The 57671-nt window shown below is 44.8% G+C and carries 52 protein-coding genes and 1 riboswitch (1 of these 53 running past the window's edge); of the genes, 18 read left to right on the forward strand and 34 right to left on the reverse strand.

The annotated features are described in order from the left end of the window. Positions 1–210: transposase (locus tag L5L94_RS10450; RefSeq protein ID WP_263163063.1), on the forward strand; the 210-nt coding region annotated here is incomplete at its 5' end. Positions 211–621: 411 nt separating this feature from the next. Here L5L94_RS10450 and L5L94_RS10455 read toward each other — a convergent pair. From L5L94_RS10455 to L5L94_RS10480, 6 genes are all read right to left on the reverse strand, one after another. After that, positions 622–903, reverse strand: a complete 282-nt coding sequence (locus tag L5L94_RS10455; RefSeq protein WP_263163065.1) for an SH3 domain-containing protein — start codon at positions 901–903, stop codon at positions 622–624. Positions 904–1237: 334 nt separating this feature from the next. After that, a complete protein-coding gene (locus L5L94_RS10460) occupies positions 1238–3226 on the reverse strand; it encodes a GMC family oxidoreductase (RefSeq protein WP_263163067.1) in 1989 nt (662 codons plus the stop codon). Next, on the reverse strand, positions 3223–3753 hold the full coding sequence (locus L5L94_RS10465; protein WP_263163068.1) for a hypothetical protein: 531 nt from the start codon (positions 3751–3753) through the stop codon (positions 3223–3225). Before L5L94_RS10465 ends, L5L94_RS10460 begins: the two co-directional genes overlap by 4 nt. 19 nt (positions 3754–3772) lie before the next feature. Next, positions 3773–5089, reverse strand: a complete 1317-nt coding sequence (locus L5L94_RS10470) for a hypothetical protein (RefSeq protein WP_263163070.1) — start codon at positions 5087–5089, stop codon at positions 3773–3775. 983 nt (positions 5090–6072) lie between these two features. After that, positions 6073–6540, reverse strand: a complete 468-nt coding sequence (locus L5L94_RS10475) for a GNAT family N-acetyltransferase (RefSeq protein ID WP_028760209.1) — start codon at positions 6538–6540, stop codon at positions 6073–6075. Positions 6541–7056: 516 nt separating this feature from the next. Next, positions 7057–7986: a DNA ligase gene (locus L5L94_RS10480; RefSeq protein ID WP_263163072.1), complete on the reverse strand. Its 930-nt coding sequence runs from the start codon at positions 7984–7986 to the stop codon at positions 7057–7059. A 280-nt stretch (positions 7987–8266) separates the two neighbouring features. Here L5L94_RS10480 and L5L94_RS10485 point away from each other — a divergent pair, with 280 nt between their 5' ends. Then, complete coding sequence (locus L5L94_RS10485) at positions 8267–8638, forward strand: diacylglycerol kinase (protein WP_028760259.1); 372 nt, start codon at positions 8267–8269, stop codon at positions 8636–8638. Between the two features lie 10 nt (positions 8639–8648). On the opposite strand, the gene hdfR is transcribed toward L5L94_RS10485, so the two are convergent. After that, positions 8649–9518: an HTH-type transcriptional regulator HdfR gene (hdfR, locus tag L5L94_RS10490; RefSeq protein ID WP_212599819.1), complete on the reverse strand. Its 870-nt coding sequence runs from the start codon at positions 9516–9518 to the stop codon at positions 8649–8651. A gap of 108 nt (positions 9519–9626) precedes the next feature. Between hdfR and L5L94_RS10495 the strand changes: the two genes are divergently transcribed. The 3 genes from L5L94_RS10495 (at position 9627) to L5L94_RS10505 (ending at position 12335) form a co-directional block, all read left to right on the forward strand. Beyond that, the gene (locus L5L94_RS10495; RefSeq protein WP_028760261.1) at positions 9627–10076 is read left to right on the forward strand and encodes a DUF413 domain-containing protein; all 450 of its coding nucleotides are present in this window, start codon (positions 9627–9629) and stop codon (positions 10074–10076) included. A 20-nt stretch (positions 10077–10096) separates the two neighbouring features. Continuing rightward, on the forward strand, positions 10097–11098 hold the full coding sequence (locus L5L94_RS10500) for a RimK family alpha-L-glutamate ligase (RefSeq protein ID WP_113941500.1): 1002 nt from the start codon (positions 10097–10099) through the stop codon (positions 11096–11098). A 373-nt stretch (positions 11099–11471) separates the two neighbouring features. Further along, complete coding sequence (locus L5L94_RS10505) at positions 11472–12335, forward strand: hypothetical protein (protein WP_028760263.1); 864 nt, start codon at positions 11472–11474, stop codon at positions 12333–12335. A 139-nt stretch (positions 12336–12474) separates the two neighbouring features. On the opposite strand, the gene L5L94_RS10510 is transcribed toward L5L94_RS10505, so the two are convergent. Further along, entirely contained in the window at positions 12475–14097 is a 1623-nt protein-coding gene (locus L5L94_RS10510; protein ID WP_263163074.1) for a M28 family metallopeptidase, read from the reverse strand. Between the two features lie 210 nt (positions 14098–14307). On the opposite strand from L5L94_RS10510, the gene L5L94_RS10515 reads away from it, so the two are divergent. Then, a complete protein-coding gene (locus tag L5L94_RS10515) occupies positions 14308–15333 on the forward strand; it encodes a GGDEF domain-containing protein (RefSeq protein WP_028760265.1) in 1026 nt (341 codons plus the stop codon). 105 nt (positions 15334–15438) lie between these two features. On the opposite strand, the gene L5L94_RS10520 is transcribed toward L5L94_RS10515, so the two are convergent. From L5L94_RS10520 to pdsO, 3 genes are all read right to left on the reverse strand, one after another. Next, positions 15439–16146 (reverse strand): class GN sortase, encoded by a 708-nt coding sequence (locus L5L94_RS10520; protein ID WP_263163076.1) that lies wholly within the window; start codon positions 16144–16146, stop codon positions 15439–15441. 10 nt (positions 16147–16156) lie between these two features. Then, positions 16157–18475, reverse strand: coding sequence for a marine proteobacterial sortase target protein (locus L5L94_RS10525; protein WP_263163078.1), 2319 nt, complete (start codon positions 18473–18475; stop codon positions 16157–16159). 87 nt (positions 18476–18562) lie between these two features. Then, positions 18563–19393, reverse strand: coding sequence for a sortase-associated OmpA-like protein PdsO (pdsO, locus tag L5L94_RS10530; RefSeq protein WP_263163079.1), 831 nt, complete (start codon positions 19391–19393; stop codon positions 18563–18565). A gap of 258 nt (positions 19394–19651) precedes the next feature. On the opposite strand from pdsO, the gene pdsR reads away from it, so the two are divergent. From pdsR to L5L94_RS10545, 3 genes are all read left to right on the forward strand, one after another. Then, complete coding sequence (gene pdsR, locus L5L94_RS10535) at positions 19652–20344, forward strand: proteobacterial dedicated sortase system response regulator (protein WP_006081337.1); 693 nt, start codon at positions 19652–19654, stop codon at positions 20342–20344. 93 nt (positions 20345–20437) lie between these two features. Beyond that, a complete protein-coding gene (gene pdsS, locus L5L94_RS10540) occupies positions 20438–22597 on the forward strand; it encodes a proteobacterial dedicated sortase system histidine kinase (RefSeq protein WP_028760269.1) in 2160 nt (719 codons plus the stop codon). Positions 22598–22826: 229 nt separating this feature from the next. Further along, entirely contained in the window at positions 22827–24026 is a 1200-nt protein-coding gene (locus L5L94_RS10545) for a cystathionine beta-lyase (protein ID WP_263163080.1), read from the forward strand. A 190-nt stretch (positions 24027–24216) separates the two neighbouring features. Here the strand turns inward: L5L94_RS10545 and L5L94_RS10550 are convergent, their stop codons facing one another. Together L5L94_RS10550 and yegD are read right to left on the reverse strand one after the other, a co-directional pair. Then, complete coding sequence (locus L5L94_RS10550; protein ID WP_131525552.1) at positions 24217–24705, reverse strand: CreA family protein; 489 nt, start codon at positions 24703–24705, stop codon at positions 24217–24219. Between the two features lie 45 nt (positions 24706–24750). Continuing rightward, positions 24751–26217, reverse strand: coding sequence for a molecular chaperone (gene yegD, locus L5L94_RS10555; RefSeq protein ID WP_263163082.1), 1467 nt, complete (start codon positions 26215–26217; stop codon positions 24751–24753). Between the two features lie 376 nt (positions 26218–26593). Here yegD and ppk1 point away from each other — a divergent pair, with 376 nt between their 5' ends. The 6 genes from ppk1 (at position 26594) to atcC (ending at position 33245) form a co-directional block, all read left to right on the forward strand. Next, the gene (gene ppk1 / locus L5L94_RS10560) at positions 26594–28765 is read left to right on the forward strand and encodes a polyphosphate kinase 1 (RefSeq protein ID WP_028760273.1); all 2172 of its coding nucleotides are present in this window, start codon (positions 26594–26596) and stop codon (positions 28763–28765) included. 42 nt (positions 28766–28807) lie between these two features. After that, entirely contained in the window at positions 28808–30352 is a 1545-nt protein-coding gene (gene ppx / locus L5L94_RS10565) for an exopolyphosphatase (RefSeq protein ID WP_263163084.1), read from the forward strand. A gap of 392 nt (positions 30353–30744) precedes the next feature. Then, on the forward strand, positions 30745–31029 hold the full coding sequence (locus L5L94_RS10570; RefSeq protein ID WP_006081330.1) for a J domain-containing protein: 285 nt from the start codon (positions 30745–30747) through the stop codon (positions 31027–31029). Between the two features lie 22 nt (positions 31030–31051). Continuing rightward, complete coding sequence (atcA, locus tag L5L94_RS10575) at positions 31052–31579, forward strand: cold adaptation protein AtcA (protein ID WP_115015148.1); 528 nt, start codon at positions 31052–31054, stop codon at positions 31577–31579. After that, on the forward strand, positions 31579–32337 hold the full coding sequence (gene atcB, locus L5L94_RS10580; protein ID WP_006086363.1) for a cold adaptation protein AtcB: 759 nt from the start codon (positions 31579–31581) through the stop codon (positions 32335–32337). Before atcA ends, atcB begins: the two co-directional genes overlap by 1 nt. Before the next feature lie 11 nt (positions 32338–32348). Next, positions 32349–33245 carry a cold adaptation protein AtcC gene (gene atcC, locus L5L94_RS10585; protein WP_263163086.1) on the forward strand — a complete coding sequence of 299 codons (897 nt, stop codon included), beginning with the start codon at positions 32349–32351 and terminating at the stop codon, positions 33243–33245. A gap of 197 nt (positions 33246–33442) precedes the next feature. Here the strand turns inward: atcC and L5L94_RS10590 are convergent, their stop codons facing one another. Together L5L94_RS10590 and L5L94_RS10595 are read right to left on the reverse strand one after the other, a co-directional pair. Continuing rightward, positions 33443–33835 (reverse strand): DUF6678 family protein, encoded by a 393-nt coding sequence (locus tag L5L94_RS10590; protein WP_263163088.1) that lies wholly within the window; start codon positions 33833–33835, stop codon positions 33443–33445. Between the two features lie 689 nt (positions 33836–34524). After that, positions 34525–35841, reverse strand: a complete 1317-nt coding sequence (locus tag L5L94_RS10595) for a hemolysin family protein (RefSeq protein ID WP_263163089.1) — start codon at positions 35839–35841, stop codon at positions 34525–34527. A gap of 743 nt (positions 35842–36584) precedes the next feature. On the opposite strand from L5L94_RS10595, the gene L5L94_RS10600 reads away from it, so the two are divergent. Beyond that, positions 36585–36827, forward strand: a complete 243-nt coding sequence (locus L5L94_RS10600; RefSeq protein WP_028760280.1) for a thioredoxin family protein — start codon at positions 36585–36587, stop codon at positions 36825–36827. A 722-nt stretch (positions 36828–37549) separates the two neighbouring features. Here the strand turns inward: L5L94_RS10600 and L5L94_RS10605 are convergent. The 4 genes from L5L94_RS10605 to L5L94_RS10620 all read right to left on the reverse strand — a co-directional run bounded on the left by L5L94_RS10605 (position 37550) and on the right by L5L94_RS10620 (position 43442). After that, on the reverse strand, positions 37550–40384 hold the full coding sequence (locus L5L94_RS10605; RefSeq protein ID WP_263163091.1) for an ExeM/NucH family extracellular endonuclease: 2835 nt from the start codon (positions 40382–40384) through the stop codon (positions 37550–37552). Positions 40385–40667: 283 nt separating this feature from the next. Continuing rightward, positions 40668–41183, reverse strand: a complete 516-nt coding sequence (locus tag L5L94_RS10610) for a GDYXXLXY domain-containing protein (protein WP_173496570.1) — start codon at positions 41181–41183, stop codon at positions 40668–40670. 11 nt (positions 41184–41194) lie between these two features. After that, on the reverse strand, positions 41195–42358 hold the full coding sequence (locus L5L94_RS10615; protein WP_263163093.1) for a DUF4401 domain-containing protein: 1164 nt from the start codon (positions 42356–42358) through the stop codon (positions 41195–41197). Beyond that, the gene (locus L5L94_RS10620; RefSeq protein ID WP_263163094.1) at positions 42345–43442 is read right to left on the reverse strand and encodes a DUF2157 domain-containing protein; all 1098 of its coding nucleotides are present in this window, start codon (positions 43440–43442) and stop codon (positions 42345–42347) included. The genes L5L94_RS10615 and L5L94_RS10620 overlap by 14 nt, the downstream gene beginning before the upstream one ends. A 137-nt stretch (positions 43443–43579) precedes the next feature. Between L5L94_RS10620 and L5L94_RS10625 the strand changes: the two genes are divergently transcribed. Beyond that, positions 43580–44395, forward strand: a complete 816-nt coding sequence (locus L5L94_RS10625) for a substrate-binding periplasmic protein (protein WP_263163096.1) — start codon at positions 43580–43582, stop codon at positions 44393–44395. Positions 44396–44462: 67 nt separating this feature from the next. Here the strand turns inward: L5L94_RS10625 and L5L94_RS10630 are convergent, their stop codons facing one another. From L5L94_RS10630 to L5L94_RS10690, 13 genes are all read right to left on the reverse strand, one after another. Then, a complete protein-coding gene (locus L5L94_RS10630) occupies positions 44463–44858 on the reverse strand; it encodes a hypothetical protein (RefSeq protein WP_105252761.1) in 396 nt (131 codons plus the stop codon). Positions 44859–45186: 328 nt separating this feature from the next. Next, positions 45187–45591, reverse strand: coding sequence for a hypothetical protein (locus L5L94_RS10635; RefSeq protein ID WP_105252762.1), 405 nt, complete (start codon positions 45589–45591; stop codon positions 45187–45189). 32 nt (positions 45592–45623) lie between these two features. Next, positions 45624–46088, reverse strand: coding sequence for a GNAT family N-acetyltransferase (locus L5L94_RS10640; RefSeq protein ID WP_173245345.1), 465 nt, complete (start codon positions 46086–46088; stop codon positions 45624–45626). A gap of 19 nt (positions 46089–46107) precedes the next feature. Then, on the reverse strand, positions 46108–46713 hold the full coding sequence (locus L5L94_RS10645; RefSeq protein WP_173245348.1) for a GNAT family N-acetyltransferase: 606 nt from the start codon (positions 46711–46713) through the stop codon (positions 46108–46110). Positions 46714–47102: 389 nt separating this feature from the next. After that, complete coding sequence (locus L5L94_RS10650; RefSeq protein ID WP_028760290.1) at positions 47103–47726, reverse strand: 2OG-Fe(II) oxygenase; 624 nt, start codon at positions 47724–47726, stop codon at positions 47103–47105. Positions 47727–47919: 193 nt separating this feature from the next. Further along, positions 47920–48417, reverse strand: a complete 498-nt coding sequence (locus L5L94_RS10655; RefSeq protein ID WP_131525839.1) for a GNAT family N-acetyltransferase — start codon at positions 48415–48417, stop codon at positions 47920–47922. 30 nt (positions 48418–48447) lie between these two features. Continuing rightward, entirely contained in the window at positions 48448–48996 is a 549-nt protein-coding gene (locus tag L5L94_RS10660; protein WP_263163099.1) for an NAD(P)H nitroreductase, read from the reverse strand. Positions 48997–49182: 186 nt separating this feature from the next. Continuing rightward, positions 49183–49776, reverse strand: a complete 594-nt coding sequence (locus L5L94_RS10665; RefSeq protein ID WP_263163101.1) for a DoxX family protein — start codon at positions 49774–49776, stop codon at positions 49183–49185. 81 nt (positions 49777–49857) lie between these two features. Next, positions 49858–50715 (reverse strand): DUF6279 family lipoprotein, encoded by an 858-nt coding sequence (locus L5L94_RS10670; RefSeq protein ID WP_263163103.1) that lies wholly within the window; start codon positions 50713–50715, stop codon positions 49858–49860. 193 nt (positions 50716–50908) lie between these two features. Continuing rightward, positions 50909–52021 (reverse strand): phosphotransferase, encoded by a 1113-nt coding sequence (locus tag L5L94_RS10675; protein ID WP_219252748.1) that lies wholly within the window; start codon positions 52019–52021, stop codon positions 50909–50911. Beyond that, positions 52021–52674: a nicotinamide riboside transporter PnuC gene (gene pnuC, locus L5L94_RS10680; RefSeq protein WP_028760296.1), complete on the reverse strand. Its 654-nt coding sequence runs from the start codon at positions 52672–52674 to the stop codon at positions 52021–52023. The genes L5L94_RS10675 and pnuC overlap by 1 nt, the downstream gene beginning before the upstream one ends. Before the next feature lie 46 nt (positions 52675–52720). After that, on the reverse strand, positions 52721–52981 hold the full coding sequence (locus tag L5L94_RS10685; protein WP_028760297.1) for a hypothetical protein: 261 nt from the start codon (positions 52979–52981) through the stop codon (positions 52721–52723). A 97-nt stretch (positions 52982–53078) separates the two neighbouring features. After that, positions 53079–55298: a TonB-dependent receptor gene (locus L5L94_RS10690; RefSeq protein WP_263163106.1), complete on the reverse strand. Its 2220-nt coding sequence runs from the start codon at positions 55296–55298 to the stop codon at positions 53079–53081. 54 nt (positions 55299–55352) lie between these two features. After that, positions 55353–55491: riboswitch (TPP riboswitch) on the reverse strand. A 197-nt stretch (positions 55492–55688) separates the two neighbouring features. On the opposite strand from L5L94_RS10690, the gene L5L94_RS10695 reads away from it, so the two are divergent. Then, the gene (locus tag L5L94_RS10695) at positions 55689–56369 is read left to right on the forward strand and encodes a Crp/Fnr family transcriptional regulator (protein ID WP_012196926.1); all 681 of its coding nucleotides are present in this window, start codon (positions 55689–55691) and stop codon (positions 56367–56369) included. Between the two features lie 67 nt (positions 56370–56436). Here the strand turns inward: L5L94_RS10695 and tsgA are convergent, their stop codons facing one another. Then, entirely contained in the window at positions 56437–57612 is a 1176-nt protein-coding gene (gene tsgA, locus L5L94_RS10700) for an MFS transporter TsgA (protein WP_263138249.1), read from the reverse strand. A gap of 50 nt (positions 57613–57662) precedes the next feature. Further along, positions 57663–57671, reverse strand: partial view of a purine-nucleoside phosphorylase gene (gene deoD / locus L5L94_RS10705; protein ID WP_012196924.1) — the end only. 696 nt of this gene lie beyond the right edge of the window; only the last 9 of its 705 coding nucleotides appear in the window; the start codon falls outside the window, past its right edge — the gene reads right to left on this strand; its stop codon occupies positions 57663–57665.

The following is a 57671-nucleotide window of genomic DNA, read 5'->3' on the forward strand; positions in this document are numbered from 1 at the left end:
AAATCTGTTATTCCAAGGCGCCGCTATAAGAATACACCTCAAGAAAGAGTCGATTGGTGCTTATATCGGTATCGACATTTAGTGGAGAATGCTTTTGGAAGAATTAAGCACTATCGAGCAATATCAACAAGATATGACAAGCTAGCAAGAAATTACGCCAGTATGGTGTCACTGGCGTTTATGTTAATGTGGCTGCCGATGTATTGCTGAACAACATTTGTACAGCAAAGATCAACAGACCCTAGTCACTCTGCATTTGGAATATAAGGCGCAGAGTTTGTTAAAGACAAGATGCTGATGACTTTTATATTCCAGCTTATAGTGCTCATTAATCAAGTTTAAAGTTAAAGCCAGTATATTGAATATACTGGCTTTTTTATTAACAGAAACGGAAAGCTTGTGCTAAAAAACACTTTTACGCCAATGACTTCTGCGTGCCTGATATAAGCTCTCAATATCCGCCAATCATCATCTTGGCACAATACACCAAGGAGCCATCTGGATTTGACTGCATAGCAAAGGTGCTTTAGTCGCGGGATAGATCTACCACTTCTTTCAAGTTTTCTAATGGTACCCACCCTGATTCTTCGCTGACAGCTTTTATACACCATACCCAGCCATTCAACATTCGTGTGCCAATGAGTTGTTCCCCTTCATGCACATTAAGTTCTCTTGCCGTATAGTCCTCAAGCGCCAGCCCGTTGGCATTTTTAGGCGCTGAATCACTTGACCAGGAACCCAACCAGCATCTTGCCCTGGCGTAGTGCAAAGGAACCAGAGATCCCAGCCTTCAGGGCCTGCATATTTGTCTCCAACGGTAAGAGGATCACCTTTTTTGAACGTAATGGGGTTAGGAAACTCACTTTCATGTGGATTGACAACGATATATTTCTTAGTAATCATGTATTCAGTTAACCTTTTGATAAATATTAGTAAAAATTAACTTTATTCGCTTATTAAAGCACGCCCAATTAACGCTCAGTTTGAGTGAAACTTATCAGTTTTCTATCAGACATACTATCCGACAACATACGCATGCACAGTTTTCAAACCAATTATCAGCATAAAAAACTGTAATATTTTGATTTTAAATACGATGACAATAAACTGCATTGTGAGTAGGAAAATGCCAGTTAGCGTAATATGAAGGTATATTCAGTTAGCCAAAAACCGCGCCAATTTGCACGCGGTTTTCAATGGAAATTAACAGCAAGCTAATGAATAATTACAACTTTTTTTAACTTATTTTAAGGTCTTCCAAAACATGATCTGCAGCCTGGAATGCCAACGCTGCCAAAGTGAGGGTTGGATTACCCGTTGCAACCGTTGGAAACACTCCGCTACCGACTAAAAACAGATTGCTATGGTCCCAAGATTGCTGACGAGGATTCACCACCGACGTATCTCTGCAGTCCCCCATTCGATACGTCCCCACAATGTGTCCAGCACCGTAAAACGTAAAATTATGGCCCTGATATTCAAAATTATTCGACGTTACTTGACTCTTATCACCATAAAATACCGGCGCAGGCGGAGCCTTGGTATATTCCCGCGCATCAAGGGCGTCAAAGAGTTTGGTCGAAATATCTTTAGCCGACACGAACGCATTGCGCACATAATCCTCCCGTACACGATAGGTTAATTTGGGGCGCGGCAAACCTAAGTTATCTTTCAGCGTCTCCGACAACTCGACACGGTTTTCCGGATCAGGTAATTGTTCAATTAAATAGCCCATACGAATTTGCCGTGTGTAAATACCATTCAAGGTATTCACCAGTGAGGCACCAAATAAGGCGCTATTCGCAGACATGGCGGGATCAAACCGTAATGGAATCCCCTGCTGATTGACAGAATCCCCATTTAATTGCGAATTATTTTGTCCAAATACAAAATCAGCTAAGGTCGTGAATGGATCATTTGCTGCCCACTGCCAACCTTCATTGCCGATTTCAATACGATAGGCGGCACGGTCTTTACGAAAGGCGCCATCACGTAAACTTTCGATACCCGCAGTAGATAAAGGCCCCCGAAAAGCATAGACAGGATCTTTCGCCAGACCCCAGGCCAAATACATAATGTGATCCATCAAATTACGCCCCACTTGATCGCTATGGTTGGCGACGCCGTTCGGACAGGCTTTATTACGTTTAGACATGAGCAATAATTTAGGCGTCTCAATCGCGTGAGCTGCAATCACATATTTTTTACCCGTAACGGTACCGCCGCCCGTCGCTATCCCCCCGTGAGTTTGATAGGTCACATAATCAATACCAACAACATCCTTTGTATTTTCATCCACTTGAACATTTGTCGCAACGTGACGATAAAACACATCTACATTGCCGGTTTGCAATGCTCGCCCGAGCGTCACAGTGGCATCGTATTTGGCTTGGATAGGGCAAATAGGAATACAATTTGTATTCCCCGCACATTGACGGCGTTCACCCGGTAATGAATTGCGCCCCTGAGGGGTTGGCGTGACTGACAATTGAATATTGTCGTACACCATATCGCTCACAGCTTGTTCATATTGTTGATCAACTAAAGATGAAACAATGCCAGGCATTGGGTAATCGTAATTCGGCCCATAAACACCATCAGGTGAAACATTAAATCCGCGATAAAGCTGATCCATCGCCTCTTTGTCACCGGCGACGCCAATCTCATTGGTCGCCTGTTCATAGTAAGGAACCAGCGCCTGATAAAATTGTTTTCCACCGGGCCAATCCACGCCCTGCTTATACTGGGTTTGCAACTCAAAATCATTGGGCAATAAATGCAAACTGGTTCCTAGCCAATGCCAAGTTGTGCCGCCGCCAATACGCTCATAGGAACTAGCAAAAGCAAACTTTGCTTCAGGGCTGTCAGGTTTCAAATGTTCAGGCTGCGGCGTGTAATCGAAATAACATTGCTTTGGATTGCGCCATGCGCCAATTTGCAACACGGTATAACGCGGCACATTCTCCTTCGCAGGATCAGGCAATCCGAGTGGATTATCCGCCGTCGATGCCGCTGGATTTTGTGTGGTTGGAGGATAAGGTGACTCAGGTGTTTTGGCATTGGCTTTAAAGAAGGTTTCCATGTAACCACTGCGGTCAACAGGCACTTCCTGCCCTGCTTCGAGGATTAATACTTTTTTCCCCGCCATCCCCAATTGATAAGCCATGATAGAGCCGGCAATACCTGATCCCACAATAATGACATCGTAATTGGTTTGAGTGCTCATACTGCACCTCCTTGATGACCCGTATATGCCGACAGTACAGCAGGTGGTTTCGCCCAATAGCCATAGCGATAATTTGAATCCCCCATCGGATGAGCCTGCATAACTTGCCAGACTAAACCTGTGGTATAGCTTTTTGCCGAAATCATATCGCTAACTGTGGTCTCCGGATCTTTATCCGTCGCGGGAATAATGGTTGGCCATGCACCTGAGTACCACATAAAAATCAATTTACGACAGGCCAACACAAAATTAGCTCCGTTGTCTGGCGCCAGCATTTGCGTACCAATTTGTTGATCTGATAATTGCTGCGCTTTTAACGCCGCAAATTTTTGCAGAATAGTTGTAACTAAAGTTGGGTCCTTCGATTCTTCAGTTATTTTTTGCATAAACACGGCTAAGTATTCAGATTTAATATCCACGGGATCCAATGTCGGGGCAATAATACTGGTAGCAAAGCCGGTTAATACCGCGCTCAACCCAATAAAATGATTCATAGAGTCGGCAGTCGCGCCTGTAATATCAGTCATGATGAGTTCCTTTCGTAAGTTATTGCGCGCGTTGCAGCAAGTAAGTGAAATCTGCAAAATTACCGTTAGTGGTTGCCGCATTATTGTGACAAGCCATACAGCTGCTTGATGTTTGCTTTACCGAACCTTGGATATAAGTTTCGAGCGTGGTGTTCGCTAAAAATGAGGGAGCAGGCACGCCCGTTGGATCGGTGGGATTTTTGGCATCGGTAGGCCATTGCGTACTGATCAATTCGTAGTTCTTCCATACCGATCCCGGCACTACAGCGTCGAGTGCTGCGTGATAACTAGCATTTAAGGCTTTAGCGTCGGCAGTGATAGGAATAACGCGTTCCACTTGAGTTGGTTTAGTGTGCGGGTTTGCCGGATCCCACGGGCGTGCTGGGGGTTCATTCACTTTGCAGTCAGTACATTTAGCATCGTAAAAATTATATGCCGACAATGATGCTGACTCACCTTGGGTTGGCGCGTTAGCGACATGCTCAAAGGTAGACCAAATCCATTGTGGTTCACCCGTGGTTTTGTGAGCAATGTGAAACCCCACTAGACCGACTTGCTCAAGCGCACAAGCGGGCTTGACCCCGTGTTGCTCTTCGGGATTGTTATAAACTAGCGCATAAGTCGTATAGTAATTCGTCGCATCAAACTTGCCGCCCATTTTTATCCATGAGGCCTTAAGCATGATAGAACCTACCTGCCCGGTTTTACTGTCGCTCGCGGTAAAATCGACATCGGCATTAAACTGTTTCTGTCCTTTTTTACTGTAAAGGTTATTGTCCAAAATAAAATTGAACATGGTTTCATTGGTTAATATTTCATAACGGGTATAAAGCCCGTTTTGATCAATCAATGGACCCGTTGTAAAAGGCTCACCACTTTCATCCAACACATTAGGGGTCTTCCCTACTTGCGTTAAATAAATAGTCCCTTCAGGAATGGACTTTGGATCAATACTTTTGCAAACATCCGGCACATTATTGGACTGTTCCCACCCAGGTGGCTTTACGCCATCGGGTAAAAAAATATCTCGGCTTTCTTTCCAATGCAGCCACACGACTGGCTGGTTAGTTTTTTGCCCAATGGTGGACATGGTATTGGGTGTACCATCGGCATTTGCTGGCCAGTTAAGTGCAATAAACGATTGCCAAGAAAAATCATCAAAATCATGTTGCAGGCTTTCGAGTGAGAACGGGGGTTTTGCAGTGATTTCCAGCGGCATAACAGGGCTTAACGTGGGTAGCGTTATAGCTGCTTTTGTCTCTACTGGTGCTTCTGCATGTACAGCAGCACTCATACACAAAAAAAGCGCACTATAGCGAAAAGATTTGATAGACATGAAATTAACTCTCCTTGTTATTGGGACTTATTCAATGCTTAAAACGTTTACAACTCCACTTTCTTTAACGACTTAAAATCAGGGCTTTCACAACACCCGCCACTGCAGGCGTGATGTCACGATACAAATAGCTTACAAGACTTGACCTCAACCAAATCCCAATAAATGGGTTTCGATATTAAAATTGAAGTTTGCTGTTTTGATCGCAGTCTCTGGCTTACTGAGCCGGTCTGAACAGATTGATTGATACGGATAAATATTAACGTCTTTCATTGAAATTCCTTTTCATGATTGCGTTTTATCACGATACCTTGAGTCTAGATTATTCATTGAGGATCACCTCAAATGAACCTAGTAATCTCAGTGGAAGGGTTAAACACTCCTGTGTTCCCGTAGTGAAAATAATTCTATTCTGCAGAAAGAAAAGTAACCTTCTGAAAATGTTCCATGTTAAAAGATTGTTTACGTTTCACTTATTGTCAAGCGTGAGGCAGGAGGTTTATTTTATTTGCAAAAAGGCTCGCCGCACGACACAGCGGTAACAGCATAATGTGATATCAAGAGTTCAACATTGCTCTGAAGTCTGCAAGGACCAAGCGTGGACAAGAACTGACTAAGCGATCGTAAAATCGGTCGCAACCACGTGCGGCCTATTCTTATTTAGTAGCCATTGATTCAACAATATCTGTTAACGTTTGGAAGATTTCGACTCATTTTCATCATTAGATTCTGTAAAGAGTAAACTCAGCATCTGATTATATGGCCCTGCTAGTGACTTTAAATAAGCACTTTGACTGAAACAGAACACAACTTGTTCTTACTGTTGAAACAGGAAATCTATTTTCTTGTACTGACGAAAACTCTAAGATTAAAAATGATGCCATTTGGGGATGCTTTGACCTACTTAGGTAGCCCTGTGAAATATGATCATATCGTTCCACTTGCTTCCCACAATTGAGCCGCAGTGTACCTTCACAAACTTGTTATTCACCGATGTTTGTGCCCATAACCAATACATTTATACCTTTATAATTCACTTGTTCTATAGGCTTAAACCCATGATGTAAGTACAAACCTCCAGTTAAATCTTCTGTTTGAAGATATAATTTTTTCACACCTATTTTATGTGCTAGCGATATTATCTCTTTCACAAGTTTTGAGGCGACACCCTGTCCCCTAGCCTGCTGAGTGACGTAAACACCACCAAGCCAAAATTCAAATTCTGGGTATATGTCCATTTCTCGAATTTTTAGCTCTGCTGAACCAGCAAGAACACCATTTACTTTTCCAATGATCAGAATAGGCGCGGTATCTCGATTTATTGATGCAGAGACTTTTTCAACGACTTCCTCCTTGGTATAGCTACCATTGTCTTGGCACCATTCGTTGAAATACCAACTAGCTACCGTGTCTATCGCAGAGGGATTATCGGCAAGTAATGAAATTTCCATATATGTCCTTAGATGTACAACGATTTGATTTTCTTTATGAACAACATCTTACCAACTTAACCTTGCAAGGCAAGCAGCCCACAACCATTGATGTTTGTAGTCAAACTATACTGGGATTTCCACTGACTTTGATTGCTGTTCCGATAATCTCACCACGCCAGACCTAAAATACTATATTGCTAATTGAATCGCCTCCCATTAATGAAGCACAGTCAAACTCGACCGCAACGGGTTACCGTGTTTCGACGTTCACATCCTCAATAAATCTTGGCAGTGGCTTCATATTGTCAAACCGCCATAAGTGAAACATCAGTTTGTTATCCTTATTCCTTACAAAATCGCGATTGTCATCAGCACTACAACCTACATCAAAGTTATGCAATCCATCTGAGCTGGATTAGCGCTCAGTGCAAACACGACTCCGCCATCGCTTTTGTACGCAGTATCAGCACAGCTCGCGGCAGGCTTAATAGACAGCAAGCAAAGTTATATCTATTAATAACGTTATGATGATGTTTACTTTGCGGTGGCTTTACTACTTGATTCGACATCACTGCGTGCCCGCAGGAAACTGGCAAACCGCGGTAAACCGTTAACGGTAAGCCCAAGGTATTTATAGGTGATGATAGTGCCCACTGCGGGGGGATGTTGGCGCTCTGCGAGACTAAAACCTGTGCCAATACTAAAAATTCGGCCGTCTGGCGTTTGCACTTTTAATGCGCCCATCTGCCCTGCAAATTGACCTTTACCAGGGATATAAGCGATAACAGTAGCTTCAGCATCATAATAAGGTTTTAGCTTCATCAAATGAGGATTGCGGCCACTGATATAAGTCGCAGAACTGCGATGCAGCATCAAGCCTTCGGCGCCTTTTGCAACTAAGGCATCGAGTTTTTGATACAGGGCTTCAAGGCTTTCTACTTGGAACTGCACTATGACTTCAAGATAATTCGATTTGCCACTCAGTTCAGTCAGCGCAAATTGATAGCGATGCTGAAAGTCGCCACTCGCCTTGGGGACATCGAACACCATAAATCGCACTTTGCGCCAATCATCATCCTTAGCCGAAGTTTGTCGAACTAAACTCGACATCGCTTCAAACTGGCCTCGCCCAAGCCATAATTCACCATCGAGGGGATAATTCGGAAAATTCGCAGTAAACCAAATGGGTGCGGCGATGGCATTTCCCTGCCGAGTGAATAATTCCTTGCCATTCCAGTAACCTCGAACCCCGTCGAGTTTCTCACTAATCAAAAAATTTTGAATATTAATATCTTGCGAAGTTCGAGTCGCATCAAACTCGGTAGCAAGTTGTATGGCAGGAGGTGAGGTGTGTGCGTTAACCGAAAGAGCTAAACCGCAAAGTATGAGCAAGCTGAGCTTAAAAGCACTAAAACGGATGAAATGATTAAATGTTAAATTTCGTAACGGGTTTGTATGAGTCATTCCCTTGCCCACGCTGCAATATATCCTTCATCAAGCTTAGGCCGCACGGCTAAAGTTGCACTAAAATAACCGCAAAAGTCACTAACTCCCTAAGTTAACAACGAATGTTGATGATCAAATTTGCTCAGTTAATTGTTTATGCACTTTTCATCTCAGGCTATACTGCGGCCAAATTTATGACTCAGTCAAATGTTAACAAAGACAACAGTAGGGTTTATTCCCCACTGTTTTGAATGAGCAGAACCTCAGCGCTTTGTCGCTAACGTCAATTGGAAACACTATGAAACCAGCCAATAATCACGGTATTAAGCGCATATTCAGAGCGACGGGATTTTCGATGAAGGGCCTAAAGGCCGCTTGGATCCACGAAGCCGCCTTCAGACAGGAATTAATCTTGACGATCGTCATGTTACCCGTAGCCTTATGGGTTGATATCAGCACTATTGAACGCCTTATGCTGATTTTCACGTTGTTTATCGTGTTGATTGTTGAGCTATTAAACTCGGCAATTGAAGCTGTGGTTGACCGTGTCGGCAGTGAAATACACCCGTTAAGTGGCCAAGCCAAGGACATTGCCTCGGCTGCCGTCTTTATGAGTCTTGCGCTTTGTGGATTAACTTGGCTGGTTGTATTAACGCCGCTAGTGCTTTAATTCTTAGTTTCTAAACCGTCGCATGAACAACCATTGAGCCATCGTCCCTTAAAAAGTCAATGGCTTGTTTGATCTGGGCTAAGCGGTCATTCTCAGCCCAATACGCAAGATACACATTTCGTGAAATGGCATTCGCGCCGCTGACGAGATGCAATTCGCCGCCGCGCAATGCATGTTGCACTAGATGCTCAGGTAAAAATGCGCAGCCGCCATTATTCAAGATGAAATCTAACGCAATACGTGCTGAACTCGTGTGCAGCGTTGGCACTGGCAGCGAGGCATATTCCTGCGCGTGAACAATATTGAACGCCGTACCCCAATCGACTTTTACATATTGCCCCGGCACAACCGCTTTTACCGTTTGACCTTTTAAGCTCGACACCAACAACAAATTAATTTGCCCCAGTTGTACTATCTCAAATTGATCAAGCTTTGGCGGATCGAATGAAATCGCAATATCTAAGGTGCGATCCATTAGCTGACGCGTCATTGCATTCGCGGGTAGCACTTCGGTGCGCAACGCCACGCCTGGTAAACCGACATGCAATCCCTGTAAATAACCTTGCAAGTAAGCGTCCCAAATATTCGGCCCTGCACCAATGGCAAGCTGCGTTGTCTGTAACTGGCTGAGGGAAACATCTTGCTTAGCCCGCTCCCATGCTGTTAACACCGCTTCGGCATGACCAAGCATACGTTCGCCTGCTGGCGTGGGCTGAATATTATTACGTTGCCGTTCAAATAAGGCGACACCCAAAATGCTCTCAAGCTGTTTCACCCTAAAACTCACAGCGCTTCGGGTGAGATAAAGATTCTCAGCCGCTTTACCAAAATGGCGAGTACGGGAGACTTCGAGAAAGGTTTTTAGTAAATCGGTATCCATAAAAATTCTTGACCAACATAGGCAAATTTTTTTGATTTATAAATCAATAATACTAGCCAATACTCCAGTTGCAAATCTTTGTATATCAAAAACTAGAGGGTATCTGCCATGTCTGAACAGTCTTTTTTTAACGCTAACAAGGGTTCTGAGACGTTTAACGGCTCAGTTGCTGCCAGTTTTGTCTCTCAAAAACGTTTCTACGACGACGCTAATTTCCCCAAAGGCTTTAAACGAAGCGGCGATTTTACCAATAAAGAAGCTGAACTCCTTGAATTGCATGGTCATGCGATGAAGAATTTAGCGGAAGGAAAAACGCTGCCTTGCACCTCTGATGAAGCCCAATTTGTTGAAGTCGCCAAAGGAAATATCGCGCCCAGTAGCTTGTTAGAGCAGATCTGGGTAAAGTATCGCAGGCTCGCCATGGGGAAACCCTTTTATGCCGTGGTTGGTACAGTGCATTTGCCTGCAACCAAGCCCGAGATAGAAATAGAGGCTGAGGCTGTATTTGATATTGAAGATGATGTTCAGGATGAACCTGAACCCGAGGATAAAGAATGAAGATTAAGGTTTGCTACTAAATGCGTGGTTGGATTTTATATAAAGAAACCGCGACTCAGCTAAAACCTGAATGGTATGAAATTGAGCGTCTACTGGCGGCAGCAAAAGCCGATAACATAGAGTTGGAAGTTTACGCACCTGATGAATTTGATCTGACTGTCACCAGAGAAGATAACAAGAGTATTTTATTGAATGGGCAAGCCGTCGAGCTGCCCGATTTTATCATTCCGCGAATGGGCTCAGGCACGACCTACTTTGCTTTAGCCATTATTCGTCACTTAGAAAGATTAGGGGTATATTGCCTCAATCCATCTAAAGCCATTGAAATCGTTAAAGACAAGTTATTCTCCCAACAATTGTTGGCCGAGAAAAATCTGCCTACGCCTAAAACCATGTTGGTTAAGTTCCCCGTCGATATCGCCCTCGTAGAACGTCATCTCGGTTTTCCTGTGGTGATAAAAACACTTTCTGGCTCACAGGGCAGTGGTGTGTTTTTATCCCATAAGGCGCGTGAATTTGACGATTTAATGCAGTTGATTGAAGCGACCAATAAAAATGCTAACATCATTCTGCAAGAGTTTATCGCTAACAGTCATGGGCGCGATCTACGCGTATTCACTATTGGTGGTCGTGTGGCGGGTTGCTATGAAAGACGTGGTCAAGAAGACAGCTTCAAAGCCAATGTCAGTGCCGGTGGTTCAGCGCGTCCATTTCAGATCACTCCTGAAATTGAATGGCTTGCCACCCAAACAGCCAATATCCTCGATCTTGATGTTGCAGGTATCGATTTATTGTTTGATAACGGCCATTACAAAATTTGTGAGGCTAACTCATCTCCAGGGTTTGAGGGCTTAGAGTCCTGTTTGAATGTGGATATTGCCGCGCAAATTTTGCATTTTATTCGCATCCGTTTAGGCATGTTTAATAAAGATGAACCAAGTAGCCCAAAAATCGTGGCTGATAGCGTAGAGGCTGAGACTTCTACCCCGTCACCTCTATCGTCCTCTATCGAGACGAAATAGAAGTACTAGGACATATCAATATCTAGCGGGATCGTACCGCTAGATATTCTCAATATCGATGATTCTCCACCATGTTTGTGTCTATATCCATTTGTATCTCGCCCCATCCAACACAACAATCCTAAAGCCGTTCAGGAAGCACTTGCCCTTAGTCTTTCAATCCACAATTGATGTGATCGCTCACTCAAATTTCATTCAACCTCACGAGAACCAGCTCTACTTTTGTTTTGAATCACAATTTTTTGCATTTTTCAAAACATTTTGTTCACATTAAAAAATTTGCTGTTAAACTCCAAATGTTGTTTTTTTATGGCACTAAATTCTGACCTTATCGCTAAACATAATAAGAATAATGCAGGAGTCACTCCTTAACATGTCGATCCGCCTATTACCCCTAATCATAGCGTCACTGCTCAGCACTCAAGTGCAAGCCGATGATTTTACTATTCAGTTAGGCGGCTTTTATTCGCAATCAGACACCAATATGGAAGTCACTAACCCTATTTCGGGTAATAATTTCACTTTAGATTATGAGTCCGATCTACAACTTGCAGAAAACGAATTTTTACCCTTTATCGAGTTAAATTATCACTTTAACGAACGGCACAATATCTACCTAGACTGGAAACAGCTTCATCGTAACGCCGAAACCCAAGCCTTAACCAAACCCTTCCAGCTCGAGATTAACGACACCATTTACGATATCAAAGCAGGCGGTAATCTAAATTCAACCTTAAACATTGATGTACTGCGCTTCGGCTATGGCTATGATGTATTTCAAGGCAGTAACTATGATGTCGGTCTATCACTTGGTTTACATACTATGTTTATCAAGACAGGTTTTGAAGGGGTGATTGGTGTTTGCGCTTCATCGGAATTACTCAATAATGTCTGCGGTAGCCAAGCAATTCCGCGCATTGTTGACGAAAATGTCACTGCGCCACTGCCCGACATTGGCATATATGGTCAGTATGAATTTGTTCCCGGTTGGCAAATCACCAGCCATGCACAGTATTTCTATATCAAACTCAATGATGTCAAAGGCGAACTGGTTGATATTAAAGTGGGGGTTAATGCACAAATCACCCCAAACTGGCGTATGAGCGTGGCCTATAACTACTATAAAGTTGACGTTGATATCGCCCAAAATTCGCCGAATAAAGATACTCAAATCGCCGATTACAACATCTATTACAATTTTATTGGCCCTATGCTTTCTATCAGTTATTCCTTTTAATTTTAATGCTATAAAAAATCTCTTCCCATATTGTATTAAACACCCCTTCTCGCTCAAACAGTTGCCCGAACCCTGGCCCAAATTAGTGCTAAAAAATAAGGGCGCCTACTGGACGCCCTCATGATCCAACCCATTAAACCTATTTACGGCCATCCTGCTCACGTTTGGCTTTAAAGTCTGATGATTCAAGCCAATGGGGCCAATCTGAACCATTCGCTAAGGTGGTTATCATACTGGCGATCAAGTCTAGGTCTTGACTCACCCCCTCCAACGTCCAATTTGGATCATAATCATCGGCTCCTTGGTGATATTTATGCGCAATATAGTCAGGATCTGTATCCCCAAGACTCATAAATAACAATCCTGGTACACCTTGCTGGGCCAGCGCAAAATGGTCTGATCTAAACATCAATCCATTCTGTGGTCTTGGATCCGCTTTTACCGAACGGTCTTGGACTTTGGCGGCTTTATCTAAGTATTGCTCCAACTCAGATACCCCTTCCCCATAGCGCAAAATGTAATCCACGCCTTTATTTACATTCATGCCATCGATATTTAAAAAGGCGACGATATTTTTGGTTGGCACACTGGGATGCTGAGCAAAATGCTGTGCACCAATCAGACCCGTTTCTTCTGCAGTAAAGGCACTGAAGAGCACCGAGCGATCCAGTGCCGCCGTGCTAGCCTGCTGTTTGAAGTAACGCGCTAACGCTAAAACCCCCGCCACACCGCTGGCATTATCGACCGCACCGTTTAAAATCTCTGACTTACCGTCTTCAATCACAGTGCCAAGGTGATCCCAATGGGCATGCATCATCACCACTTCGTCGGGGCGCGTTTTACCGGGCAGTAAGGCCGCGACGTTATGGGACTCGGCGCGTTCAATTTTATTGTTTAACGTGAGCTGCGCGCTCAGCTTAAGTGGGATAGCCTTAAAGTTTGGCTTGGCTGCTTGCTGTTTTAAGGTATCAAAATCCAATCCCGCTTTGGCAAAGATTTTTTGTGCGGTTTCGTGCTGAACCCAGCCCATCACGCCCACTTGACCTTGGTTATTATTGGCATCGACCAGAGTAAACTTAGTCCCTATGTTGGAGTTTTGCACCACTCCCCAGCCATAGGCGGCTGGCGCGGTTTCATGGACAATAAACACGGCCTCAGCGCCTTGACGCGCCGCTTCCTCATATTTATAAGTCCAGCGACCATAATAGGTCATAGCATTACCTTTAAATATTGTTGGATCTTGGGTCGCAAAGCCGGGGTCATTCACGAGTACGATGACCGTTTTGCCTTTTACATCTAGCCCTTGATAATCATTCCAGCCATATTCGGGTGCATTGATACCATAGCCAACAAATACCACATCGCTTTTATTCAGGCTCACGGTGTCGGCGATTCTTTGGGTTCTCGCAGTAAACTCACTACCATTAGCAAACTTCAGCCCACCGATATCAAGCTGCATGTTTTGATCGGCACTAATTTGCGCCAAAGGAACCGCCTGTAAATAGCTATCGCCAAATCCGGGTTTGAGACCCATATCTTTAAATGCTGTCACTAAATAGTCTAAAGTTAACGTCTCACCTTCAGACAAGGGCGCGCGTCCCCCAAAAGCATCGCTCGCTAAGGTTTTCACATCGGTTCGGTATTGCACGAGATCGAGACTTTTCACAAATGCCGTTTCAGCAAAGACAGGTAATGAAATAGTGGCCAACAGACTTGTGGTTATGATTAAATTTTTCACAACTTTCTCCCAAGTTATTATCATTATTTGGTTTTAAGGATAGACTTTACCATATCATCTTTAATTTATGATGGAAGTCTTAGCGCAAACGGAGTCGCTGCATCCAAGAGTAAACGGTAATCATGTCTCCATCTGACCGATATTCTTGTCGTTGACCTAAATCTGACTGCAACAGAATAAAAAATAGCGAAAATTTTAAAATATCCGTGCATTTTCATTAAGTAAGGTAACAATATGTCGCTAGAGTTATTACAAGCCGCTGCACTGAACCTCAAAAAAGCAGTGCCTCTGATGCTCAAACATAAAATTCCGACTACACCCGTTAACTATGCGCTTTGGTACACTTATGTTGGTGAACAAAATCCCGAATTAAATCAACAACTCGATACTGTAATTGCCCAATACAACACTTGCCCTCCTGTCAGTAGCGAAATCTTGTATCGCCAATATGTTGCCGACCCAGTTGAACTCGATGTCAGAGAAATGCGCCAAAATCTGGATGCTATGGTGACTGAGCTTTCCCAATCACTCAAAGATACCAATCTAGATGCCAATGACTTCCAGTCGCGTATCGAAAGTAATTTTGAAAAGCTCAACCGCATCGAAGACGAAGGCTTTAGCGTCGAACAAGTACTCGATCTGGTCCGCAGCTTAGTGAAAGAGTCGGACAATATTCGCTCGAGCACAGAGTTCTTTACCGGTCAGCTGCAGAAGGCTCAAACCGAAATAGACGCACTAAAGAAAAAACTTGAACAAACAGAAAAAGACGTTCTCTACGATGCACTGACGGGCTGCTTTAATCGCCGCGCCTTTGACACTGATTTTGCAGGAATGATAGCCCAAGCCCCCTTAGGCACTTGTGTGATCTTGGCCGATATCGACCATTTTAAAGTGTTTAACGACACCTATGGCCACCAGCTCGGCGACCAAGTGTTACGCGCCGTGGCGAAACGACTACAGGAATCCTGCCGCGATGGCACGAAACTGTATCGTTTTGGCGGTGAAGAATTTGCGATTATTGTCCCTAAAAGTCAGCTACGTATCGCAAGGCAACTGGCCGAAGCTATGCGCCGTGGACTCGAAAAACTCAGTTTAAAAGACAGACGCAAAGACGAACGCATCAATAATATCAGTGCTTCCTTTGGCGTCGCCCAATGGCAAGAAAAACAAACGGGTATGCAATTGATTGAAGCGGCAGACAAATTACTTTATGAAGCCAAACGCTTAGGACGAAATCGTGTGCTGCCTATCAGTAACTGATGGTTATAACTTAGCCTGAAGCCGATAATTCAGCTTCAGGCTAAGATGATTAACAAAAGAGCATTTTTTTGAAAGCTATATGAAGGATTTAAATTAGATTTCAGATTAATGTTTGAAACTGCGAGAAACAGTTCCAATATTTCCTTGCACGCCACTCCCTATTGAAACGGATGCATTCGTACCGTGTGTTTCCATCGACTCATTTTCGACGGGGATCGCCTGCACCACAAACCGCAGTTCAGCACCGCCTTGAAGTGAATCGAAGGGATAACACGTAATTAACGTTAAGCGATTATCATCGGATGGCGCCATAAAGTGAGTTTCTGTTTCATGTACGACCTGAGTCGCCACCACTTCATAAATAATGTGATTGCCTTTAAGCGTTTGTAACGATAATCGACGCCCCACGGCCATGCCATTGAGTATCGCAAAATGCGTATCCCTGTGGCCGGCAATCACAGTATTGCCTTTTTGCCCCGCTGGCGCACTGGACAACACCAGACTCGGACCAAAGGCCAAATTTCGCCCAGAAGCCCCCGCAAGAACATATAAACTGTCATTAAGCTCTGCTTCAATATTGTTGTTCGCCGCCACTTGCTCACGATGAATAGACAGCTTTGCCACGGGATAGGTATCCGCCCATGACCAAGGTTTATGGGATTGGCCATCAACCAAGGTTTTAGTCCACGCCTGTTCAATCAAATACTGGGCAAAGTGTGCTTTAGCTTGCATATAGAGTCCCTTTCCTAACAATGTTGCGCCAATTAAAAATAATCCCACCACTAAAAATCGCTGTGTTCTGCTTTTGCTCATCGCGCTTAACTCATCGTTCACTGGTAAGTGCCACCAAGGCCGCCTTCTCTTCCCGTCTTTGTCGAACAATCGATCCAGTAAGAATCAAGGCGAGTAGCAAGGTCAGCGCACCTAATAACATATCCAAACGGCTTGACGTCGCGGTTTGCGGCAAGGCGCCAAAAGGTTGCCAACCTAAGGGCAAGTGCTGACGAACCACGGCATCACGGCTCATTGCAGTTGAATCAATTGGGGTTAAGTCCACCGCCACTAAGCTGGTATAGGCGCTGACTAAGTGATAATTCATTGATAAGGCCGTCACTTGCTGTTTGACCTTGTCATCATTCGCGCCATTTTTACTCAACTCCAATGCACCAATCTGTTTACGCGCCCACAGCAAATCTAAACCCGCACCTTGATGGGTCATCAATCCTGCGGAGTTGTCCTGCAGCGAGAGCGACTGTTGCCAGTTTTGATGCCCTTGGCGTCCTGAAATCACTAACTCCTGTGGCTCACGGGCGCTGCGCTTTAGACTCACGAGCACTGGCTCACCGCGGTACAGATCGGCAATCGGTGATGGCCAGTAATCGGGCACACTGCCATCATCAAAACGCACTTGAATATCGGTTAACACTGGATATTGAATTTTGCTGAGTAAGGCGCTGATCTTCTCATCGACTTCATCCACTTTGCCAATATAGGTAAAAGTGCCACGACCGAGTTCAGCCGCCCTTTGCATAAAGTGAGAATTAGGCGCCGAACCTATGCCGACAGTAAATAGGCGACTCTCACCAATTTGATAGCGGATCAAATCAAATAACGCTTGTTCATTGCCCACAGAGCCGTCGGTCATAAAGATCACTTGGCGCAAAGGCTGCGTTGCATCAAGCGATACACTGCCCAAGGATTTTGGCAAGGCAGCGTCCAGTGCTAACGCCATTTCAGTGCCACCATCGGCCTGTAAACGGCTCACAAATTGACGGGCCCGTGACAAATTCGACGAAGTCGCCGGTAATGGTACTGCTGAGAACTGAGATAAACTGGAGTTAAATTCGATAATGTTAAAACTGTCCTCCGGCTTCAGTCCTTTTAACGCGTATAACAGTGCATTTTTAGCTTGAACGATAGAATCCCCCGCCATAGAGCCCGAAGTATCAATCACTAAAATTAATTCACGGGGCAAACTCGTCTGAGTACTCTTTTCAACCTTAGGAGGCAACACCATGACGAGACTGTAATTATCATCATTTACGCCGCTGGTTTTACTTGTCTCAAGTGTATCCTGAGACAGATTTTCGTCATCGAGCTTATGGGTTTTACCTTGCTGATTAAACACCCAAGCCATTGGGCTCGTGCCCTGCTGTACTCGCCATTGCAGCACAAAATCCCGATTAGCGGGCACACGTTGCGCCAGCGATACATCGACCGCGCCGCTGTTGTCTTGCTTGAGTTTGATGTCATGGTAAGGACTCTCAATGGACGCCTTATCAACCCCCTTTGCGAGTAAGACTTGAATGTCTGCCTTCAGCACAGGATCGCGTCCACTGGCGCCGTCCCGCACTGGTGCCACAATCCGGTCAGCATCAAACACCTGCGAACTTGTCACTCGGCTTGATTGGCGCACCTGTGCCATAGGATCATGTGAGTCGCTAGCACTTGAATCCGATGTTAATCCCGGAATATAACGGGGCGCGACCACCAGCGGAAAACGTAAACTAAACAAACCATCTTCATATTTAATGGTCTCCTGATAACTGATTTCTACAATCAGCTCCTCTTGAGGTGCTAGGTTTGCGACTTCGGTCGTAAACATATTAGGCCGCTCTTGGCTCACTAAGCTGGCACGTTTACCTTCAGCTTTCGCTTGCTCAAAAATCTGCTTGGCATCGGCCTTAGGATGAATTTGCCCTTCGATCACTCTCTGGCCTATATGTAATCGCAACGAATCCACCGCAGCCTCATTGGGCAGCGGGAACAAATATTGCCCATTCAACACAAATTCAGTGTTGTTGCGAAAAACCTGTTTCACGCTCACGCGATTACTTAAGCCAGAGACTTGCATCGACACTTGTGTATCGAGCGGCAAAGATGGCTCCCAAGCACCGCTCGGCTGGCGATAAAGCAACAGCCCCTGCGTGATATCATCGTAATTAATGATGTGTGACTCTGCCGTTCTGTGAGCACTATGTTGCCCGACCAATGCCGAAGCCATATTCTGTGGCGCAGACAATGTGCTGGTACTATTCGGCGAAGCTAATGCCACAAAGGGCAAACCCCAACACACGGCGGCACTGATCAGCAATACCGCTACCGCTTCACTCACTTCTTTTACCCTTTTCCCTGTGATCATCACAAAGGCTTCCTCTATTAACAAATATGAACTGATGTTGGTTGTCGTTAATATGAACGACGTAAAATGGACAGCTTAAATTGACCGCTAGTCAGCAGCGTGCCTGGCCGTCAAGGCTAAATGAGGCTGTAGTGTTAATGTCACGCGGCGGTCGAACACATCCGATTCTCTGTCTTGGTCGGCTTGCAAAGGCGATAAAGCGCCAAAGGCTTGAGTGGTCATACGCTCGGCAGTGACGCCTTGCTTAATCAGGTAGCCACGCACCTCCAGTAGACGCTGCTCAGAAAGGGCTTGGTTGTAACTCTCATCACCACGGCGGTCGGCATAGCCCTTCAGCTCAAGATTGAGTTCTGGTGACAAATTCATCACCTCAGCCACATCATCTAATTGAGGCAAAAAATGCGATTCAACCTCAGAGGAACCGGTACGAAACTGTACGCTAAGCCCCAAGGCGAGTTCACTGAGCAATTGACGTTGCGCGGATAGCAACTCATCCAGCTCTTGCTGCGCCTTGGTATATTCGCTCGCCCGTTTTTCGGCGGCTTGCTGTTTTACACTCCACTCGGATAACTGGGACTCTTGTAAATGGATCTGTCTTTGCTGAACGTGCAGTGTGTCTGTATCGCTGACTGATTTGCCAATCAAGGTGCCTGTGAACGCACCAATAATGGCCCCCACTGGACCACCGACTAACGCCCCTACTAAGGCTCCACCACCGAGACCAATTAAGGCTTCCGGTTGTTCGTCCTCGCTTGCGTATTCGTCATCCATCGCGATACCGCTAGCATAGGCATCATTTTCTAGGGTGAGGTCTTGTCCTATCACTTGGTTTTGCAGTGAAACCCGCGCCGACACACTGGCTACAGGTGCGCTTAATAAACTCAAAACCAATAGATTAATTAGTGTCTTTTTCATCATCTCATTCCTTTTTGATTATTAGCTGAGCTTGGACTCGTACCTGAAGCAATCCACTCAACACCACATCAGGTCAAACGGGTACAAAACTGAATGGGGCTATTAAACACAAGTGGAATGGCATGAGCAGGGATGGAAAATGGCAATACAACTATCAATTGTGGCAACAAAATGGCAATTGCATTTGTGGCCTTTTTTCTCGGGTAAAATCCTGTATAGTCACGAAAACTTACTCCCCAAAGTCAATAGGAATACGGCTCTATGAAGCGTATCGCCATAGTGGAAGATGAAGCGGCCATTCGCGAGAATTACAAGGACGTGCTGCAACAACACGGTTACAGCGTGCAAACCTACGCCGACAGACCATCGGCCATGCTAGCCTTTAATACCCGTTTACCGGATTTAGCCATTATCGACATCGGCTTAGGTAATGAAATTGACGGCGGCTTTATGCTATGTCAGTCATTGCGCGCCATGTCGAGCACGCTGCCGATCATCTTTTTAACCGCCCGTGACAGTGACTTTGATACTGTGTGTGGCCTGCGTTTAGGCGCCGATGATTACTTGAGTAAAGAAGTGAGTTTTCCCCATTTAACCGCACGCTTAGCCGCATTGTTTCGACGTTCTGAACTTGCGGCCAGCCAAACGGCGCAGGAAAACTTGCTCGAACGTGGCCCACTGACCATTGATGCCAACCGCATGCAAGTCTATTGGAACCAGTTACCAATCGAGCTTACCGTGACCGAATTTTGGATGGTGCATGCGTTAGCCAAACATCCAGGCCATGTACGCAGTCGCCATGAATTAATGCAAGAGGCTAAAATCTTTGTCGATGACAGCACTATCACCTCCCATGTGAAACGCATTCGCAAAAAGTTTATCGCTACCGCGCCAGAGTTTGATTGTATTGATACTGTCTATGGTATGGGTTATCGCTGGGACAGCTTAGCCTGATCTATGGCTTAACCAACCTTTAAGCGCGCGGCGTTGAACCAGATAACCTTGGATGAATGAACTTTTAAACCCATTAATGCTGATCCCTAACTTATGACACGTTTCCCCTTTGGTCTACGCACTAAAGTCATCGGCCTTAGCCTGTTCTTGCTCTGCCTACCTTGGCTGGGGTACCAATATGTGTGGGAAATGGAAAAGTATCTTCGCCACGGACAAGAACGCACCTTAGAAGGCACTACTCAAGCACTGGCCACCGCGCTGCACGAGCGGCCGAAATTGTTCGATGGGCAAGCAAGTTTTTTAAAGCAAGTGGAAAAAAGCCGCGATCTATACGCCTATCCACTGGCGGGGGCGATTTTGCTCGACGGCAAACTCAACGAATGGCAGGAATATCAGCACAGATTTATCCAATACGGTGAGGCGCACCAAATTATGCGTGCCGATCCGAACGCCCCCCTGACCTTAAGCTTTACCCACATGGTCGGCCAATACGATGGTTATCTGTATGCTTTTTTTCAAGTCATTGATCCAACCGTGGTACTGCGGGGTAAAAATGCCCTTAGTGTCGATAGAAACGATCATCTCTCGATTGCAACACTCGCGCCCGACAATAAATTCAAACGCTATATCGTTGCCACGACTCAACCCGGCTGGATCAGCGCCTTCGAATTACCCGCTAATCCTAAGCAAACGGTGCCTGTTACACCTGAGGTACGTATCCAAGGACAATGGGCGACGACAGATGTGGGCTACAATGTCGAGCTGCGTATTCCCTTAGACATGGTCGGCAGCAAACTCGGATTTGCCATTGCCGATGTCAACGACAGCAAATACCGTGATGTGGCTGCAGTTGTCGGCACCTCGGCGTTAGACACGGTCGACAATCTCGGCACTGTGCTGGTACCATCACCGGAAATTGAAAGTATTATCAAAGGCATGAGCCACTATAGCTCACGTATTTGGGTGGTCGATAAACACGGCCGCGTACTGGCAAAATCCGGTGACATTCGTGCTAATGACAGTGTATGGACCCGCACCTTAGAAGATGAAAAGAGCACCGCGCTGTGGGATACCTTCAAGCGTGATTATCTGCATCCGCTGTACTATAAAATTCTCACAAAACCGCCCAAAGACTTTATTGATTCCTTGCAAGATTCCACCGAGCTTGACGGCAGTCATATCCAAAAAGCCCTCGCGGGTCAGCAAAGTTCGACTTGGCGGTTAACCCCAGACAACAAAGCCGTGGTACTCGCCGCTGCGAGCCCCATTTGGATTGATAACAATGTGATGGGTGCCGTCGTCGCCGAAGAAACCACCCACGGTATTCGAACTCTACGTAACCGAGCGCTGGAAAAACTCTTTAACGTGATTTTGACCATAATGAGTATGGGCACCTTGGCGCTGTTCTTCTTCGCCTCGAGTATTTCTAACCGCATTCGTAAATTGCGCGATGAAGCCGAAAATGCCATCGACAGCCAAGGCCGTGTGCGTAATCACCTCAAACCGTCGAAGGCTCGGGATGAAATTGGCGATCTGTCCCGTAGCTTCTCTAGCATTGTGGGACGACTGGGTCAGTACACTCACTATCTAGAAAACATGTCGTCGCGCCTGTCCCATGAGTTGCGCACGCCCGTGGCTGTGGTGCGTTCATCCCTTGAGCATTTAAACCTGCAGACCTTAGATAAAGACACGCAAAAATATGTCGACCGCGCCCAAGAAGGTGTCAGCCGCTTAAGTATGATTTTAAACAACATGAGCGAGGCAACACGCTTAGAGCAGAGTTTAACGCAGGCCGATATCACTAAGTTCCCACTATCTCAAGTGGTCAGCGGTTGTATGCAAGGTTATCAAATGACCTATCCAGAACAAGGCTTTAGTGTGAAAGTGCCCGAGCAACCACTGATGATGCAAGGTGTGCCAGAATATATCGCCCAGTTAATGGACAAACTTATCGCCAACGCCATTGAGTTTTGCCATAAAGACAGTGCTATCGAAGTCACGCTCACCCAAGTGGGTAAGCAAGCAACTCTGCTTATCAGCAACTTAGGACCTGAACTGCCCATTGATATGTCGGAGCAGATTTTCGATTCCATGGTGTCGGTGCGGATAAATCAAGCCCAAGATAAACCCCACCTAGGCTTAGGTCTGTATATCGCGCGATTGGTCGCCGAGTTCCACCAAGGACAAATCCTTGCCCGTAATCGCAGCGAACATAATGGTGTGGATATCCTTGTTACCTTACCTTTAAATTAAGAACATACGGGCTTTAAGTTAAGCGTGTTACAGCTTTTAAGCCCTGCGTCATAATCTCAACAGCTAAAATACAGGAGGCCAATAACATGAGCCAAACTCATCACGCGCCTCCTGTCATTTATGCGGGCAGATGCTAAGATGACCGCCATAACAATCGATAAGAAACGCCAATTATTCTCCCAAATTGTTCAACCTATTCGTTCAACCTAAATGCCAAGGTAATGATCCAATGACAGATAAACATCATCAAGCCACCCAAATCGTCAGCTTAGGTCGAGACAAAAAATGGACCAAAGGCGTGATCAATCCGCCCGTCTTTCGCGCTTCGACTATCGTCTTCGAAACCATGGATGAAATGCGCCACGCCGCGAAAAATAAGACCAATGGCGAGATGTTTTATGGCCGCCGTGGCACCCCAACCCATTTTGCCTTTCAGGCCGCGATTGCCGAACTAGAAGGCGGCGTCGGTACGGCGCTGTATCCTTCTGGCGCTGCGGCGATCAGTGCGGCGCTACTGTCATTTTTAAAAACGGGCGATCACCTGTTAATGGTTGATAGCGTGTATGAGCCAACGCGGGATCTGTGCACCCATATTCTCGGCGGTTTTGGTATCGAAACCACTTACTACGATCCGCTGATTGGCGCAGGCATTCGCGACCTCATTCGCCCCAATACTAAGGTACTGTTTTTAGAGTCTCCGGGTTCCATCACCATGGAAGTGCAAGATGTACCGACCTTGTGCCGCATCGCCCACGAACATGGGCTGATCACTATGCTGGACAACACTTGGGCCTCGCCCATCAATAGCAAACCCTTTGAAATGGGTGTAGATATCTCAATTCAAGCGGCGACCAAATACATCGTCGGTCACTCGGATGTGATGATAGGCACGGCCACGGCCAACGAAAAATACTGGCCACAATTACGTGAACACAGTTATTTAATGGGACAAACCACATCGCCAGACGATGTGTACCTTGCTGCCCGCGGCCTACGTACCTTAGGCGTGCGTATGGCGCAACATGAAAAAAATGCACTGCAAGTAGCCAACTGGTTGAAAAATCGGCCAGAAGTCGATCATCTACGTCATCCCGCGTTTGATACATGCCCTGGGCACGAATTCTTTAAACGCGACTTTAGTGCCTCCAACGGCTTGTTCTCCTTTATCTTAAAACAGGGCGATGCCGATGCCGTCACCGCACTGGTTGAAAATATGAGTCACTTTAAGATGGGCTTTTCTTGGGGCGGCTACGAGAGTTTAATCCTCGGCATTTTCGGCATTGAAAAAATCCGCTCAGCGACTCAATGGAATGCGAGCAAACCTTTGATCCGTTTACATATTGGTTTAGAAGATCCCGCTGATTTAATCGCCGATCTCAGTGCTGGGTTTGAACGCTTTAACGCAGTATTGGCGGCCAAAGCTAAGTAACAATATTTAATGTGCTAAGTGCTAAGTGCTAAGTGCTAAGTGCTAAGTGCTAAGTGCTAGCAGAATATAAAAAGGGGCGGAATAAATATTCCGCCCCTTCTCTTATCGATACTGACACAAATACGAATGTTTACTGCAATATCATTATGCTTATAGCAAATAAACCGCTAAACCATAAACTCTAGGGTGATTAATTCGCTTTCGTTCCAATGCTTAATGCAGGATCGACCCAAGCCGCAGAGCCATAAAGCGGCACTGTTGAGAGCGCATGTTTATGGCTGCCATTGGTCTCTTTCGTCGAATAGGACAAATACAACAGAGTCTGATTTTGTGCATCATAAATCCGGCGCACTTTTAATGACTTAAATAAAATACTCAGGGATTCAGTGAAAATCACTTCGCCGTGTTTCCCCATGTCTATCTTCGCCAGATCGGCCGCAGTAATTGGCCCAGTTTGACGGCAACTGATCCCCATATCGGACGGATCAGCAAAATCTAAATTGGCTTCGATACGACTGATATGGCAAGTCACCCCAGGTATTTTAGGATCGTTTTTAGCATCAATAATCACATCTTTAGTGGTAAAAAGCCCTAAGCTCACCTTACCCACATCGTCACCACAACCTGCAAGCAATAGACCTACAGAGGCCGCAAACGCACACTTCAACAGAGTTTTCATTCATACATCCTTTTACATTAGTGCTGATATGCTAGCGCTTATATATTAATGCGTAGCGAATAGCTTTTGTGCCCAGCGGGTTAATCCGGCTGTCACAGAGCCAAAGTGATCGCCGACCACGACCGGAATATCGGGATAAATACCAGCGATTTTCGCATAAATCGCAGGGCTACGTGCCGTACCACCCGTCACGTAAATCACATCGGGTTTGCACTCTGCTTCAGCGGATAAATCCTCTGTTGCTGAGCGGTTTACCGCGACATTTGTTGCAGCCAAAGTTTTTGCAGCTTGCGCGAGCGCTTGGTGCATCAGGGCTTCCACTTTCGTCAGCGACGGCTCAATGGCATTTTCAAACAATTCACGACTCACACCCGCGTGCAGCGCCGCTTCGATAAAATCCAGATTAACATCTGTATTATCGGTATCTGACAGCGCAATTTTCGCACGCTCGGCTTGGCGAACCAGTTGATAGCTTAACTGCTGCTGTTGCACCTTTAACAATCGCTTCAGTAACTGTGGCTGCTCGGCTTCTTTAACCAATTCATCAATCAATTTACGGCTACTTAAGGTACTGAATTCTCGCTGGGCGCTAATATCATTCACTGCGACCGCATTCCAAAATGTTTTACTGGGCATAGGTTTGCCATTGATCATCAAGGAACCTAAACCAAAGTGCGGCATAAAGGCATTCATTGCAAGAGCGATATCGAGATCGTTACCGCCGATCCGCTGGCCGCTGTGACCGAGGAAATCTTCACTGCGATCTGCTTTTTGTTTATGGGCTGGGCCCATTTTGACAACAGAGCAGTCCGTTGTACCGCCGCCTACGTCGACGACCAATACCGTTTTGTTGTCGGTCAAGGTCGCTTCATAATCCATCCCCGCCGCTAACGGCTCGAACAGAAAATCAACGTCAATAAAACCCGCGCGTTTTGCCGCTAAGGTCAAAATGGCTTCGGCCTGACGGTTACTCTCTTCTCCGCCTATGCCTTGAAAGTTCACCGGACGACCAATAATCGCATGGGTGATCATCGCAGTGCTCCCCTGATTAACAAGGTCCTTTTCAACTAACACAGATTCGGCGCGCACTTTAATGTGCTGCATCATCAGGGTAACAATATCTTCAAACAGGGCCACTTGTTCGGGTCTAAGCCCTGTCGCGCCTAAAAAGGATTTTGGCGAACGGACATAGAATCCCTCCTCCGGCATCTCTAAATACGCGCTCACCGCCTGCTCGCCAACAAATACAGCCTGAACATCGGCATCGAGATCTAACTCATGGCGCACCATACGGGCGCGACTCAATTGCGCGGCGCGCTTTTTGGCGTAATCGGCTTTCAATTCAGTGGGAAGTCCACGATAAACCGCCTCGGCGATCAGTTCCCTGTCCATCGCGTATAAGGTCGAAGGCAAATAAGCTGATTGCTCTGATAACGCCAATAACTGCACACCATCATCCAGCATGATCCCTACGGCGCAGTTAGCACTACCATAATCAAATCCAACAAACATACCTTTTACTCCCGCGATAAAAAAGCCGAGCAAGATAACATAGTTTGCGATAATGCCCAAGGAGTTAACACTGACGGATTTATTCTCAAGGAAGCCGCGCTTGCACAGTTTCTCAAGGCTTAAATCGCAGTAACGCGAACAGAATTTAAGCTCAATCCAAGATGATCATCATAAGGTCATATTTCTGTCACACTCGTCATCAAGTTGACATATTTCCCTCGTATCTTTATCCCAGATAAATCCCAGACTGATTTTGGCGTGTACGCAATATTTATCATTGAAATTCCTTCACTTGTCGGCAGTAAATCTGATTGCACAACGGCGGATGAATGCTATTGTATATTGCGCCATGACGCTTGCTTAAAGGAGCTGTGCAGTGTCCCCGAATACCGATAAACTTTCGATTGATAAAGAACTCTCTTGGTTGTCTTTTAATGAGCGGGTATTGCAAGAAGCCTGCGATCACAATGTTCCCTTAGTGGAGCGAGTCCGCTTTTTAGGGATATTTTCCAATAACATGGATGAGTTTTTTAGGGTGCGTGTGGCTGCGGTCAGACGCTCCATTTTACTCTCATCCCTGCAGGAAGGTCGCAGCAACAGCCGCCATTTAATGGCCAAGATCCAATCGAAAGTGATGGCATTGCAAGAAAGGTTTGATGGCATATACACGGATTTAATGCGCGAACTTGTGCGTCGTAATATTTTGTTAATCAATGAGAAACAATTAAGCGAGTTCCACAGCGACTGGCTGAAAAAGCATTTTAGAGACCATTTCAAACGCCATATCGCGCCGCTTATGGTCAATAATAATCGCGATCTGATCAAGCAAATCAACGACGACGCCACCTATTTGTGTGTGTGTTTGTTCACTAAGGCGCGTCGCCAATACGCCTTAGTCGAAGTGCCGACTAAAAATGTACCGCGATTTATCGAACTCCCAGCCGAAAAGAGTAAAGCGAAAAAATATCTGATTTTATTAGATAATATTATTCGCCACTGCGTAGATGAACTCTTTGGTCCCTTCTTCGAGTACGATGCTATCGAAGTGTATTCGATGAAATTAACCCGCGATGCCGATTTTGATATCACTGACGAGCTTGAACAAACCCAGCTTGAGAAAATGACCAAGGGATTGAAAAAACGTCTTACCGCCGAGCCTGTACGCTTAGTGTACGACAAAGAAATGCCTGAACACATGTTAGTGATGCTCAAAGAAAACCTGAACATCAGCTCGACTGAATGTTTGATCCCAGGCGGGCGTTACCACAGCTTTAAAGACTTTATCGCCTTCCCCAACCCGAGCCGCGACTACCTCGAAAACGAAAAACTACCGGCGCTCAATAGTGCAGGTTTTGGCCGCAGTGCCAACAGTTTCGATGCGATTCGGATGGGCGATATCATGCTCAATTATCCGTACCATAAGTTTTCCCACTTTACCGAAATGGTGCGCCAAGCGGCCTACGATCCGGCGGTGCGCTTTATTCGAATTAATTTATATCGAGTGGCGAAAAAATCCCATGTAATGCAATCGCTTATAGATGCAGTGAAGAACGGCAAACAAGTCACCGCCGTAATTGAACTCAGGGCCAGATTCGATGAGCAATCCAACATCGAATGGACCCGCATCTTGGCCGAAGCGGGCGTCAAAGTTCACCACGGTATCACCAGCTTAAAAGTGCATTCCAAGTTGTGCTTGATTGGCCGCGAAGAACAAGGGGAAATCAAACTCTATTGTCACGTCGGCTCAGGCAACTTTAACGAAGGCACGGCGCGGGTCTACACTGACTTGTCGCTGTTCACCGCTAATCAAGAAATTGCCCGAGAAGTAGAGCAAGTATTTGACTTGATTGAACATCCGTATCGCCGCGATAATTTCCAGCATTTAATTGTGTCGCCCTACGATGCCAGACAAAAACTGAGCCATTTAATTGATAATGAAATCGTTAATGCCCAGAGCCATATGAAGGCGGCGATTACCTTAAAATTAAATAACTTACTCGATGAATCCTTGGTCCAAAAACTCTATGAGGCTTCAGCCGCTGGGGTCAAAATTAAGTTACTTATTCGCGGCATGTGTTCGCTTATCCCGCAAATTCCGGGGATCAGCGACAACATCGAAGTCTATAGTATCGTCGACCGATTCCTCGAACACTCACGAGTGATGCTGTTCCACGCGGGTGGAGAGAACAAACTCTTTATCTGCTCCGCCGACTGGATGAGCCGCAACATAGATAATCGCGTTGAAGTGAGTGTGCCGATTTATGATCTGCGCCTAAAACAGATGATAATGGATATTTTATCCTTACAGTTCAATGACAACACTAAAGCACGTGTCATCAACAAGGAACAAAGTAATCCTTATCGGAATCGCGGTAACAAACGAAAAGTGCGTTCTCAAATTGCCATTTATCAATATCTGATTAATTATGAGAAGCGCCAACTGCAAGAATTTAATGCCTTACGTATGTCCACCCATGAGGGTGACGCTGAGCGAGAAGTGAAAACTCAGCCTGACATAACACCTGAGTTACGGGCCAAAGCCAGCTAATCGCTGGCTTTATATCGCTTTGATTGCCTAAGGATAATCCGATTGGTAACCACATATTCGCACACACAGTCACATGCTACGCCCAGCAATGTACTCGCAAACTCTACATCGCGCCACTTTGTCGCCATCGATATGGGGTCGAACAGTTTTCATCTGGTCATTGCCCGCGAGCAAGATGGCAGTTTGCAGATTTTACATAAAGAAAAACAACAGGTTCAGCTCGCCACTGGGCTCAATGCGCAAAATATTCTCGACAATGACGCCATAGAACGTGGTCTCAATTGTTTGCGGGATTTTAACCAACGATTTTCCAATCTCGACCAAGCTCAAGTACGATTAGTCGCCACCCACACTCTGAGAATTGCCAAAAACCGCGATCAGTTTATCGAGGCTGCACTCGCCATCATGCCCTATCCGGTGGAGGTCATTTCGGGCCATGAAGAAGCGCGTTTGATTTATAACGGTATTGCACAAAGCCAAGTGCTAGGGAAAAGTAATTTAGTCATCGATATCGGTGGTGGTTCTACCGAAGTGGTGATCGGCCAGAAAAATACCCCAACTCAGTTATCTAGCCTGCGCTGCGGTTGTGTGAGTTTTAATGAGCGTTTCTTTATTGATGGGCTCATCACCCCTGCCTCATTTCGCGATGCCCAAAGTGCCGCCGATAAGCAGTTCGCGTCGCTCTCAAAGGAATATTTCGCGGGCGGCTGGGAACTCACCTTGGGTAGCTCAGGCACAGTGAAAGCCATCTGCGAAGCAATTCAAGAAGAGCACGGCGATGAAACCATCACGCTGCCACGACTCAAACAGCTCAAAATCAAGTTGATCAAATGTGGCCATATTAGCCAAATCCAATTTGCCAACGTCGATGATAAACGCATTCCCTTAGTGCCTGCCGGACTTGCCATTTTGATCAGCTTTTTTAGGCGCTTACCAATTCAAAAACTTGAGTTTAGCCCAGGCGCACTGCGTGAAGGCGTACTCTATGAACTGGCAAAGATTGGTCAATATCAGGATATTCGCCACCGCACCGTCGACAGTATTGCCCAGCTTTATCATATCGATATGGCCCACGCCGCTAAGGTACGCGACACTGCGATGGCCTTGTTTGAACAGGTCGCCGACGAATGGCAATTAAGGCCCCATGCGCGCTTGCTCGCCTATAGCGCGACTTTACATGAAATCGGATTACACATTAATTCAAAATCCCTGCACAAACACGGCGGTTACATTATCAGTAACAGTGACTTACCTGGGTTTAGCGAAGCCTTGCAGCTGGATTTAGCACGACTTATCACCAATCACAGAAAAAAGCCTAACGAATTAATGCTGGCTGAGCTCGATCCCAACCATAAGCTCACACTCAATCGCCTGCTCTGCCTGCTTAGGCTTGCTGTCTTGCTCAATCTTGGCCGTATCGCTAAGACGCTGACCTTAGATCATATTAAAGTGATCCCCGATGGACTCATGCTAGTACTACCAAGCCATAAGCGGAAAATCAGCTTGTTTATGAAAGATTTACAGCGAGAACAAAAACAAATGCTCACCCTTGGAATGAACCTGCGTTTAGTCTCTAGTCTGACTTAGCTGTTACGGCGTTAACTCAGCCGAACGTGCCTGAAGCGAGTGTGGGTTAGCTCTGTGTGAATGTGTTTAGCGAGGATTCGGCACTAAAACATGCCCTTAATCGAGGGCCATTATCTCGCCTAAAAACAAGGTTAAGTTAGCTGTCAATCTGGCTAGGTAACGGGATTTCAACAGCATAGCGGTAGACTTAATCCAAGCACCACAACAGATTAAAGTTTAAAGGATTTTTAACCCTTCACTAAAGCACAAATTCCTGCTCGCGCGTTTGCCGCTGAGTGGGGATTTCTGCTATCATCCACGGCTGACTAATCATAATTCCACGAATTTAAAGATAATCAGAGTCAAACCCTTTTTATCTCGCGATATCAGCCCCATCGCCTGCAGGTACAAGTATGATTAACCACTTTAGTGTGCTTGGTATAAAACCCAGTGCCAAAGAAGACGACATTAAAAAAGCCTATCGACGGCTGTCAAACAAATATCATCCCGACAAGTTGTTAGGCGCCTCGGAAGAGGAAAAGCAGCAAGCCGCCGTACAACTTGAACGCGTTAAAAATGCTTATGATGTGTTGTCCGATCCTAAGCGACGTAACGCGTTTATCAAAGATTTCAATAACGTCATAGTGACCGATCCCGCGAGCGCCATGCGCGAGCTGTGGGATCAATTTTATCCTTGAGCGTTTTCTAGAGTAGTGTCAAATGGTCAAAAAACTGAATATCTCACGCATTAATGAGCTAAAAAATAATGCCTACGACAATATCGAGTCCTACGACGATCCCGATACACCTAAAGCGCTAGAGCAATTTACTAGCCAAATCAAAAAGGTGTTAGAAGCCGATCCTAAGATGCTCGATACTGTGCCTGAGTACCTGCCTGTCGCGCTTTACGGTCGAATTAAGTTTCCCGCCGAAGCCAAACTCAAGTGGGCACATTGGATAAACACGGCAACTCAACCCGAGTGGGATGAGTTTAAAGTCACGATTGGCTTTAACAATGCTGATTTACCTTTAGTGTTAGCCGTGCGTGGTTACTCGGAAACCTTACTAATTGAAAGCTGCGCCGTGCTGTATTTACTTGAAACTCAAGGTAAAGCAACGCCAGCAGCAAAACATCACGACGATGAAGATGATGACAACGATTATGTTGGCACCTCAGATAATGACGACGATGATGAAGGCGAAGAGGAAGATGGCTACTACGATCACTACGATGATGAGGACCGCTAATGAACACTAGTCTCATTGAGATTACCGTCGCCGAAATTAAAGAGTTGGCGGACGTAGAGCCAAAACAAGCGAGCAAACGCTTTGAAATCATTGCAAATACCATGAGCGACGAGCAATTAGTCGAAGTTATCGAACACATGGATATCGTCACGCTGACGCAAATCAACAGTCACCATGATATCTCTTGTCCTTCGATCATGTCTGAACTCATGACCCCGGAACAAATTCGCGACATCGTCTGTCAGCAACCTTTGTACTGGGAAGAAAAAATCAAAAACAATGCCGAAGAACTTATTCAGCATACCTTTGATTTTTTGACCTATTTAATTCGCATCCAAGATAGCGAAGAAAAGCAAACTGCGATTCTAGAATGTATCGCCGAAGATCCAGCGGGCCTCTTCTACCTGTCGATCCCTTTCATCGAAATGATGTTAGGCGAAAAGCATGAAGATGAAGACGGCTATACAGATCTCTACGATGACGAAGAAGACACTGAAACCATCGGCTACGACAGCCGCGTCGCCAGTGAAGATGCACACAGCCTCAGCATAGACGACCCACGCAGCCTAATGGCCTTGATCCACGAACTCGCGCCCGATGTTGAAAAAGCCATTAAGAGTCTGCTGCGAAACGAAAGCTCAGGTTGGGAAATGATCATCAGCAAGTTTGTCAACGAGCTGGTTATTCAAGCCAAAGAGAAAAACCAAGTGACGGATGAATACGCTGAAGTCGATGATATGTTTAGCTTTTTGGATTAAGGAATTATTTGATGCAACTGGTACTGCGTGATGTAGATCAAGGACCCTACCTGAGCAAGGTATTGATCCAAGGCCAAGCAGACGAAACGCTGAGCGGTGAACAGCTGTCACAAATCAAATCCAAAGCCATTTTGATGAGCCTCAAACTGGCCGATAAGTTTTACAACAAGTACAAAATGCACCTGCTCGAACAAGCGGCGCACGATGTCATTGGTGTGGTGAGCCTTGGTTTGATGGAATTATCAAACCAAAATCCGCAGCAGGCGATACGCCTGTTGATCACCGCCGATGGCGTAGTGAAATGCTTTCAAAAAGGCTGGAGCATGCTCAGCACTGTCAGCAAGCATAAACTCGTCAATGGCAAGTCACTGTACGGCGATGTCGACAAGTTCTTGCTCGAACAAGTGTCCAGCCCACCCGATGCGGAAGAATGGTTAGGCTATGAAGCCTATCAAGATGCCCAGCTTGAGCATCAACGCCAACAGTCGATTGCGGCCCTATTGGCACAGTTTTACGCGCAATCGAGCTATGATCCGCTAGATTTTCTCAATCTAGAGAGTGTATTAGCCGAAGCGGTACTGTATCGATTGTTGTTTGATGGCGCCAAAGTCAGACAGGATTTGAAAAAGCGTATCGGCAAAATCACCTTAAAAGAGGAATGGTTTACCCGTGAGCATATCGAATTGGAAACCCAGAAAGCATTAGCAGAATTGCCCGCAGAACTCGCTGAAACCATCAGTAAAGATCTCGGTAAAAACTTTGTCCCCGCCCTACTGCGTACTCTGCACTTTGCGAAAAGCTACCGCGAACTCTTACTCAGCGACGCTTCACCCGAGCGCTTAGAAAGATTCGAACACAAGGAAGGTCTCGTCGGCCTTCTCGGCTGGCCACTCTACATAGTACTTTGATCGGTACTTTAATCAGTAGTGTGTTCAGTAGGTTAACGAGTGCTTGAGTCGCTTTAAAATGAGTGCTTTATTGAAAAATAAAGCACTTTTTTACTGTCTTGTTTCTCTATGTTCAATCCCAACAATCAGTATTTATGTCTCAGTTTTGAGTGGTTTTAGCTTGAAAATAAGTAACTTACATAGATATAACTCTTCAGTTAGATAAATTCTGGAGATTCATCCCTCCTCAGATAACCCCAAATCCGAAACATACCATTTTCTATTGAATAAGGAATTGAATATTGGACTAATTGTGCGCTTACAACATCAGAAAAGTCCGTCACTCGATCCGCCACTAATCGGCCTAGCCATTCTCTTTTGAATGGATCAACTTCTAACCACTCAATGGTTTCTGCTATTTCAAGTAACTCGTGCCACCACACAGCAGTAAAACCTGCATTAGGGTTTTCATCATAAATCAATTTGTATCGCACATAGGGCATAAAGTCTTCAGATCCATTTAATGCCTTTTCAAGCTCGCACCACTTTGTTTTATTCATTACAGACGAAAGCTGATGCTCGTTCACATACTTCAAAACTTCAGAATTCATTTTTTAGTGTCCCAAGCGACTCAGTGAAAAACTAAATGATATAGCTTTAATAGATATATATTGCCAATAAAAACTAATTAATATGACAGATAAAATGATGGGTAATAAATTAGGCCAGCCATTTTAAACCGTGGAGCGCTTATTGGTTTGACCTACTCATATTGGCTTGCCATCGTATTGCTCGTCGACAGGGTGAATAGAAGCCTAGGGATTCTAAGTTTATGAACGAGGGCCATGGAGAGCGAACGGTCGTATCGCAAATCACCACGGCTCACCTTTCGAGCATTCGCGTAACCTGTAGGTTTAAAAGGCATACGTAACATACTTTTGGACAAAACCTTGTTAGATAATTCACTCTGCTTAGTCAGATTCGGATTAGCTATTCTATTAGTAACGTCTCTGTTGACTGTAAATTAATCAACTCTCGATATTACTAGTCGGAATAGGCATAGCAGGGACATGAGATTTGATTAATCTCAAGGGAAAAAAGCGCCCCAGAATAGCTGCAAACGGGGCATTGGGGATAGCGTGAATCAGTCTGATGTAGAGTGATTCACGGGCACGATTTTTAGTTAAACAACCATGAGGGAATCTATGGCTAATGCTCGACTCACCGAGCAGATTTAGTTGGTCGCTCTTTAGACGTGTTTTTTGCACTAAAGCTGACAACTACTATGCTTTTGAATTTATCAATCAACAAATATAGATTCTTCTGAAGAATCAGCATCAGGTAACATTTGGGCAAGGACTTTATCTACCCTTTTACCGTCCATATCCATAATTTCGAGTCGCCAACCTGCAACTTCAACAATATCTGTGGTTTGAGGTATTTTCCCTAATTCATACATTAAAAATCCATTTAGCGTTTGATAACGCCCATCCTCTTCATTTGGCAATTGCTTTATACCTAAAGCGTCTTTTAGGTCAAAAATAGGGATTAGACCATCTAGTAATAATGAGCCATCTTCCCTTTTTATCACCATCTGATCATTCACATCTTCCTGTAAAAACTCACCAGTCAGTGCATCCATCATATCTTGAAGCGTTACCAGCCCTTTCAAATCACCATATTCATCAACAACAAACACCATCTGCGAGCCTGTAGTACGAAAATGCTCAAGTAACTCCATTCCAGATAAGCTGTTGGGTACAAAGTTACAATTCTTAACGAGATCCACCAGTTCTAAACGTTCACCCGCGATAGACTGTGAAAGGAGTTGTTTAGCTGAAATAATACCCACCATATCATCAACATTGTTACGACAAACAGGAAATCGTGAGTGAGGAGACTGCATAACAGTTCGCAGATTTACATCAAGAGGCAGGTTTAAGTCGAGAAATACAATATCAGACCGTGGCACCATCAATGAAGAAATAGTACGTTCATCTAATCGAAAAACGTTTTTAACCATCGCATGTTCATTGTGCTCAATCACCCCAGCAGATGAGCCTTCCTGCAACATTGCCTGAATATCTTCCTGAGTCACATTGTCGTCAAGTCTATGCGAAAATCCCATTAGACGCATAAGAGCATGAGTTGAACCGGATAACATCCATACAAATGGTTTGGTTGCTATTGCTAGAAATACCATTGGTTTAGCCATTAGACAGGCAATACTTTCCGCACTGACTTGACCAATTCGCTTGGGAACTAACTCACCAATGACAATTGACACATAAGTGACAATGATAACTACTAGAACGGTTGAAAAGATGTTGGTTAAATCTGGACTTAGACCAAAAGTCTGAAGCCAAAGTGACAAAGGTTCGGCGAGGATGGATTCACCAAATATTCCGTTTAAGATCCCTATTGATGTTATGCCTATTTGCACAGTTGACAAGAATTGCGTTGGATCTTCTGCCAGTTTGAGCGCTGCTTTAGCAGTGCTGCTACCGCCATGAGCAAGGGCTGTTAGCCGTGACTTGCGAGCAGTCACAATGGCGATTTCCGACATAGCAAATAAGCCATTTAACACAATCAAACCAATAAGAATAAAAATTTCCATAGTCGTGGCTCTGGGTTCCGCTTTAAGTTGAACAAGAAAAAATGAATAGACAATTGATACTGAAACTCAATGAGCTCAGCTAAATATCGAAAGATAGCTTAGATACAACTCATGAAATAATCTTCTTAAAAAACAAAAGAATATAACGAAATGACCTTTCCCAGAACGGGCTTGGGGTATGATTTGAAATTCTCAGAACAAACCATCTACTACCTGCTATCAACTTTTTGATTAGCCGTGTATTTGATTGTGTAGAAAGTTGTCTTAACTCATTGAAATAAATGGAAAGACAATGTTTATTGATAATGGCTGCAACAACTGAAGTTACAGCGTATCGTCGGTGAGGGTCCATAATCCTACATAAAAAAGTGATAGTAATTCGCATATTAAACGAAAAGAGGGAGTTGTAAAGTATTAGTAATTAACATAATTAGTACGGATACTTAAGCTCTAATATTAAAAAATTATAGCTTAAGTGTATGAGTAGCGAAGACTACTTAGGTCATCAGTTGTACGGAATACTTACGTTTTTACCTTAATTAAGCACACTAAGATTAACAAAAATTTAAGAAAAACACCTAAATTTTAATGAAGCTCTAGTTGATTAGAATAAAACCAAAAGGCATAGTGCGCACATAGATTTTAACCGTTATCGCATTAAAGTGAATTTTTGCAAAGTGTCCTTATCCTATCTCCAATAACAGTGGCACTGAGTGAATGATCCATTTTGTGAGAGTGTAAAAATGCTATACATAAAAATTTTGGGCAATGGATGCACAAAATGCACAAGTACAGCAGCGTTAATCACTACTATAGCGACTAATCGTGGCATCAGTATTAACTTGATTATGGAGTCAAATCCAGAAGTGATGATGGACTATAGAGTGGTGAGCTCACCAGCGGTTGTTATTAACGAAAGATTAATGCATTGGGGCTCTACTCCCCAACCATACATGGTTGAATCATGGCTAAACATTTTGCGCTGAATTGCTGCACTATTACTGCTCAATAAATCAACAGGTTACTTTCTTGTTTTATCGTCACCTCAGATCCCAATTAACGTTCTATACATATAGAAAAAAAGAAAAATCACACGTTATTTGTTGATTTGTTGATTTGTTGATTTGTTGATTTGTTGATTTGTTGCCTTATTTTTCCAGAATAGCTGTAAGCACAACAATACTCATTAACAAAGGCCGGTCAATATCCAAACTTGATACGACGAGTCTACTGGTTTCAATTAAGAATGGAGCAGAAGTGCTTTAACCCAAAGCTAACGCCGAATACTAGATTTTGCTCCCGAGAATCACTTCAAAGTCTGATCAACTGTAACGGTTTATGCAATCCCTGATGGTCAGGCCTTACTTTTTGGTAGTCATTACTTTATGTATCTCAAATTATCAGACAAAAAATGGCTGAACTTCAAGCTGTGGTAAACTTTGGGGCATTAGCTTTTCAGCTAATCGAACAACGATAGGGTTAATGAGGATTGTCATTGTTGCACCTGTAACCTTCTAAAACAGGGATATTTTATTAGAGCCCTCAGGGATACTTCTTGTTAAATACAGAGGCGGCGAGTCACTGGGGAAACAATGACAATTGATGCGTCACAACTGACGACAACTTTACCTTGCTTTTAGGCAAAAACAAAAGCCCGCGGCTGCGGGCTTGGCGTCACTTTAAATATCAGCGGAATAAAAGGACTGGCTTAACGGTAAGTCAGCGTTGTGGTATCCGTTAACTTGTCGTTATCTTTAACGGTCAGTTCAACAGTGTGTTGTCCACGGCGGGCAAGGCGCAGTACCACTTGACCGTTAGCGCGAGTACCATTGTCGAACGTCCACTTATGTTGCTTGATCACACCATCGGTATCATAGCTAGTCGAGATAAACATATCGACGAACAGTAAATTGATACGCTGAATTTGCGCAACGGGTGGTTGTTTCACGTTATCAGCAACCACTGTCACCATTTGCGACGTGCTATGGGTTAGGCCGTCGTTATCAGTCACAGTTAGCGTGACCAGATACTCACCGCTTTGGCTGTAACTGTGAGTCACTACCTCACCCACTGCGGCAGTGTTATCACCAAAGCTCCACTCGGCTGACACGATTTGTCCGTCGCTGTCGGTTGAAGTGGATGTCAGTTGCACCGCAGCGCCATTCACCACTTGAGTGAAACTGGCCACTGGCGCGACTTTTTCCACTTCGAGCAAGAGTGAAATCACCACAGGATCGTGATCCGATGAGCGATAAGCATCACTTGCGAATAAGTCTTGGATTTGAGCAGGCGTCTTAAACTCTTCGTTGTAATCCAATACACGTGGTTCGTCGGTATTGATATGCCACTGCGTCACATCCACCACTTTATCCAGCAGGGCAGCGTTTGCTAAAGCATGGTCCAACTGACCCGATTCAGCCGAGAACACATAGGAATAAGGATTTGGCTTTTCAAGTTTGGCAAACAGCTCACTAAAGCCTGCATTACCTAAAGCCGTTAATGGATCTTCCTTCGCATAGGCGTTCAAATCACCAATCAGCAGCACGCCTTGATCTGGATATTGCTCGCTAATCCATTGACCTGCAGCCGTCGCCGCACGGGTACGAGTGATATTACAGTTGCCTTGACCGTCGTTAAGATCAGGTTCGCCCGCACATTCACTGCCCTTAGATTTAAGGTGATTAACCGCAACAACCACGCCTTCTTCACTGCCGTTCACGCTAAAGGCTTGCGTCAGCATTGGACGGTTTTTGCTATCGTCAAACAGGGGCTGTTGATCGCTATCTAATGGCGAATTCGCACCGGATAAAATACGCGCAGCACCCTGCGGCGTGACTTTATCACTGCGATAAATCAAGCCGACTGTGATGGCATCGGTACCAATCGCATTCATGCCTGTTGGCGCGATATAAGCGTAACGCGCTTCACCCACAGCAGCATTCAAACCTGCGACTAAATCAGCAATGGCTGAATTGGCGCCAAAGCCATCGTTCTCGATTTCCATCAAACCGAATACGTCGGCACTAATGCCCACCATGGCGCTGACAATCTTCGCCTTTTGACGCTCAAACTCGCTTAAGGTATTGGCACCACGCGCGGTTGGGAAACCTGCACCTTGGCCATCACCATTGAAGTAGTTAAGCACGTTAAAGCTAGCGACTTTTAGATTACCCCCCTCAACCAATGTGGGCGCAACTGGGCGTGGGTTTTCCGCCACAAAGTTCACCGTTTCGATTGGCATAATGCGATACAGATTAAAGCCATAGTGCATTACACCCGTAAGCGATGTGGCTTTATCGCCTACACGCACTGTGTTTGATGCGCTCAAACCAGGAGCGGGGAATTGCACAGGATCAGGATTCTGCGCCGTTAAACCGTCATCCAATAAAATACTGTCACGTTGGTTGGCAGCACTCACCGCTAGCGCATCCGCGCCTGGTGCAGCCACCTGCGTACCAATAAAGTGGCGCTGACTGCCTAATGAAATCTCGCCATAACGACCGAGGTTATAGACTTCATTCACCACTAAATCTTGGCTAAAACGAACACGCATGCCCTCAAAGGGCTCAAAATCATCACTGCTGTTAACAGGTAAGGCCACTAGCGCGGCCTTTGGTAACGTTTGTCCTGTAGCACACAACTTGTGTTCTGATAAAGTCGTTAGTTCAGTTAAGCCTTGATATTCAGTGACTTTAGCTTTTAAACGAATACGATCGCCCGCCACATAAGCTGTGGGCGCAGTGCCGGTATATACAAACACACCTTCCGAGGTTTGGGGATCGCTATCGGCTTCGTTATCGGCCATTTGTACAAAAATGCCCTTAAGACCTGCTTCTTGATTACTGACGACAACCGCCTCAACCACTAAAGTTTGACCATTGAGAGGGCTAGCAGCGCCCGCGCCTTGAAGCGCATGAATTGCTGTGGCCTCTTCGCCGCACACTAAAGAGCTTGGTGGAGGATCGACTGGATCGGTTGGCGTACCCGCACTGAACTTACCAAGATCAGAAACATCGTCCTTCGCAAAACCTAGCCAAGTGCTAAAGCTTACTGCATCGGTACTGATAGGATCGGCAATCAGCAGATCAGGATTACGGCGCAGGGTATTATCTTGAGTGGAGAGATCACCACTGCCCCACTCGGCACCGGGATCAACACCGACTTGGCCTAAACTATCAATGACTTGATTTTGATAGGTCAGTTCAATCGCATCGTCGCCGTTAAAGAAGCTGGCGGTACTTTGTTGATTTGTAACCGCAAGGATATCGGCAGAAGAGTCATTATCGGCAACCACATAAGTCGCCCCCGCCGCTAATGAGCCAGTGAGCGCAATGGTCGTGCCGACGTTTGTGCTGCCATTAAAATAGAAGCGCAATTGGTATTGGCTTAAATCAATAACGCCCGCGGTTGGGTTATACAGTTCGATAGCTTTATTATTGCTGCTGCCTTCGACATATTCAGAAATGATCAAATTATCCGCGCCATGGGCAAGCCCACAAACGCTGCTGATGGCTAACGCCAGCACAGTTTTAGTGTTAAACATTGAGACCCCTAAATGTATTGTTTTAATATTTGGTATTTAATTGATGCGCTTAGATGCTTCAAGGTGATGTCACCTCGAAGACTGACGATACTATAGGCGGCCAAGGTTACAAATTGGTTGCATCAAAGTTGCAACTTAAGGTGGATATTATTCGTGCGATTTAGCGATCAGAACTAGGAAGAAAGCAGTACGGGAGATGTTGGCCGCACTACACAGTGCGGCCAGAGATAAATCGAGGTTAATCAAGTAAGCAGAACCAATGGATGACAATTCTGACACAGGGTTATAAGGGCTGAAGCTTTTCATCGAGTAAACTGACGAGCAGCAACTCACCTTGCAAATTCACTCTAAACTCACCGTATTTAGCTGCACTAAAATGATCGGCTTGTCCTTCTTCAAAGAAAAAACTGTTCGATGCGAGCTTAATTTGATTACCACGGACACGAAACTGCACTCGTAATTGATCTTTACCGAGTGCTTGGTCGGTATAAAAGTCTACAAAACGCGCCACTTTTTGCCCATCAACAGCCAGTAATAACTGGCCCTGCATTTGTTGCGGCGCTAAGGCGCTACGCACATCGCGCGCAATGGCATATTCAAGCGCCATGTAATCACCCTGCATTAATGAGCGCGGATCGACCGGTGCTAATGCAAAACGCACCACTTGGCCGTGATTAAGCAGTTGTTCGAATTTGAAAATGCGCCAATTCACGCCAGCGAGAATCGCAACAGTCGTGAACAGTACTATGCCCAGCGCCCATTTATGTGGGGCCGACAGTTTTCCCTTCACATTGCCCATCACATTTCCCATCACATAGTCTCCTTGGCATTTTCATCGGCAGGAAATAACCGCCACATCACTAACCTTGCCACCAACAGCAAGGCGCCTAAGCCCATCAAATAACCAGATTTAAGTAACAGAGTCGTCTCTAGGGAATAATAATACCCGCTGACAAATAACAGCGCCGACACCATTCCCATACCTTTCAACCAAGACTCGTTGCAATAATGACCAAGCAAGATCAATAGAATAGCCGTTGATAAACCCTGCATAGGTAAGGATAAACCGCTAACGATGACTAAACCGATAACACACCCTAGCGCCGCTGGTGAGCTTAGTGATTGCTGGCGCTCGCGCAAGATTGTCACCAATAAAAATCCGCAAATAGCGAAAATAATCAACAGATGAGTCAGTGTCAGCCACAGGCTTTGCTGCCAAGGGCTAAATAAGGCTTCAAAAATACTGTCCATACTAAAAGCGTGCATCAACTGCAACGAAAGCAACGCGAGTGCAAAACCATAGATGAGCATCCGAGCCCTGCGATAATGACACCCGAACTGATTGATATTTAATAACACTAGACTAATGACTACGGCAAAAAGGCTCGGGCTAAAATTGAGCAGTTCAAATTTTGCCATCAGGCCAATCACGCACCAACTTAAGCAAAAAGCGAATACAAACTGGGCTAGCCCATGGGCAATCAAGCCCCACAATAACAATGTAATACCCGCCATACAGAGATACCATGTGAGGCTAAAATCATTGTTAATTAAATCAAATAATCCCCATGCCACACTGATCAAACCACTCAAACAGGCGGCAAAAGCAAATTGTTCAATAAAAATCTGTTGCCGCGGTAAAAAATACAGCCCAATCCCCAAGGCTAAATAGGTTAAGCCGATAAATAAAATGACATCTTCTTCAACATGCTCAAAAATGGCACCAAACGCTGCCATCATAAAGCTCAATAAAAACAACGCCGCTATCCAAGCAGCAAACGCCTGCATAGTGGCAATATACCAAGGGATATCATGGTCTTCTGGCATTTGAGCTGCACTAACATTGCCTTCGGCATACAAAGCTTGCCAGAGTTTGATTAGACTTAATTCACTCGAAGCGTCGATTGACGTAACACTATCAGTGCAGGGTCGAGTGATCATTTCGCTATCCTGTAAACCATTATTGTTGCTCATGAACATCTCCCACACCCACGCTCCCTTGGGTGGCGATTCCTACAAACTGAGGTTTAAGTTTCCGGCTTAGCTCCCTCAACCAAATACTCAAACCTGTGCTTGCCAAAATGATATAAAGCCCAATAAACAAAAATCCACCTATGGGGTCATTATCCTCAAACATCAGCTTTATCAGTAACGCGGCGCCTACGGCAATCAAGCTAAAACCGCCCAAGGCCAAGGGATATATGCGTGGTAATCTATAACGAAAAATAACGAATCCGAATATCAGATGGGCAAAATAACCACAGAAGATCCCAGTACTGAAGGTATCACGTTCAAGGAAATCGTCGAAAATAAGCCAAGTGATTAACCAAGTAAAACAGCCCATAGCAAACAATGAACAGGCATATTCAAGGATTGGCGCATGCCAGCGCCCCGCGACTTTGTGGTCTAAAAGTACAAAAGCATAATAGATAACTAAATTCAAACAGATAAAGATCAGCAATTGTCCTTGAGCGCCCCAAAATAATCCCCAGAAATGGGAAAAGGAATCCAGAAATATCCCTATGCTAAGGTTTAGCAGTCCCACCAGCAACAGCCATAAACCATCAAATCCCGCCACCCAAGCAAAGGGTAAGATAACAAATGCCCATAGCGCGAATAACTGCCAAGGGTCGGCGCCCGTTTGATAGGTTTGCCCAACTAACGCTAATAAGCCACCAACTAACACACTTGCGGCCAGTAGCACGCCATTGGCGCTCGTCGCACCAAAAGTGCTATCTTTACGATAAGAACTAACAGGGGAATAAATGTTGGCACGATAATAGAGCCAAGCAAATGCGCTGATAGCGAGTATTATCGCCACTTCAATCAGTCCAAATTTGGCAAATCGCCCCAAAGATTGCCAATTATAGGCAAAGAAAAAAATCACCCCACAGGCAAAACTTAACGCACCGAACCAGAGTAATAAATGAGCGATTAAGCGACGCCAACTCGACCCATCCGGCAAGACTGTCACCTGTCGATAAAGCTTATTCGCCTGCTCTTGCGTGATATGTCCCTGTTCAACCCAACCACACACTTGAGATTTTATCTTGCTCAATGTGAAATCTCCCTCATCCTGTTTGCGCTAGCTTACTATGACAGATTTAAAATTCGCACTTTATCGACAGCATTGAACAAATTAAATTGTGTATACTTGTAAAAAATCATTCATGCTAAAAATAACAAGGGGTGACTATGATATTGAGCCAGTTGTGTCGTCTACTCTTTTGTTTAGCCTTAAGCATTAGCGCATTTACCACGGCTATCGCCCAAGATAAAGTTCAGTCGCCAGCGATTCCCGAGTCAATTCCGACAATTCATGTCGGTGGTTATCAATTTGCTCCCTATGTCCATCAACAACAAGACGGCCGTTACACAGGTCTCACACTCGATATCATTAATGCATTAAATCAAGTACAACAAGAAGTGGTCTTTAAATTTGCCGTCACCAGTATTGAGCACAGATATAAAGCCTATTCCTTAGGTCGCTTCGACATGATGCTCTTTGAGAATCCCGCTTGGGGATGGCAAAAAATAGCGACTCAGTTTATTCCACTACATATGATAGATGGTGAAGTCTTTATTGCACTTAAAACTAAAGCTCATAACCAAAGCTATTTCAAAAACTTAACCAACAAGTCAATTGCGTTCATCAAAGGATATCACTACCAGTTTGCCCACTTTGAAACCGATGCGAACACGCTGGCAAAGCATTTTCGTCCCTTGTTCGTCAGTCACAATAACGCCTCTATCGAAAGCATTCTGCGTGGACGCGCCGACATAGCACCCGTGACTAACTCTTACTTACAGTATTATTTAAAGGTTCATCCAGACGAGAGGAAATTACTTTTAATATCAGATGAATGGGACCAAAAATACGCCAATGGTATTTTACTCAACCCCAGTTCACAGCTCGATAGCAAAAGGCTCTCACACTGGATTGAACTGCTCATCAATAATGGTAAACTCGCTGAACTCGCCGCCCAATACGGTATTCAATTAACCCCATAATTCGCTGTTTATTTTTTCAAACTCTTACGCTTCAATCGCGATGATTTATCAAGTTCTCATGAGCAATTTACGCGGCAGACAAGAGTGGCCCTAGCATAGCCAAAATACCAATGAGTAAGAAAATCAGCGCTTGAACTATGATCATCTGGCCACTATTTGGTGGACTCAGAGTGGCAATGTAAAACTGCCAAATCGCAAAGATCCCATAGTTCATCCCAAGGAATAACAACAGGCTAAAGGCATACATCCCAGGGATCACCTTTAGTGCACAGGCTAAAAGTGCAGCCGTTGAAACCACAAAAAATACCGATTGGCAGTGAAATAAGCACAGTAGCATTTGCTTGCTTTGCTGTGACACATTTGCCTTCAAGAGCGGCGCCAATAAAACCCGCTTACCATAGATTAAATGGTAGCCACAGACTCCAGCACTCAAAACAGTCGCTGCCATTATTGTTAATACCATAGTGCTCCCATTTAGTACTCATATGTGATTATCTTTGAATATCGTAAACTGAATTAAGAATTTAAAACTGGGGAGAATTTAAACCCAAGGCTTAAATACTTGGCCATGTAACTAGGACCCTAAAAACTGCGATTGAGTTTCAGCCAAGCGAAAATAAGCAACTTGGTTCTCAGCCCCTAAACCAAACGGGGCTAAAATCTATGGGAAAACCGACTCAATATGAATGACCCCATCAGCTCCTTAGTGCTTGTACTTTAAAGCAAAAAAGGAGCCATCAGGCTCCTTCTCTTCACAATCCGTAAACGATTACCCTGACTAAAACCTACGATTACATCGTCGCCATAGTCCAATAATTTAAACGCTTTTGTGGATCGGCTAACAGGTTTTTACATTCTTCTTTATATTTACCCATTAACGCACCTAAGTTGCTTGACCCACCTAAGCTTTCGATTTGACGGGCTTTAGCATCGGCAACCGCTTGAGTGACCTCTGCTTCAGAGCTGTATTTCTTAGCTAAATTCTCAGACTCAATTTTAGAACTTTTTAAACGCTCGCCCACGGCCTGCATTTGTGGTGCATTCATCGCCCCAATGGCTTCTGAGCTAATTTGATAGTAAGCGGCACATTCAATGGCTTCTTTACTAAACGCTTTTTCTGCTTCATCAGCCCAAACTGCAGTACTGGCACTTAAGACTAAACCACCTAATACTAACGTTTTTACCTGAGTTAACATGTTACTTTTCCTTTTAATCGCCATAAATAAACCTACTCAAGCCCTCGGTGGAGCTCAAGTTCGTAGATATAAAAATCTTGGTTACGCACAAAGCCTAAACCTTCATACAAGCCCTGCGCGCGCTGGTTTTTTTGCTGTGTTTCTAACATCAAATAACTCATATTATGCGCTTTGGCATAACTGGCGGCCTGTAGCACTAATGCCCGCCCAATACCGACACATCGGGCATGTTGAGTCACATACACATCATTGAGGATCAACATAGGGGCCAAACGTAACGATGAAAAACTGGGATACATTTGAATAAAACCTAATCCAAGCCCTTGATTATCTTTAGCTATAAATATCACCGATGAGCCATCTGACACTCTTGAATAAATAAACTGCTCCGCAGCCGCGAGATCATCCCTACGCCCATAAAACTGTCGGTACTCATTGAATAACACTGCAACCTCATGGACATGAGTCACATCTACTCGAGTTATGATGCTTGCCATGGGCTTTTCCTATTTATCATTAGAGTGTTGACGGTCGTTGTCGCAATCGAAATTGCAGACTGTTTTTCACCGTTGGCCACTCGGTATCAATAATGGAATACACCACGGTATCGCGGATCGTACCGTCCTTAAGAATCTTATGATTTCGCAATACACCATCTTGCTTAGCGCCCAGTCTTGCAATGGCTTGTCTCGAAGCTTGATTATGCCAGTGAGTACGGAACTCAACGGCAATGGCGTCTAAGGTTTCAAAAGCAAAGGTCAATAACAGCAGTTTAGCTTCAGTATTAATCCCAGTGCGCTGGGCACGTTTAGCATACCAAGTGTATCCAATCTCAAGACGGCGATTATCAGACTCCCAGTTGCAAATTCGCGTGCATCCGACGATTTCCCCTGACACTCTATCCCGCACCGCAAAGGGAAAACTCTGGCCTCGCGCTTTTTCTTCGAGTGCTTTAGCCACATAGAGCTTCATCTCAGTTGGCTCAGGGACACTGGTAAACCATAAACGCCAAAGTTGACCATCTGTCACGGCTAAACTCAATGCCGCCACATGGGACAAAGATAAGGGCTCAAGTACAATATGCTCACCACTTAAACAACCTAAGTTATCTTCACAGCCCACAGTATCGCCTCCGTTAGATGATAGAAAAGTGTGTTGTAGCGCACGTTTTTATCTAGCCTAACATTAAACGAGAATAAAAAAACACCCTATTTTCAGCATGATTGGACAAATTCATTCCATTTTCGGCGGCTTAGATAACCTAAAGCTTAAGAGTGTAAAAAAAATTGAAAAAATGAGTAGAAGGTAGTTAAAACAGGTTGGAATAAATACTGCTGCGGAAGAACACGCCGTGATGGCCAATCAATATCCGAGAAATAGCCAATGACATTGCGCAGTCGCGATAAGTGATTGATGATGACTATGACCAAAAGCGACAATCAAGAGCAAAAACACCTAAACCTGTGGGCAGTATTTAGGCGTTTGTTATCAGGTGAAGTTAAAAGCTAAAGTTAAAAGCCATGCACGCTGTTACTGACCCTAAACCAGCCCGCAATGCTATTACGCTGGGCCAAGGTTTTGGTCACTTCATGGGGAAAACGCTCACTGAGGAAAATCACAAAATGGCCCATTTTAGGCGCGATGCGCTCAATCTCAATATCGGCTTCATCATAGATAATCAACTCGCCACAATCTGCCGCTTTCCAGTCAGGATTTAAGAAAAACACTGTGGTTAAAATACGATTTTGGCTGCCCTTAAGTGCATCAACATGTTTTTTATAAAAGGCCCCAGGCTGATATACCGCATAGTGGCTTTCATAATCGAATAAGCCCATAAACAAGCGACGATTCAAGCCATTTTTGAGTTGTGTCATCAACTCAAGATACTGGGCATCGGGCTCATTTTGCTCTTCTAGCCACTGTATTCTGTCACGGCGAATGTCTGGATTTAAGTGCTGTTCAGAACCTCGACCGATAGAGGCAGCTTTTAATTCATATATTTCAGTTGATTGAATTTTTTCCAATAGTACTTGGCTAATACAGGAAGGAACTAAGTCAGATAAAAAGATATAGCCTTTGTCTACCAAGGCATCAGCGATCACGTCCAGCATTGCTTCACTTAATTGCGAAACCATTATGCTACATCCAAAAAAGGGCTACGCTTTTGCTGTACTCAAGGGCTCAAGGAGGGATTAAGTGAGCCTGATTTTCGAGGGGCGTCGATAAGAGATATGATTGCCATATCTCAACGATAAATTTTGCGAAATTCTAGAATAAAGAAGACGGAATTACAATAAAATAAAAACCTATATAAACAACACGTTAACGTTAACCAAACAGTTCAACAGGCGCATCATGATCACTAAGCTGCAAACAACGCTCAAAGTGTAATCCAAGTTTGTTCAGCAAAGCTTTTGAAGCACTATTATGACTGCTAACAATCGCGACAATACGCTCAATACCTAAACTTTTACCTAAGTCAAAAGCGGCTTTAGCCGCTTCGAATGCATAGCCCTTGCCCCAATATTGCGGCAAAAAAGCATAGCCTATATCGACATTGTCCAGTGTCGGCCGTTTGATTAAACCGCAGATGCCAATGGTGAATCCATTCTCGGCGAGCACTACAGCATAAAAACCAAAACCGCACTCGGCATAACTTTTCATCGGTCCATTGACGATATAATCCTTAGCCTGCACAAGTGTGCGTACTCCTCTATCCCCGATATTCTCTATAAAGCCTTGGCTGTTGAGCAAGACTAACATAAAAGAAGCGTCGGCTGGGGTTAACTGCCGCAGGATGAGTCTAGGAGTACGCGCAACTTGCATAGAATTTCTCCACTAAAAAAGAGGGCGGATTTATAAATAACGGACGTACTGACTGCCGTCCTTTTGCGGTTTCTTAGGAGCAGTAACCGCTGGCGTACCCACATACAAAAAACCGACGATTTGATCGTGTGGCTCAAGACCTAAAGCAACATTCACATTCGCATCAAAGGCAAAATCCCCTGTACGCCACACGGCACCTAAACCTAAGGCGAAGGCAGCCTGCTGCATCGCCATGGTCGCGCAACCCGCTGCAATGAGCTGTTCAAGTACGGGGACTTTGGAATGTTGCTGCGTTTTCGCCACGACAGTAATCACCATAGGCGCACGCATTGGCATGCCCTTAGCTTTATTGACAAAATCCTCATCGGCGTCGCTCGCTTTCGCTGCCTCAACAAAGATATCTGCCAAGGTCTCTAACCCTTGTCCTGCGGCAATAATAAATTCCCATGGCGCTAAGGCGCCATGATCTGGCACACGAATGGCAGCATCTAAGATGATTTTTAATTGACTCGCATCTGGAGCAGGAGCAGTTAATCGTGGGGTTGATTGGCGAGTGAGTAAAAGTTCAATAGCGTCCAAGTTCTTATCCTAGTTCGATATAAATTGCGCTCAAGCATAGCAAATTGCTGACAAAGAGGCATAAAAAAATCCCACCGCTTGAGTGGGATTTAACTTGTTGAGTGCACTTAACAATCGAGTGGGCTTCAAAATTAAATGCGCTTGAAAATCCGATGCAGTTAACAATTGGGCCCGCTTGAGAAAGACTTACTTAATCCCACAACGCTTAGCGATGAAATAATCTAGGCTAGTGTAACGACCACCGCCTAAGGTAAAAAGCGCCAGCAACATAATAAAATAGGTGATCGCAAACTCAATCCCATTATTAAGCACAGCTAAGTTACCTGAGCTAGTCAGCCAGTCATAGTTACCGTGCTCCTGCAATATTTCTTTGGCTTTCGCCAGTTTATCCCCAGCCTCAAGCACTCTGTCGTTGGCTAGCAAAGAGCTACCATCGGCAATCGCTAACCAACCATTTGGCCAATGCACAGTCAATGCGGCGACCAACATAGTGACCATTAAAGGGATAGAAATCAGTCGCGTCGCGAGCCCAAGCAGTAACAAGATAGCGCCAAAGAACTCAGTTCCCGCCGCCAGTCCTGCCATTAACGCCGGCATTGGCAGACCTAAGCCCCAATCGGGATTGGCAAACCAAGCAACCGTATCTTCAAAGTGAGCGAGCTTGTTATAGCCTGCTTGCATTAACACAGGTGCAAGGTAAATCCTAAGGGCTAATGGCGCTAACCCTTCGAAATAGCGGCTCATATTGAGTAGTTTCTGGTAAAGGGATACGAGTGGCATAAGGTCTCTATTTAGTCGTTAGTAGGCTGATTTATTGGCTTGCAGAAATAGACCCTAGCAAGGCAATAAATCTTTCATGACCTAGGCTTCTTTTTCAATCGCTTCCTGATTCAGTTCCTTGAGATCTTGAATGAGCCCACCTAACTTTTTATAAAAATGCTTAGACTGCTGCTCCGATAAGCTCGCATTCATCGCCAACAACAAAGTCCCAAATGCCTCAGTATTTTTACGTAAAAACACTTTATGTTGCTCTGACTTAAGCTCATCGGGCTGCGTCATCAGCAAGGTCAAACGCTCGGTTAATAATGCTTTATCGGCGCGCTGACCCAGTGCAACCTCAAACTGGCGTAACCATTCGTGTCTGTACTCAAGCCACATATCTAAGGTAGATAAACGCTGTTGATTATATTGGTGAATAAGCACTTTTTGCTCCGCAGTTACACTTCCAAGCCAATCATCAAATTGGGTTTGAAGGTTTTCATCGGCATCTTTTTGTAACTGTTCAGAGGTTTTACCCGCAAATTCTTTAACGAGCTCCTGCTCTTCCTCCCGTAATTTTGTGAGGATCTGCTTCACCTGTTCATCGGACAAAGACATTATGATAGGTAGAAGCTCGGGCAAGGCGAACTCAAACAATCGAAACCAATGCCGCTTAGCAATATTCACATGATCTGCCCATAGCACTGGCGTTAACGTATTGGTTTTTATGAGGCTTTCGACTTCGGTCAATTGCACCACATAATGAGCTAACTCTTTGGATTGGTGCCAAATGACAAATTTTTCAATGAGGGCATCGAATGCCTTTTGCTGAGATTTATCTAAGGTAACATAATCCTCTTGCTCCCAGCCGATGGCCCAGTCGAGGAAATGGTAACTGAATTTAGTGGAGCAGGCGCTTAAGCCTAAGAGACACACAAGTAGCATCACGCCTTTTTTCATACTGAATAATCCATCCTAGAATTGTTGCTAATAAGACGCTTGAGACCATATAAAGTTGCTTTTTATATCAAATAAGTTTGTCTAATAAAGGTTTTCAGTATGTTCTACCCGCATGTCCCACCAATCGCGCGGTCAATGCCATAAGGGAATGAACCATTATCATCAGATGGAAACTAAGCACACGCAATAATGACTATTTGGGGGTGATCAGCGGCCAGAAGCAATCAAACCAAGCAAGGTAGTCGGCGCTACGACTGGGTTCTGTTTGCGCTGCCATCAATAATGCCCAGTAACAAGCAAATACCCAATACATGTCAATAGCAGCAGGCACTGCCGTTACGGCTTGTGCAGTAACATAAGGATGTCCACTCAGATACTGTTTCACCAACACACTTTGCTGATAGGGCGTTAACGCATGGGTCGCTAACACTACAGCTAACTCACACAGTGGATGCGACGCCGTCGCATATTCAAAATCGATACAACACAAGCGGTTACTTTTGAGTAACAAATTATGGGGATTAAGATCGCGATGGCAAAACTGCGGTTTGATTATGCAGGCTGCTAACTCATCACACCAATGTTTGATTTCGATTTGAATTGCAAGCAGCTTAGCCACCCGCTCATTCCAATCGTGAGTATTGCTATAACCAATATCACTACCCTGCTTCAATAGCACAGCTCGCCTTAATACTGGCTCACTAAATGTTGCAGAAGCCTGATAGGCAAGCATTTGCTGGTGATATTCCTGCCACTGCTCAGTGATACTAATAGCATAAGGCCCTGTAGGCAGATCGCGTAATTGCAGCAATAACGCCAATAGCAAACAATGGGCTTGGTTAGGGTGCGTTTCTTGTTCTGCTGCCGGAAACTGTGAATAGTTAAACGTCGATTGCCCCAGCACAAAATCAGCTGCACTCGTTTGGCGCTCTAACGCTGGCCAGTGGATTAAGCCTTCGTTTTCAATATCGTCACTTTCAATATAATCACTTTCAATAAAATCACTGAGGTAATAACGCTCATCTTCGCTCACCCACAACAGTTCAGGAGCAAGTTTAGCTTGAGCCAATTGCTGCCAGTAAAAACGCTCCTGCTGGCGGTTGCAAAAACTGTCCGCCGCACCCGCATTCACCCGCAGTACATAACTGCCTGTGGGCGTAGTGATTTTATAGTTGTGATTACTTAAGCCGCCCGCAAGCTCATGAATACTTAACACGTTAACTAGCCCAGCACTTTTGAGTATGGAGTAAAGTGCTTTGAATGGCTCGCCCACTGAGCGCTGCATCGAGGCGTTTATATCGAGCATTAACTGAGTAACTTCAAGGTATTAGCTTCACGGGCGTCGGCTAACGCGGTTCGCCACAGGAAATACCCCACGACCGCCAGACCCACATAAAGCACGAATAACAAGGATGTCAGCATCAAGCCTTTGCTGAGGTAAAGATAAATCGACACTATGTCGATAACCACCCAATAAAGCCAATTCTCAAGTACCTTTTTTGCCACTAAATAAGTCGTCATCACGGCGAAACAGGTTGTCGCCGCATCTAGATACGGGAATGCGGCTTGGGTATACGTCGCCATACCGTGACCAACCAAAAGCGAAATCACGCCCGTCGCTGCGATCAACTTTAAATGGGTTTTCAATGGCCAAGTGGTCACTTTTACGCCTTGATGCTTATCACCACCTTGGGTCCAGAGCCAATATCCATAGAGCGCCATCGCCATGTAATAGACGTTAAGCACAGACTCCATCAGTAGCGACACCTTCCAAAACAACACAGTGTAAATGGCGGTACTGGCAAAGGCCGCCGCCCAGCACCACACACTGGCCTTCATCGCCAGCAGTAAATATGCCATCGCCAGCAATACCGCGAGGGCTTCCCATACGGTCATCACATGGACTTCACCAAAGGCCGTATTAACGCTCTCGACCAAGGTTAACCATAAATCTGTCATAGTGTTGTTCTCATTGCCTATTTGTCGCTTACATGGCGGTCAATCATTATTCGCTGTGGGCTAAATTCAGCTCACCACCGATAAACTTACACACAAATACTGCCTTGCCCCATTTCTCATGGGCCGCTTGCATCTCGGTCGCTAGCATAGTCATCACATCTAAATAATCGCCGCACACTTGAGTTGCCATCGCATTAGTCACGCGCTCGATATTGGGATAACTATCCACGCGGCCAATAAACCACTTGATAGGATCGAGGTAATTTTCATTAAAGGGATACATGCTAATTTCTGCGGTCAGTTTCATTTTAATTCCTTGATATTCTGAAGTAAGGCTGTAGCCCAAATACTGGGCTACAGTTCAGTAAACACTTAAATGATTATGCTCACTTTAAAATGAGCTATTACATAAACTTAACGTTAAAGGTTACGCCAATCTGACGCGGATCGCCGTAACGAATATATTGCTTTTCCGCCCAACCGTTATCTGGCTCATTGCCAAAATAGAAGCCACGCACACCGTATTCTTCATTAAACAGATTGCGTCCCCATAAATATGCCGACCAGGCGCTCGCCTCATAACCCACGCGGGCATTGACGATAGTGTAGGGTTCAGAGCGGGATTCATTGCTGTCTGAATAATAGAATTCACTCTTACCGCTAAGATTCAGGTTAGCAAACCAACCCGAATTAGCACGATAAGTCCCGCCAAGGCTGTAGGTAAGATGTGGAGAATGGGCCAGATCGCGGCCAGTTAAATCCACCTCAGTACCATATTTATCCTGATACTGGTAGTCACCGTAGGCCGTTTCTAACCAACCTAAGCTTGAGTAAACTTGCAGATTATCCGTGGCATACCAGGTTGCATCTAACTCAGCGCCATAGTTATTCGAACTGCCTGCATTTTCAGTGAACAAGATAAAACGCTGTGGTTTATCGGGATCTTGCTGTGATGCAGCCACCTGTTGATCTTGTCTGTCCATATAGAACAGCGCCAAATTAGTATCGATAAGTCCAGCTAACCAATGGGATTTAAGGCCGATTTCATAGTTATAGAGCGTCTCAGTACTAAACTCTTTTTTATCGTTCAATTCGACGGGCAAAGTCATGTTGAAACCGCCCGCCTTGTAACCGCGTGCGACTCGGATATAAGCATCGTGTGAGTCGTTCAGCACTTTACTCACAGCAATATGACCGCCCCACATGGTTTCGCTCGGGTCGAAATTATCGTTATTCGTATCAGAGTAATGACTGTTGCGACGCTCTAAACGTAGACCCACAGATAAAGCATAATTTGAGCCCAAATCCGTATCAAGCTGGCCAAACAGTGCATAGTTTGTCGCTTCATACTCTGAGTCTAAGACTTCATCCGGCCAAGCATTGTATTCAGAATACAATTGGTTATCTTCTTTCAGATTCATGGCATACACACCAAGCAACCAATCAGTACTCTCTGCAAAAATACGGCCCTGCTCGGTAGAACTTAGGCGAAACTCCTGCGACACGGTTTTACGCTGACCCGTTTTATCCCAAAAATAATCGTATTGGCACGGCGCCAGATTGCCATTGTCATCATTACATTGCTTAGAGGCCCAATATTCTGAGTTAGCCCAATCGCCATCGTAACTGTAATGGTGATCGGTATTGGCAAAAGAGGTTAACGAAGTTAATTCGAAGTTTTCTGCGCCAGAATAGGTCGCTTTAAAACCCGCGCCTGTGGTGCGTTGGCTATCAACACCCGGTTGATCCGATGTTGTCTGGGTTGGTGAATTGGTTAAACTCCACACATCATAGCCATTATCAAAATCGGCATGCAGCACAGTTAAATCAAACTGCAAATCATCTGTCGCATACCAGCGCAGCTTAGCGCGGCCGCTGAATTCATCGCGACCATTGGTATCATCACGGCCTAAATACAGGTTATCGTGGTAACCATTTTGCTGATGTTGCTGCATTGACACACGATAAAGCAGCTTGCCAGAATCCGTTAATGGGCCAGAACTGAAACCACTAAATGTGCGTAAATCATCATCGCCTAACGACACTTCGCCGCCATGCTCAAACACATCAGTTGGATCGTTACTCTTCAGATAAATCAATCCCGCTAAGGCATTCGCGCCGTAACGCGTCCCCTGCGGTCCACGAAGCACTTCGACCTGCTGTAAATCGTACATGCTCGACACCATACCAATACCGGATAAATCGATATCATCTATGATGTAACCCACGGAAGAATTAGGTGCGCCTTGGTATTGTTCCTGTTCCCCTACACCGCGAATTTGAAAATATTTCGGCCGAGAGCTTCCACCTGACCAGTTAAAATTGGCGATAGAATTAAGCAGATCTTCAAAGTGTTGCGCACTTTCATCCTGAATTTTTTGACTGTCGATAACGGTAATGCTTGAAGGCATTTTTTCTAAACTTGAGCTGCGAAAATCCGCCGTCACCACCATGACTTCCATCTCAGTGCTGGGATCGGGTTTATCGATCGCGTCGGTTTGTGCAAAAACAGGGGTGCTCAGCGCTGCGGCGATGGCTAATGCCAGCGGCGCTCGGGCTAAAAATAAGCTTGGCGATACGGTTGAAAATGGGGATTGATGGTTTGACGTTTTACGGTTTGACATAGGACCTCAAATATAATGTTTGAGATCCGGCAACGAATAAGCGATTCAGAAGTGTGCTGTTTATTGGCCCATTCCTACGCCGGTATTAGCCGGATCAGGTTCTAAGGGTTCGTCAGATGACATCTCAGTTTGCAGCCGTTAACGTTAAAATCAGAGTAACATTAATGCACAACAAACACCCCTTGGCGGCGCCTAGTATACATGACGGAAATAAAAAGTGGGCACTCTTATCTCTGCGATTCAATTAAATGTCGCGAAAACCACTGCCCTTCAGTTCGTATGATGAAAATGTCTTTAGTAGCCGCCTAAATCCTTTCGTCCATTTGACCGCCTATCATGATAATGCTATAGAAGGTCGCAATTTCGAACACAGTAAGAGGATCATAGTCGATGCAGCTAAAACCTTTATCGAAAGGACGTTATAGCCAGCGATGGGAGCAAGACTATCCACTTATTGAAGCGGTTGTACTTAGCTGCATCAGCGAAATAAAAATGCTCAAAAAAGGCGCTCACCTCATGACGCAGGGGGAAGCGATGGCATCACTTGTATTGGTGAAGCAAGGTCGCGTATCACTCGGCCATACCGCGAGAAATGGTCGGTGTTTTCAATTAGGTACTATTGATTGTGATTCACAGCTGTTTGGCGAAATGGAGTTCTTCACCCAGTACCACTGTCAACTAGACATTATTGCCAGTGAACCCTTAGAAATCATGTTGATTAGCGCTGAAAAACTGCAACATTGCCTCGGTCAACACCCTCAACTCGCGCTATTTTTCGCTAGTGCAATTGCGATTGACTACCAAGACACAGTGGATATTTTTACTCGGCGACTGCTCTATCCCATCAGTTATAACGTGGCATTTGATATTTACCATGAATACTTAAATGACTTGCCCGTAGATGGCTTTAGTAAACGCTATTTAGAGGCTGAACGATTTGGTACTACCGACCGAGTCTACCGTCGGGCACTACAAAATCTTGAGGAACGAGGCTTAATTGAGCGGAAAAAAGATGGCATTCGGATTTGTGATCTCAACGCACTCAAGAAATTTGTTGAAGCAGGTATATAACCGCTTTCAACATAACCCACACTCGACTTAATTTAACAACCGAGTGTGGGATGGATGCACAGGTAAATTAACTTACCGATGGCGAGTGTTGTTCCATAGCCGATTTCATCCGACTTGAAACGATCAATAGCATAAATATCGCTGCGTAAAGCAGAGGTATCACATACATCACTGTTTGTAATCCGATAATACGTTCAAAGAAAGAACTGATGGCTGGGCTAAACATCGCCCCTGCACTTCCGCTAATAAGAATATATGACACATTTTTGCTGCTAGCTTTTTTTACAAAAGACACGCCATAAGCAATAAATGCATTATAAAGCGCGGCACACACAAAACCATAGCCATAGGTTAAATAAGCTATCCAATTAAGATTATTGGTACTGACAATGGCAGCGGTGATCACCATAGCTAAAGCAATAATACCGACTAAGAAATGGTGAATTTTTACACGAGTCACAATCACAGTCGAAATTAACGCACCAATTAGCGCAGCGGACCAATACTGGGTAATAATATTACCTGCATCTTCAAACGGAATATCAAATTTTTGTTTTACAAATAAAGGTGCCCAAGTTAAAAAAGTATATAAAGCCAGCATTCCTAAAAATAAACCAATACCTCCACTAATAATGCCGAGATTCCATTCAGACTGTTGTTTCTCTTGTGTTGTAGAAGATTGCTCACAAATAGAGAAATGAGTGAACAAGGTAATAATGACTGTACCGAACGCCACTAAACCTACGGCTAAATAGCTATAACTCCATGATAATGAACTTGTTAATGCATAAGTCGTTATTAATGGAAAAATAACGCCTGCAATATTAAACGTTGCATCTTGCACCACTAACATTGTGCTTTGTAATTTCTCTTGCCACACAGACACCACAATCGTACCAGCAATACATAGACCGATACCGCCACAAAAACCAATTAAGGTCATTGCTACCATCACAGCTTGTAGAGAACTGGTTAGATGTAAAGCCAGAGCAGAAAGAGCAACCAGACTGTAACTTATCAAGGTCATTCTTTTGATACCCATTTTTTCAATAAAAAAAAATGCTGCAATCGTTCCCGCGAGTGCACCGCCATTAAGCAATGAAAAAATTGATGCAACTTCGTTAACATTAGCGGCAAATTTCTCAGCTATGGGTTCAATCAACATCCCAAATTGGGTCGCAAAGCCCGCCATAATAAAATTGGCGAGAAAACTGATGGCTGTTAAAGTAATTTTATTATTCATTATGTCATTCCATAAGTGAAATGCTAAGGGTTCAAAGGATGGCTTTAAACCTAATTGAG

Origin of the sequence: Shewanella sp. SM21 (genome assembly GCF_025654335.1) — a bacterium.
Taxonomy (GTDB): domain Bacteria; phylum Pseudomonadota; class Gammaproteobacteria; order Enterobacterales; family Shewanellaceae; genus Shewanella; species Shewanella oncorhynchi.

Coding starts and splice junctions, on each gene's coding strand:
- L5L94_RS10525 (WP_263163078.1), bottom strand. CDS start 18,475: ATGATCACAGGGAAAAGGGTAAAAGAAGTGAGTGAAGCGGTAGCGGTA.
- atcB (WP_006086363.1), top strand. CDS start 31,579: ATGAACACTAGTCTCATTGAGATTACCGTCGCCGAAATTAAAGAGTTG.
- L5L94_RS10665 (WP_263163101.1), bottom strand. CDS start 49,776: ATGCCACTCGTATCCCTTTACCAGAAACTACTCAATATGAGCCGCTAT.
- L5L94_RS10675 (WP_219252748.1), bottom strand. CDS start 52,021: ATGCTCGATATAAACGCCTCGATGCAGCGCTCAGTGGGCGAGCCATTC.
- L5L94_RS10695 (WP_012196926.1), top strand. CDS start 55,689: ATGCAGCTAAAACCTTTATCGAAAGGACGTTATAGCCAGCGATGGGAG.
- L5L94_RS10590 (WP_263163088.1), bottom strand. CDS start 33,835: ATGAATTCTGAAGTTTTGAAGTATGTGAACGAGCATCAGCTTTCGTCT.
- L5L94_RS10550 (WP_131525552.1), bottom strand. CDS start 24,705: ATGAAAACTCTGTTGAAGTGTGCGTTTGCGGCCTCTGTAGGTCTATTG.
- L5L94_RS10500 (WP_113941500.1), top strand. CDS start 10,097: ATGCGTGGTTGGATTTTATATAAAGAAACCGCGACTCAGCTAAAACCT.
- L5L94_RS10685 (WP_028760297.1), bottom strand. CDS start 52,981: ATGAAACTGACCGCAGAAATTAGCATGTATCCCTTTAATGAAAATTAC.
- L5L94_RS10595 (WP_263163089.1), bottom strand. CDS start 35,841: ATGGAAATTTTTATTCTTATTGGTTTGATTGTGTTAAATGGCTTATTT.
- L5L94_RS10520 (WP_263163076.1), bottom strand. CDS start 16,146: ATGAGCAAAAGCAGAACACAGCGATTTTTAGTGGTGGGATTATTTTTA.
- pdsO (WP_263163079.1), bottom strand. CDS start 19,393: ATGATGAAAAAGACACTAATTAATCTATTGGTTTTGAGTTTATTAAGC.
- L5L94_RS10635 (WP_105252762.1), bottom strand. CDS start 45,591: ATGTTAACTCAGGTAAAAACGTTAGTATTAGGTGGTTTAGTCTTAAGT.
- L5L94_RS10460 (WP_263163067.1), bottom strand. CDS start 3,226: ATGAGCACTCAAACCAATTACGATGTCATTATTGTGGGATCAGGTATT.
- L5L94_RS10690 (WP_263163106.1), bottom strand. CDS start 55,298: ATGTCAAACCGTAAAACGTCAAACCATCAATCCCCATTTTCAACCGTA.
- L5L94_RS10570 (WP_006081330.1), top strand. CDS start 30,745: ATGATTAACCACTTTAGTGTGCTTGGTATAAAACCCAGTGCCAAAGAA.
- L5L94_RS10610 (WP_173496570.1), bottom strand. CDS start 41,183: ATGGGCAATGTGAAGGGAAAACTGTCGGCCCCACATAAATGGGCGCTG.
- atcC (WP_263163086.1), top strand. CDS start 32,349: ATGCAACTGGTACTGCGTGATGTAGATCAAGGACCCTACCTGAGCAAG.
- L5L94_RS10600 (WP_028760280.1), top strand. CDS start 36,585: ATGCTATACATAAAAATTTTGGGCAATGGATGCACAAAATGCACAAGT.
- L5L94_RS10480 (WP_263163072.1), bottom strand. CDS start 7,986: ATGACTCATACAAACCCGTTACGAAATTTAACATTTAATCATTTCATC.
- L5L94_RS10640 (WP_173245345.1), bottom strand. CDS start 46,088: ATGGCAAGCATCATAACTCGAGTAGATGTGACTCATGTCCATGAGGTT.
- atcA (WP_115015148.1), top strand. CDS start 31,052: ATGGTCAAAAAACTGAATATCTCACGCATTAATGAGCTAAAAAATAAT.
- tsgA (WP_263138249.1), bottom strand. CDS start 57,612: ATGAATAATAAAATTACTTTAACAGCCATCAGTTTTCTCGCCAATTTT.
- L5L94_RS10495 (WP_028760261.1), top strand. CDS start 9,627: ATGTCTGAACAGTCTTTTTTTAACGCTAACAAGGGTTCTGAGACGTTT.
- L5L94_RS10475 (WP_028760209.1), bottom strand. CDS start 6,540: ATGGAAATTTCATTACTTGCCGATAATCCCTCTGCGATAGACACGGTA.
- pdsR (WP_006081337.1), top strand. CDS start 19,652: ATGAAGCGTATCGCCATAGTGGAAGATGAAGCGGCCATTCGCGAGAAT.
- yegD (WP_263163082.1), bottom strand. CDS start 26,217: ATGTTTGTTGGATTTGATTATGGTAGTGCTAACTGCGCCGTAGGGATC.
- L5L94_RS10545 (WP_263163080.1), top strand. CDS start 22,827: ATGACAGATAAACATCATCAAGCCACCCAAATCGTCAGCTTAGGTCGA.
- L5L94_RS10465 (WP_263163068.1), bottom strand. CDS start 3,753: ATGACTGATATTACAGGCGCGACTGCCGACTCTATGAATCATTTTATT.
- L5L94_RS10485 (WP_028760259.1), top strand. CDS start 8,267: ATGAAACCAGCCAATAATCACGGTATTAAGCGCATATTCAGAGCGACG.
- L5L94_RS10655 (WP_131525839.1), bottom strand. CDS start 48,417: ATGCAAGTTGCGCGTACTCCTAGACTCATCCTGCGGCAGTTAACCCCA.
- L5L94_RS10515 (WP_028760265.1), top strand. CDS start 14,308: ATGTCGCTAGAGTTATTACAAGCCGCTGCACTGAACCTCAAAAAAGCA.
- L5L94_RS10615 (WP_263163093.1), bottom strand. CDS start 42,358: ATGAGCAACAATAATGGTTTACAGGATAGCGAAATGATCACTCGACCC.
- L5L94_RS10630 (WP_105252761.1), bottom strand. CDS start 44,858: ATGGTATTAACAATAATGGCAGCGACTGTTTTGAGTGCTGGAGTCTGT.
- L5L94_RS10650 (WP_028760290.1), bottom strand. CDS start 47,726: ATGGTTTCGCAATTAAGTGAAGCAATGCTGGACGTGATCGCTGATGCC.
- L5L94_RS10605 (WP_263163091.1), bottom strand. CDS start 40,384: ATGTTTAACACTAAAACTGTGCTGGCGTTAGCCATCAGCAGCGTTTGT.
- L5L94_RS10455 (WP_263163065.1), bottom strand. CDS start 903: ATGATTACTAAGAAATATATCGTTGTCAATCCACATGAAAGTGAGTTT.
- L5L94_RS10670 (WP_263163103.1), bottom strand. CDS start 50,715: ATGAAAAAAGGCGTGATGCTACTTGTGTGTCTCTTAGGCTTAAGCGCC.
- L5L94_RS10625 (WP_263163096.1), top strand. CDS start 43,580: ATGATATTGAGCCAGTTGTGTCGTCTACTCTTTTGTTTAGCCTTAAGC.
- L5L94_RS10470 (WP_263163070.1), bottom strand. CDS start 5,089: ATGTCTATCAAATCTTTTCGCTATAGTGCGCTTTTTTTGTGTATGAGT.
- hdfR (WP_212599819.1), bottom strand. CDS start 9,518: ATGGATACCGATTTACTAAAAACCTTTCTCGAAGTCTCCCGTACTCGC.
- L5L94_RS10510 (WP_263163074.1), bottom strand. CDS start 14,097: ATGATAATAACTTGGGAGAAAGTTGTGAAAAATTTAATCATAACCACA.
- pnuC (WP_028760296.1), bottom strand. CDS start 52,674: ATGACAGATTTATGGTTAACCTTGGTCGAGAGCGTTAATACGGCCTTT.
- pdsS (WP_028760269.1), top strand. CDS start 20,438: ATGACACGTTTCCCCTTTGGTCTACGCACTAAAGTCATCGGCCTTAGC.
- L5L94_RS10505 (WP_028760263.1), top strand. CDS start 11,472: ATGTCGATCCGCCTATTACCCCTAATCATAGCGTCACTGCTCAGCACT.